Genomic DNA, 57,671 nt, shown 5'->3' on the forward strand with positions numbered 1-57,671 from the left:
TAGTCACAATTTAGCACACTAAATTCATTCCTGTCAAGTCTTTTGCGTTGACAAAGCCCTAAAAAGGTGCTATAATGGTAATACAGTGGATTGAGAAGGGGAATAACAACGGGTGAAAGCCCGTTTTTCTTTATTTCAAAATTCACTAAAATGGTGGGGGAAACACCAACATGAAACAAAATGCACAAAAACTGAATAAATATGTCTTAATAATAATCAGCCTGGGCTGGGCTTTAGTTTTTGTTTCATCGGTGCAGGCCAGTGAGATCAGTCCCGAGAATGTGATCAAATATGTCAATGAAGCGCGGGAGAAGGAAGGACTGCTTGATTTAAATGTTAGTGAAAAGTTAACTCAGGTAGCGACGGACAAAGTCAATGATATGGTGGCACATCACTATTTTGCCCACACTTCACCAGCTGGACTCAATCCTTGGCACTGGTTTGAGCTCGAGGGTTATGACTATAAATATGCGGGAGAAAATTTGGCGATCAATTTTACCACAGCGGAAGCGGAGCAAGCAGCCTGGATGAAAAGTCCAACCCATAGGAAAAATATTTTAAATGTAAATTATCAAGAAATCGGTGTAGCCGTGGCGGCGGGGGAAGTGAATGGGACGATGGGAATTATCGCTGTGCAGGAATTTGGAACACTGGCGCATCCCGGCGCGGGTAGCGAGAAAAAAGATTTTGCTCCCGTCAAGGACAAGGCGATCCCTGTGGATACAAAATTCGTGCCAACTGTGCTTTCGACCGGTGATCAAAAAATTGATGAAAATCTAAAAAGGGTTGGAGAGGAAATTGTCGGACAAAAAAATAATTTACCGTCTGCTGGTGCGACAAGCGATTTTTTCTGGCTAGTTATGTTTGTGGTGATCATCTTGCCGATTGCCCTGGTCAATGTTGTTTTTGTGGGAAGACTTATCGGTATCCCTTGGCTCAAAGAAATATTGCAAAGAAGCTATTCTACAGCAAGGGCGAATAATCCGCAGGCATATTTTCGCAAACTCAAGGTTAAAAACTATGAAAAGTATCGGATAATAAAAGTGAGAATAATTACAACTTAATAGTCAGCTGTTTATCTCTCGCCACTTCCACGGAAAATTTCTTTGAAACTGGTGGGGGATAAAAACAAAAATAAAAAGAGGAAAAACAAAAAATAAATAGCAAAAACAAAAAATCCCTAAAAAAGGATTAACATAATAAGGCTAGATTCCTTGCCTTTTTCCTCGAAAGAGGAAGAACACATAAAAAGAGCGGTCTGGGCGTCATCGTCCAGGCCGCTTTTTTTGTCTGGTAGATTTTTTTTAGATCTTGTGATATAGTCAAATCATAATTATTAAAATTAATCTATGGATGCTATCATCTCGCTCGTGCTTCCCGTGTTCATCTTTTTGATCTTGCCTGGTTTTCGGGTGGTCCAACAGTATGAACAAGGAGTCGTTTTCCGTTTCGGAAAAATAATTTCCAGCCGTCAGCCGGGCCTTAATTGGATCATTCCTTACATCGACCGGATGCGCAAAGTGGATTTTCGCACTGTGACGATGCCGATCGCTCCGCAAAAAATCATCACTAAGGATAATGTTTCAGTCGATATTTCTGCCGTGGCCTACTACAAAATAGTGGACGCGGAAAAGAGTATCGTGTCGATTGAAGATGTGAAGAGTGCAATCAATCAGATTGCCCAGACGACAATCAGAAATATCGTCGGACGTTTCCAGTTGGATGAAGTATTGTCCGAGCGGGACGAGATTAACAAAGAAATTCGCACCGTGCTTGATGCTAATACGGAAACTTGGGGCGTGGTGGTGTCAGTGGTGGAGATTAAGGATATCGAGTTGCCGGAGAATATGCAACGGGCGATGGCCAAGCAAGCGGAAGCAGAAAGAGAGAAGCGAGCCAAGATTATTGCCGCGGAAGGAGAGCTTTTGGCCAGTCAGAAATTGGCCGAGACGGCGGACGTGATGGCGGCGCATCCAATTGCGCTTCAGTTGCGTAATTTGCAGACAATGGCGGAAATCGCGGTGGAGAAAAATTCAACCATCATTTTCCCAGCCCAGTTTATGGGCACGGTCAATGAGATTCAGAGATTTATGACTAAGGAGAGTGTGAGATAGCTTAGGATAAAAATTTTAGTTTCACGACGCCTCGATCAACTCGGGGCGTTTTTTGTTTGACAATTTTCTTTTTTTAGGTTAGGATTAAAAATCTTTTGAATGAACATTAACAGAAAAAAAGGGGGGAAAGTATGGAGAAAAGAGTCCTTTATGTCAAAGACAGCCGGTCTTTTTTTAGCCGGTCGATTTGTGGCATTGTTAGCCAGATATTTGCTGGCGGGTGGGAGATCGATGTGGTCAAATCTCCGTCCGCGGCGCTTGGGCTTTTAGAAAACAAATCTTACCAGGTTGTAATTTGCGATTTCAATTTTGGGAAGCGGGAAATCAATGGTGTCGATTTTTTGTTTCGGGTGAGAGAAGTGAATCGCGACACGGAAACGATCCTTGTTGTCGGTGAATTTTATCGGCAATCGCCAACTCTAAAAATTGATGAACTGAAAATAGGGCTGGCGGTCGATTTTTTCTGGAAAAAGATCGGAAGAAGTGAGAAGATAAGAAAGCGAGGAGAACAAATCCTTGCGCAACTTTTCCAGAAAAACAAAAGGATCAATGCGGCGGGCGTCTTTCACTTGCCGGAGGATCGGGGGAGCTGTGTCTCAGGGTGTCCGTGTTGTCAGCGGAGAGACGGACATGCCTGATGCTTTGTGAAAAATATGCAAAAGGGAAAAAGGTGAACGTGCCTGGTTCCCTTTTTTCTTTGGGAAAAAAAAGTTGCATAATATTTTGCTGGGTGTATGATAAAAAAATAACAACAAATGTGTCAGACAAACAATCTTTCAATAGGGAGGTAGAGATGAAAGTAGCTGCGATTTGTGAAGAGTGCAAGGGGAGATGGGGCTGCTATAAGGATGATAGTCTTATAGCGAATGGGCTCTGTTCTTATTGTGAAGCAAAGGATTGTGTTTATCTGTTCCTTGAAAAATGTACCCATGCTCGTTCGAGCTTGGACTTAAAAAATAAATATGGACAAATGGAAATATTACCGGCGCAATTGTAAAAAATAGCAGAGTTGAAAGAGGGGGAGCGCAAATGTTGAAAATGGAAGCGTGTAAGAACTGTTTTGGAAAAACCGGTTGTGTTTATGCTGGTTGTCTCAAGTCCTGTGTCCATTGTGCGCAAGAGTGTGAGTTTGGACGCGGGATGTGTTCATGCCATTGCTGTGAAAGACCGCCATTTGGCGTATCTTACAAAGGTTCTAGCGTTTTAGGTTTCATTATGTGGTCGGGTTTCGTGTAGATGCGAAACGGGGAGGTTGATATGCTAAATGTAAAACTTTGTAAAAAGAGGGATTGTAACGGCCGGATCGGCTGTGAAGAAAATGGCAAGTTGATCGTAACTTGCCATGATTGCCAGGAAAAAAAATGTTCAGCAGGAGTCGCGGAATGTTTCTGTGATTATCCAAAGGATTTTCCAAATTTCGCGTACTTCGGCCAGGTATATCATGCTTAGACTAGACAGCAGGGGGAGGACCACGATCCTTTCCCTGTTTTAATTTTTCGAAAAAAGCTTTTCTTGGCTTGATTAAACCGGATCAGTGTGCTAGAGTCTTTGGAGAGCCTGAATCGAGGCTTTTTGTTTTTTCAATAACCATTGCGACTGCAAAGGAGGGGTGATATGTCTGAAAAGAAAGCGAAAAATGTCATCGTGGTTGATGATGAAGAGTCCGTGATGGAGCTGATCGGAGGTTACTTGAAAACGATCGGTTTCCGATTATTCACCTTCACGGATCCGAAAGAGGCGTTGGCTTTTATAATCGACACAGAGGAAGAGATTCATCTCCTCGTGACGGATTATAACATGCCAAAAACCAACGGAACCATATTGATGCAGGAGATGAGGGTTATGTCTCCGGGTCTCAAGACTGTCTGTATTTCTGGTCGGCAACGAGACGAAATTGACGGAGTGGAGGAGTTTGACGGTTTTTTGGAAAAACCGTTCTTGCTGAGCAAGCTCAGATCACTGATCGAAAATTTGCTTCAGTAATCAGGCAAGTTTTCAGGGCGCCCGTGTGAAATTTCACACCGGGCGTTTTTTCATTTCAGACAAAAAATTGCTTATACCACAAATTTTGCTTTTGTCAAGCCGTTGCGGGATTGCGTAATTTTTTACGCGGCAGTATAATCAAAATATAAAATACAATTGAATACTATTTGAGAGACTTTGATCCGCACTGTGAAATGATTTTTTTTCGGAAATGATTGGTTGCCCAAAGCGCGCGCGGGGAGTTGATTGGCAAAACCGGCTTGAATTATTTAGCAATTTTTTTGCTATTTAATTTCAGCCGGTTTTTGTTTTTTGAGAAATAAAACTAAAAATGAATCAGATGGAATTATTTTTTCGGGTGAGAAATAATGTTTCCGTTCTCAAGGGCCTGCCAATGGTTGCTACTTTTTTGTAGTTGCTGTTGGTGGGCTTTTTTTGTATTCTACGAATTACCTGCCTATGCTAAAGCTCCGGCAGGCAGGCGAATTTTTACGAATGTACAAATAATCCGCCTCCTCTTCCGAGGGGCGAAGGGGATATGAATCAAGCGGGTGAATAATTTGAGATTATTGAGTTAAAATTTTTGATGAGTATCCAATGAAAATAATAGGATTAAAATTAGTTGTTGTGTTGGTTTCCCTGGTTGCTTTGGCGGGGATTTCTACTTATGTGACAAAGGGCTATCAACTGCCGAATATTTTTGGTGGCGATAATAACAGCCATGAAGACACGAACGGACACGATGATGGAAATAATAACAACGGAAACGACAAGAAAGAAACAAAGGTTGATTTTAGGATTAGTAGCCAATGCCACTATTATAACTATGATCCGCAAAATTCCGTCGCTTTTTCAGGGGGAGATTTGGCGGGATATGTCGATGTTGGATGTTTTTCGGACGGTCAAGCTTTTGGCAGTTGGCAGGAAACTGGAACGAACCATCTGAATAAATTTTTCAATTTCGACAATATTAAGCCTGGTGACCGCGGTGAAGACGCGATCAGTTTTCACATTTTGGGCGATGATGGTTGCGGGCAGATCACTTTTGAAAACATAAAGGATGATGGAAATGATTGCACCGACTCGGAAACTCAGAGCAGTGATCAGGACTGCAAAAATAGAACACCGGGAACGCGAGAAAAAAGAGGGGAATTGGGAAAGGCTTTGCAATTTTCTCTTTGGCTGGATCAAGGACGGACGCCGGGCTTCCAAGGCAAAACTGATCCGGGTGAAGGGGATAATATTTTCAATGAAAAAGATGTTTTGATTTCCGACTGGAAAGATATTCGGGAATTTTCCACAGCTCTTGAGATCAGAAAATGTTTGCGCCAAGCGCGCAATAAGTTTTTCGATCTTTGCAAATCGGCAGATCCCAATGGGAGCGGGAGAAATACCAAAAAAGGAGTTTGCGCCGGACTTTCCACCGATGGCAGGATGGTTGATGGAACGGTCTATTATTACGGCCTAGCTTGGCGCTTGCCGGGTGAAACAGGGAATGAAATTCAGTCGGACAGTTTGGGATTTGATATGGCTTTTCAAGTAAAGAGCAACAGTCAATGCAGTGTTTGCCAAGGCAAGGATTATGACCATAATGCCAGATGTGATGATTAGGATATGGTTAGGGAGAAAATTTTCAAAAACAAGCAATTTTAAGATATGGGGTGAGCTCGGTAACTTCGCCTAAGGCGGACACCGAGGAACAAATTTTTAAAGGTCGAGAGAGGCAGACTACTCCTGAGTGTCTGGAATAATTAACAATTAATTAACTAGAAATAAACAATAATTTATGAAAAAGATAACAAAATCGCTTTTGATGATCACCGCGGCTGCGGCAATCGTGATCGGCGGAACAAGCGCGTTTTTTTCCAGCCAAAAGGCTGCCGTAAACAACACGTTCAAAGCAGGAACGCTTAATTTGCAGTTGGCAAAAGATAATCATGGCGTTCCAACTGGGGGATGGCAGGATGTGAGTATTGATGCTAATTGGAATTTTCCAGACATGGCTCCGGGAGAAACTCCTCAAGAGGCGACAATGTGGTTGAAAAACAATGGAAGTATTGACGCGAAAAAATTAGGATTCTCCATAACTAACGCTAATGATGATAATACTGGATTTGAAAGGCAAGTCCGTATCACTAAAATGACCTTTGACGGGCAAAATATGCTCCAAGGTGGTGCAGGTGCTGACCAATCAGTCTATGTGAAACCGACTCACTGCGATATCAATGTTAATCCTGGCGCATATTCTACTATCAATGCTGCTCTAGAATCTTTAGGATCAGCAACTGGTAAAGTAATTTGCGTTGGCCCGGGTAATTATACGACTAGCTATGAAACCAATGCAATCATAATTAATCAAGGTGTTACATTAGTATCCACCGATGGGCCTGGAGCAACAACCATTAGTGCATCAAGTACTACTGCAGGCGTTACCATCAATGCTGTCAATGTTACAATAAAGGGATTTACTATTGCTCCTGATAAAACTTTTGTCGGATATGGTGCAGCAATTGCAGTTAATTATGGCGGAGCTAAAATTCAGGATAATGTGATAACTGACGTAAAAGGAGATGGTCAGGGGACAATAAAAGGTATCCACGCCTTTACTGGATCTGCTTATAGTAATTTAGAAATTACGAACAATGTTATAAAAAATATTGCTAATACAGGCAAGGGAGCGGATGGGATTATGATTCAAGGTAAGATTAGCACAATAAATATTACTCACAACACAATCACTGATATTAGTTCAAATAATACTAATAATACATGGGATTATGCAGCGGGTATTGAGGATACGCCAACTAGCAATCTGGCCGATTCTTCGCCTCTAGGTTTGACGATTACTTATAATCACATTGAGAATGTAACTAGCGTAACTGAATTAGGCAGAGGATTCACAGTTGACATTGTGAATTGCAATGATTCGGTAAAGGGCACGAATAATTATGCCTACGCTGACCAGGTTACTTTTAAGAAGAATGATATAATTGGTATAGCAAATCCAATTACCAACAAGGATCAACGCACGACTTCTAATGGAACATTGAATGCAGAAGATAATTGGTTTGGTGATTTTACTCCTGTGGCTAATCTAGGTGGAGTGGCAAAGTGTGAGACTGGCGTTGTGAACACAACAAATTTTGCCGGTGGACCATTTGCTGGTTTTGTTGGCGGTACAGACCAAAATAGTAATGGTTTTGCCGATATGCAAGACTTGCGGTTGACTCCGATTGCTGGAATGCCAGTGGCCTTCGCTCATTCAGCGGAAAAACGTTTTGTGATGGGCGTGCAAGTTGACGGACCAACAACACTTGATAATTTTCAAGGCGCGAGTCTACACAATGTGGATTTGACTGTAACTATGTTGCAACAATAATCCGGTTTTCCAAAAAACAAACAAATTGAAAATTGATTTGGGCGTTTTTACCCTTGCGCATCTTCGGATGGGCAAGGGGATAAAGCGGGTCAATAAAATAATCCATGATTGATATTGCAATGCTTGGAAAGATATTCAAATTCAGTATGAATACGATTTTGTTCGGGCTTGTCGTTTTAGGCGCTCTGGTCGTTTTTTCGTCCGTGCCTTTCGCGGGAAACTATAAGGCGTTTATCGTGATGTCCGGTTCAATGGAACCGACCATCCACACGGGCAGTATCGTTTTTGTCCGTCCGGAAAAAGCCTATGCCGTCGGAGATATCGTGACGCGAAGATTCGCCGATTCCGATCTAACGGTAACGCATCGTATTTTTTCCCAAAAAGAAGTTGATGGACAGGTAATTTTTGACACGAAAGGGGATGCAAATGATGGCGAAGACAATGCAACAGTCACGTCGGCGGATATTATCGGCAAAGAAATCACTGCCGTGCCCTATGTCGGTTATGCAGTGGCTTATGCCAAGACGGAAATGGGACTGTTGCTCATTATTGTCATCCCGGCGGTGATTGTTATTTATGACGAGTTGAATAAAATCAGAACGGAAGTCGCTTTGATGCGAAAAAAGAAAAAAGAAGAAAAGGAGGCAAAAACACGAGTGGCGGAAGAAACGAAAATAACATTTCCGGAAAGGCAGTATGTGCGGGGGATTGTTAATGCGCCGGTTGAGAAGAGGAGAAAAATTGTCTAAAGGCGAATATGGAAAATATTATTAACAGTAGAAAAAGAATCAATCGTTCGATCAAAAAGATCGGAGTGGCTTTGTTGTTTTTGTTTTTTGCTTTGAGCAGTTTAAAAATGCCGGGAACTAATTCTTTTTTCACCGGGCGGGCGAAAAATAGCGGAAGTTCTTTTTCGGTCGGGACGTGGATTCCGACTTTACGAATGTCTGTGGATATCCCAATGCCGGAAGATGAGATTTACAAAACAAGGCCGTGTGTGACGCTCGACGCGGATATTAGCGGTGAACATTCCGGTATTACGATTTGGTATAAATTTTCAGATGATGGTTTATTTTCTGAGTGGATAAAATACGACGAAGAATGCGTGCTGATTCCTGATGGTAACCCGACCAATTTTGTGGCGCAAGCTATCAATGATGAACAACCGGAACGCTGGAAAAGCCAGACTGTTTCCGGCATTTTCAGGGTGGATACGACTGCGCCTGTTGTTAGGATTAACGCTCCGGCGCAGCCTTCCGATCTTTCCGGCACAGTAGCGGTGCGTGGTATGGTGACAGATGCCCATCCCGATCACTATTGGCTGGTGGTGGAAAATTCTTCCGGAACCCAAATCGCCGGACCGGGAACGGTAAATGATACCAGCTCTTTTTCGGACAAGAAATTTTTTGATTGGGATACGACCAAGGTGCCGGACGGAAAATATACAATCAAATTGGAAGCGCGTGACAGATTCGGAAATAAGTTGCCAAATCAATCGCCAGTGCTTTTTGACCCGAACAAAGATAATGATAGCGTAGATTGGATAGAGGTTAATGTGAAAAATAGTTCGGCCAAAGCGTCCAAGCCTGCAAGCTCTCCTATCAGTGCTCCAACCGCGCCTGATCCAGGACTGCAATTCCAAGAATCCGCAGATTTGGGTGTGCAAGGTGAGGCTGATGAAGTGCCGGCGGAAAAAAATGGTGAAGCTGCTTTGGTGCTAAAAGAGGCAGAGGCGCCAAGTTTGTCGGGAGAAGAATAGAGGCTTCTATAGAGGCCTCTATGGAAGCCTCTAAATTTTAGTAAGATTAAAATATTTTTTTCTTTTTTACAGCTGAAATTTCAGCTGTTTTTTTGTCGCCTAAATTTTTCAGCTGGGGATAACTCGCGAGACCATTTTTGTTTTTGCTGTGAGCGAAGAGTAAAAAGCCTCAACAGACGCAATAACAGCGCGTATAATTAAACCACAAATTTTGCCTTTGTCAAGCCAAAATTTGCTTGACAATAATTTGGCAATTGATAGAATAAAAACAGAAAGAAAAAAAATTACCAAAATACAGTTGAATAGTTATTCCTGATTTTCGAAAAATCCTGTTGCGTTTATTATTTTATAACAAACGGAGTATGGAGAAAAAAATGAAAAAATTTGTGAATATTGTTAGTGCGAACCAACTTTGAGCAGTCTGCTTTGAGTTGGTTTTTTTATAATCCGATTCGAATCTACGAATGAATGCGAATCTACGAATAAAAGAATAAAAGAATAAAATGCAAATTTAAATAGTGGGTGAGGAAAAATAAAAATAAAAAAGGTACCAAAAATAAAAAGTTGAAAAAGGAGGAATAACGTTGAAGCTGTAGTTTTACATAATGCTAAAGAGTTAGTCGGTGATGATTTCTTGAAGCCAATTTGGTCGCTTGTTTCCGTTTTTGGCGGAATAAGTTTCAGGAAGGAGCCAATAGCGAAACCGGACTGCGGGTCAGTGCCGGTTTTTTTGTATTCTACGAATTACCTGCCTACGCTAAAGCTTCGGTAGGCGGGCAAATATATGAATGAATAAAAAAAGTACTTTGAGATTTTTTTGGAAAGTCGACCACTTCTAGTCAGGGAAAATTTAGCTGACTTGTGGTGGCTGGCTTTTTGGATAAGCGGTTATAATTTAGGCCCCCTTTTCTTAAGGGGGCGTGCCCTCCGGAAACGGGAGTTTAAATCAAAGTTTGCTTATCATGGAAAGTATATCTCGTCACTTTTTGGCTAGTTAAGAAAAGTGACACCAGAGATCAGCTAGAAAGAGAGGTGCGAAATAAAATGAAAAAAATTACAATGCTAAGCGCAATCGTTTTTGCTTTTGTTATGACTGCTAATTTGGCGTTTGCTGGAACTGGCAATATGCAAATGAACAGCGTCCAAAATTCTGACAACGGAGTTTCTTCGATGGCAACAACTGGTGATAATTATATCAATCAGGCTTTCTCAGGTGGAGGTGCTTACGTTAGAACGGGATCAGCGGTATCTTATACAGCCGGTGTAGCTGCGATGAACACAAATGTAGCTGTCAATGGTGGCGCTATGCAAGTTGGCACCGTCAAGGGTTCCACAAACTATGTTCAATCAGGTGCTGGAACAGGAATGAATCAAATTAACCAGAACATGGTTCTTAGGGGTGGATCAATGGTGAATACCGGAGCAGCAGTTTCAGGTGCAAAGGGGATTTCTCTGATGAATACTAATGTTTCAGTCGGATGTCCTTGCACAACTAACACCTGCAATTCTTGCAGACGCTAGTTTTTTACAAAAAATTTTCCCAAGCGGAGACTAGCCTCCGCTTGGGGGGAAAACAAAGATTATGTCAAAAAAGTTATTTATAAAATCGATCAATTGTCTTTCAATCTTCGCGCTGGTGTTTTTCTGTGGAATAAATTTGGTTTTGGCCAAGGAAAATAGCAGTGTGAATGTGGAAAGTCGGGTGAGCGCGACGGCGAATTCGGGTGGGAATACAATTTCTGGTTCCGGCACGATCACGACCGGCGATGCTAGTGCTTCTGCAAAATCGATTACTTTAGTCAATGGCGGGGAGAATGTGAAAATAGTGACGGAAGCGAGGGCGGAAACGGGCGGAAAGAATTCAACGGCCAGTGTGGAGGTGAATGGCGAAAAAGCGGTTTGCGCCGGTGATGATGACGGTTGCGAAGTGGAAATCAGCAGTGAGGCCGAGCTGGCCGAAGAAGAAAGGATCTTTCAAGAAGAGAAGCAGATCGAAGAAGCGATCGACTTGGATGAAGTAGAGCCGGAAAAAAATTTTGGCTCTACGGTGCAAAATTTTTTTTCTGGGATAGTGGGGAAAATAAGGAGTTGGTTTTGAATAAAAGTGTCATCCTGAGCGAAGCCCGTACTTGGACGCTCAGGATGACAATTAGGGTTCAGGATGACAGAGAAAATGCGGGAATGACAAGGAGAGTGGCGGGGTATCTTTCTAAGGTTTCTCGTCAAGATAGGAATAATAATGCGAGGTTTTTTGTTAAGGGTGAGGAATATGCAAAAAATATCGGATAAAATTTTGAATAATGCGCTGGTGCTTCTGGTAATTTTGAACTTGGCCAGCTATCAGGTTGTTTTGCCGATTGCTATTTCGCGCGCGGATGATACAGACAGCGGGACAACGACAGAGGTGAAGGCGGAGGAAAGTTCTTCTGACTCGGACTCTGGGGCGGATAAAGAGGATGAAAAAATAGAGGAAGAAAAAAAGGCTGAAGTAGATGAGAAAGAAGACGCGACCACAGAGGAGAAAAAGAGCGATCTGAAAGTTGCTGAGCCTGAAGTCAAGCCAGTGCCGGAAGTTGATTTGGTGACAACTGGTGCGGGTTCGGCGGATGCCGATGAACCTTTGGTGGTTTCCGATGATGCAGTTTCGGCGGTTATCCAAAGCGACACGGCCGCAGAAGTTGAGGCCGAAAATACTTGCGCGTGCCAAAAAGATCCGGAGGAGAATAATGATGAAGAAAAAACTTGCTCGAGCGATTGTGCTTGTGGCCAGCCGGCAGATTGCCAATCAGCTGTGGTGCAGACGAATGTGGCACAGGAAGTGATCAACACAACGGAAGCTGTCGCGGTTACGGGCGAAAATACGATTGCGGGGGTAGTCGCGGGAATGAATTCAACAGAAGTTGTAGAACAAAACAGCGATCAGGTACAGGATGCTGATACTGATAATAATGCTGATAGAAATACTAATAAGGATAATTCCGAGCCGGAAGCTAGCGAGGAAAAGCAAGCTCAGATCATCACGGGCGACGCCACTGCCGGAGCAGTGGCGGTCAATGAGATCAATACCAATATCTACACGGACAACGGTGTGCAATATCAGCAAAATATCACAGGCGATTTTACCGGCGACATCAATCTGATCGAAACTTTCGACAGTGTTTTGGATAGCGCGCAAAAATTGAACGAAGAAAATCAAAAAGCGTTGGAAAAGGTGACGGTGACAAATGTGAACGTAGCGGAAAAAGTGGAAAATACGGTTCTGGCGAACGCGAACAGCGGGGATAATTTGGTTGAGGCGCTAGACTCCGCGGCGGAAATCGTGACCGGTAGTGCCCAGGCGCTGGCGGGCGCGGTTAACTATATCAATACGAACATCGTTGGAAATAATTGGCTTTTTGCGCAGATTAATATTTTGGGCAATTGGACGGGGGATTTAATCGTGCCGGGAGAAGGGCTGTTCGAACTGCCTTCGGCGGGAATGGTTTTTGAAAACATCACCAATATTAATCTGGCCAAAAGTATTACTAACTTTCTTTCTTCTGATGCGAACTCGGGGGATAATTCAGTGACTTCCGCAACGGGTGATGTGATGGTGGCAACGGGAGACGCGACCGCGACGAGTAATGGAACGACGCTGGTCAATACGAACATCGCTAATAATAATTGGTTCTATCTTTTGATCAATAATGCCGGCAATTGGACCGGGCAAGTCTTTAATTGGAACAATGGCAACGCCAGTTTGGCGTATGAATATAATTTTGGCAGTCAAATGGGAGCTGACGCGCCAGTGACAAAAAGTGTCAGCGTGAATAATTATAATAGCGCGGAAGAGGTTAGCAACACGGTTGTGGCTCGGGCGAATACCGGTGAGAATTCTATCTCCGAGGTAGTAGGCGATGCGACAATCGCGACGGGGGACGCGGTGGCGCGTGCCAGTGCGTTTAATTTTATCAATACGAACATCGTCGGCAATAATTGGTTTATGGCGGTGGTGAATAATGCCGGCACGTGGAACGGGGATTTGGTTTTTGGTTATCCGGATCTGGCGGTGGATCTGTCAGCGGATAAAAATACGCTTGAGCCGGGGCAGAGTTTGACTTATGCCGTGAAGTATAAAAATAGCGGCCAGGCAAAATGTGGGAATGTTGAGCTGATGCTGTCACTGCCGGATAATTTTTTCTACCAATCAGATAGTCTAGGTGCAGCGCGCAAAAACGGTAATGACTATTTTTGGTCCGCACCGGGCCTCAAGGCGGGAGAAGAAAAAACTTTTAGCGTGACGGTATTGCTCGATCCAAACACCGGAGCAAACGTGGCGTCTTTGGAAAGTGTGGCGGGAGTAAAAACGGACACGCAAGAAGTGGCGCTGGCGAATAACTATGCCAGTGAAAAAACCGATCTTATCTTTCTGGCTGATTCAAGTGTGATGATCCAAAACGGATTGCCGGAAAAAAATGGCAAGCTTTCTGTCACACGACAAGAGGAGGCAACCGTTGCCGTCGGATCGATTTCCGGTCATAGTATTTTTGTCAAAAATTCCGGCAAGGACACACTCTATAATCTGGAAGTCAAAGAGGCAATCAAAAATCCGTCCGGAGAAACGATGGTGGAATATGTCTGGCCGATCGAGAAATTGAAAAAGGGCCAGACGGCGACGATCCAATATCAGATCTTTGTCGATCCAGCGATGGCATTAGGCGACTATAAATATGTTGCTTCTGCTGTGGCAATTGATTATTATGGCCGCCAAGTAGAAAGTAAAAAAGCTTCCAAGACCGTAGCGTTTATTGGAGGTGCTCCAGGTCAAACAAACGCATACGCTAGTGATGAGAATGGTTTGATTTCTCCCGAAGCTGTTTTAGCGCCAGAAGAAGTGAATACTATTCCGGAAGTTTTGGGGACAGCCACAGAGGCGAATAAAATTGCTTGGCAATGGTTTCTAGTACTCATGCTTGTCCCACTGGCTTTTTATGCCCAACGAAAAGAGATTTATCGTTGGGAAACTATCCAGAAATTTTCCAGACAGATGGGCAGTTTTTTGAGTTCGTTTTTGTAATTGATAAATAATTTTTTATATTTAAAACAAAATGAAAAGGGTGAGAAAAAATGGACGCCGCTGGGCGTCGAAGATTTTTAGTATCTGGGTGATTCTTCTCCTGTTATTTCAGCCGATCGGCACACCAGGAATGTTGGCGATCGCCGAAGAGTTGTCGCCTGCGCCGACGGTTGAAAAAGAAGCTTCTAAAGAAGCTTCTAAAGAAGATCCTAAATCAGAGGAGAAAGTTGAGGTTGAAAAAGAGGCGCCGAAAGCGGAAGTCGTTGCTCCGGTAGAAAAAACTGATCCGGTGCCAGCACCAAAAGAAGAGCCGAAGGGCGATCCAGTCGTTCCCGTTGAAAAACCGGCCGAAAAAACTGAACCTGCTGCCGCTGGCTCCATAAGCGATCCGATTGTCGAGGCAGAACCAGCAGGAGAAATTACCCCCGAAGCGGCTTCCACGGAAAAAGTTGATGGTGCAAGCATAACAGCTTCGGAAATGCCGAAAGTGGAAACGCCCGTCGAAGATGCTCCAGATTTGACACAAGAAGTAAAAAAAGAAACTTGGTCGGTGGATGGCAAAAAAGCTACAACTAATGAACCGGTCGAACTGGAGAAGGAATATAAATTTCCGGGCGATGAGGATGTGAGCGTAAGATTTACGAAACTGCCGGAAAAGCCCGGCACGCTTTCGATCGAAGAGATTGGATTGAGTGATAAACAAGTGGAAGAGCTGGGCGCGCTTTCTAAGATTGCCTATGACATTACTTCGACGATGGAGGACGGCAGTTTTGAGTATGACTTGAGTTTGCCAAAATCAAAAGATGATAAGAATGTCCAAGTAAAATTTGCCGAAAAAATTTCCGAGCTGGATGATGCGAGAATTATTTCCGCTGATGATGTGACGGAAAAAAATGATTCGGTGAATGTGGAAAAGTTGGATCATTTTACGGTGTTTGTGGTAGTGGAGTGGAATTTTCCCAATAACCCAGACAATTCTATTGCCGATGATGGAATCGCTTCTAACCTGGCTAGAAATATGACAGTAGTAGGGGCGACAAACTTGTTATTTAGTTCCTCTGGCGCAACAAGCAATTCAGCTTCTGCTGATCATTGGAATGGTGGTTCCGGAATAAAGTATTGGCAAGTCGAATTTGATTCCTCGGGCTATAATTCCATAAGATTATATTCCAAGCAAAGAAGTTCCAATACCGGTCCTCGAGATTTTAAAATTCAATATTCTACTGACTCTGGGTCTGATTGGGCGGATATTTCAGGCGGTAATATAGTTGTTGCAAATAATTATACGGCAGGAGTTATCGCCGAACTTCATTTACCTACTCAATGCAATAATCGCGCATCTGTCTATTTGCGTTGGATTATGACATCGGATACTTCAGTCAGTGGCGGAGCTGTTGGAAATACTGGCGTGAGTAATATTGATGATATCATAGTTAAGGGTGAAGAAATAGAAATCGTACCAGATGCAGACGGAGATGATGTTCCAGATTCACAAGACAATTGTATCAATACTCCAAATGGCCCAAAGCAAATAAACGACAATCAGCTGGATGATGACGGTGACGGACTTGGCAATGCTTGTGATATATTGAATTGTATAGCCACAGGCGAAGAAAGCTGTAACGATTTGGTGGATAATGATTGCGATGGAGAAATCAATGAAGATTGTGTGATTTCTTTTTGCGGAAATGGAACAGTCGATTTCGGTGAGGACTGTGATATCAACTCACAAAAGCAAGCTTGCCTTACTGACGGCGGATATCCCGGAGAGATAACTTGTGGCGAAAGCTGTTCGTGGAATAATTATTGCTATCCCATAGCGGGATGCGGAGACGGAATTATGAATGGACCAGAACAGTGTGATGACGGAAATGAGATTTCTGGCGATGGATGCGAAAACGATTGTACAGTCACTCCACAAGCTGAATTTTGCGGAGACGGGATTGTGAACGGTGATGAAAAATGTGATGATGGGAATGTCGTGTCGGGTGACGGTTGCAGTGCGAGTTGTGAAGTTGAAAAGACTGGTTCGATTTCCGGCAAAAAATTTGAAGATTGTAGTGCGAACGGAATATTTGATCGTTGTGAACAAGGGATGCGTGGTTGGGCAATTTTTATTGACAAAAACAATGATGGAATTTTGGACCCGGAAGAAAATGTCGCATTGACCGGCAAGGGGGGTTATTATATTTTTACCAATCTTTATCCGGGCACTTATCGTATTTGCGAAGCGTCCAAAGCCGGTTGGATCCAGACAGCACCCGGCGAAGATGGATGTCACGAAGTGGTTTTGAACGGGGAAAGATTGACCGGATATGATTTTGGAAATTTCAAATTGGGCACAGTGTCTGGCCGAAAATTCAACGATCTTAACGGCAACGGTTGGAAAAATTTCAATGAGCCCTATCTCAATGATTGGACGATTAGACTGTATGATTCCACTTGGCAAAAAGTGGCGGAAACCGCAACGGCGGGAAGTGGTTGGGAAAAAGGTCAATATAGTTTTGATAGCCTTGAGCGCGGAACGAATTATATCTGCGAAGCGATGAGCGAAGGTTGGGAGCAGACTAGTCCGAAAAACGGCTGGAGCGTGGTAAACAATCTTTCGGGGATGGAGGATGAGGGCGCGAAATGTTGGAAGGTAGAGGATACTTGTTCAGGGAACGTATTTGCCGGAAAAAGTTTTGGCAATCATTTCACACCGCCTGCGCCGACGGGAAAAATTTCTGGCGTTAAATTTGAGGATACCAATGGTAACCAGCTGAAAGAGGAGAGCGAAGCAAAGCTTTCCGGCTGGACTATCTATCTGGATGCAAATAATAATTCGCAAAAAGATCCGGGCGAGCTAAACACGATCACAGATGCTAATGGCTACTATGAATTTGTTGGACTGACGCTGAGGAATTATTATGTGCGCGAAGAGAATCAGGCTGGTTGGATACAAACTACGCCCTATCACAACAATGGCGCCTATTATGTCTCGCTCAACAAATGTCACCTGGAGGCGGGCGGAATGGATTTTGGTAATCGCAGGCAACCATTGGTCTATTGCGGTGATGGAATAGTGGAGCCGTATCTGGAGCAATGTGATGATGGCAACGCAATTTCCGGTGATGGATGCAGCGCTGATTGTATGCTAGAAACCGGATCGATCCATGGGTATAAATGGAATGATCTCGATGGAAATGGGACAAAGAATGGGGAGGAAGGGAATCTCTCCGGCTGGATGATCAATCTTTATCGATCAAATGGTGATGGATATGATAGCGAACCGATAGAGACAATGATGACGGATAGTAGTGAGCAGCATTTCGGTTGGTATTGGTTTCAAAATCTTCTGCCAGGGAAATATAAAGTCTGTGAAGTTTTGCAATCCGGTTGGGCGCCGATCTATCCTACTACCGACAAAGATGATAATTGCCATCTAGTGACTTTGCCGGACGATAATTCTTTCAATTTTCGGGAATCAGAAAATGCCGTGACCGGACCTGAATATAATTTTGGCAATCAGCCAACTTCTGATAAGCCGACGCTCAGGATTGAAAAATCAAATGATGCGTCAGCTCCGCAAGCGCCGGGCAGTGATGTGACCTATACGATCAAGGTAACAGCGCTAGCTAATCCAGTTTTGAAAGTGCAGGTGACTGATCTTCCACCGGCCGGTTTTATTTATCGCGCGGGCAGTGCGACTGGCGCGCCGTTTATCCATGAATATGCTTCGCCGGGTGTTTGGGATTTGGGTGATATGGCCGCCGGAGAAACTAAGACGCTTACCTATGTTGCTGATATTGATAATGATCAAGACTCGGGAACATATAAGGATATTGCTTGGGCGAAAGGGACGGCTTCTTCTGGCGCGACAGTGTTTGCGCTTGGCAATCAAGAAGCGTCACCATTTTTCGTGGGAACAGATGTTGAGGTCATCGATCCAGTTACGGCTGATGTGGCACTTGCGGAAAGGACAGAAACAAAAACTAAACATAAAACAGAAACGAAACATCGAACTGTGATCGGGGAAGTTTTGGGCGCTTCGACAATGTTGCCGGAGACGGGGGCGGATACGACTTGGGTGGTTGTGGCTCTTCTCGCTTTGCTTTCCGGTTTGGGACTGATAGTTCTGGGGCGGAGAAAAAATAATTTAGTTAAGGTTGTTGAAAAAACAATGAAAATATTTATCCTGGTGTTTGTTTTTGGATCGCTCGCTATTTCTGGCGGAAACGCATTGGCAGACTCTGGCAATATTTCTGTCCAGATTGAACAGCCAAAATCTCCAAGCACGAATAATTTCCTTTTGGGATTTGTGGCGCTGGACATTGAGGGGCGTGCGATGACAGTGGAATGCTATAAAAATTCTGATACTGCGCCTTTTCAGACGATCAATTTTAGCAATGCGGGAGGAAATTCCGGCAATTGCATTATCGACGAAAATATTGCTTCGACAGATGGGAACTATAGTTTTCATGTGAAGGCGAGCGCCGGTAGTGATACTGTTTCTAGTTCTGAGGTAGTAGTGGAAATTGCGACTGATGCGCCGGGAACGCCGACAAATTTTAGCCATACAAAAAGTGGTTGCGCGCATAATATCAGCCTTATGACAGCCGATGATAGTGGAAAAACCGTGCGGGTGGAAATTTATCGTTCGACCGAACCGGAATTTGTTGCGGACGAAACAACGCGAATATTTGGTGTGGATGCGAGTTCTAATCAAGCAGTAAGTTTCTCTGATAACGCGCCTGATTGCAATGAAACATATTATTATGTCGCGCGCGCTTTCAATCTGGCAGATGAAGGCTCGGGATTTGTGGGGGATGAAAATGTAATTGTAAAAAAGAAAACAGACACTAATCACAAAACTAAAACGAAAACAATTCATCCTACGTCATTAAATGTGACGACGACTGGTGTGGGGCAGAGCGCAGGTGCTGGAGCGAACAGTGGAGCAGTAGCGGGCAATGAAGTGACGGGCGGGGAGCAACAGGGACAAGTTTCTGGCACAGAAAATAATCAGGAGATTGCCGGTGCGCAGACGGAAAATGCGGGAGACACTGGTTCTTTAGCTAAGAATGGAAATTTTTGGCTACTCTTAGCAGTCGCAGCAGGAGCTGGCTTATGGTATTACAAAAAAAAGAAACAACCGGTGGCGGAGATTAAATAACAGATATCCCCTTCGCCCTTAGGGAGAAGGTGGCCGAAGGCCGGATGAGGGAAAGGGCGTTACATTGAGATAAAACTAAATTAGCTTAGATCATTCCTAGTGCATAGCCCTTGCCCTCACCTGTCACGTGCTCGTGACATCCTCTCCCGAAGGGCGAGGAGGAAATAGTATTCCATATGCTAGTTAGCGGAGAAAAAAAGCAGAGAGTTATTTTTAGGGCAGGAATATTTCTGGTTGCCTTTTCTCTGCTTTTATTTTTTTTAATCTTTTATCCGGTTATCAAAACGGAAATCGGTTTTCTTTTTTCCGCTAAAAAACCAGACGTGAAGATCGGGTTGGTTGGAGCAGGCAATGAAGTTTCTGGTGACGTGATTATTCCGGCGAGTTCGGACTTCAGCTTGATCATTCCGAAGCTTGAAATCAATTCAAAAGTGGTTGCCAATGTTGATCCGTTTTCTGCCAAAGATTATCGTGAAGCGTTGAAAGAGGGTATTGCCCATGCCAAGGGGACGAGATTGCCTGGCGAGGATGGAAATATTTTTATGTTCGCGCATTCCTCGGGAAATTTCTATGATACGAACCGGACGAATACGCTTTTTTTTCTACTGAATAAATTGGAAAAAGACGACAAACTTTCAGTGGTGTATAAAAATAAAATCTTTCGCTATCAAGTGGCAGAAAAAAAGATCGTGGCTGGAGATGCGGTAGAATATCTCAAGGATGAGAGGGATGAAGAAAGTTTGACGCTGATGACTTGCTGGCCGCCGGGGACGGATTATGAGCGACTGATCGTTGTGGCGGAAAAAGTCTAAAGATTTTTTTTGCCAAAAAGAACAGTGACGTAGAAATATTCTTTTTCCTCCTTGCTGATTTTTTCTGTCCCGATACCGATATCAAAAAAATTCTCTCCTAGGATATTTTCACGATGCGTCACGGATCCCATCCACGCAGACACGGTCTGGTCGGGGGAAGAGAAGTTGCGCGCCAGATTTTCTCCAGCGTACTTATAATCATAGCCGTTTTTCTCAATTGATCCCCAGACGAAATTTCCCTCGGGAGTCTGGTGGGAAAAATAATTCCGGCGGAGCATATCCTCCGTTTTTTGATTGGCTGCCATATTTAATTGGGCATTGATCGTCAGTGGAGGCAATTTTTTGGTAGATCTCTCCTCATTAATACGTCGCACAATTTGCGCTTCAAAAGAGCTGAGCTGAGGTGCACTGGCACTGCTTGCGTTGGCTATTTTATTTTCTTCTCCGAGAATATGTACTGAGAGGATCTGCCACAACAAAAAAGCGCAGATTCCCAACAGGAGATATCGCGGAACGCTTTTTTTCAACATAAAAAGGCTCCGTGAAATCCGTTGAGCCCTATCTACAAAAAGGCGCACTAAAAAAAGCGTCTTTTAGGTGATGAGCAAGTGACCGGTTACGCCACTGACTTCCCGTGGTTCAAGGCGTCCAAAATAAGGACCACGGTTCAACGTCTTCACTAACTCTAAAAATTAAAATCTTAGGTACTTGGTTCACATTATAGTTATTTTCCCTTTTCTGTCAATTTTTCCAGCGCCTAGACAAGTATTGGCTTGAAATAAGCTTATTTAGTGCTAGTATTTTTTAGACATTTTTCAAAAAAAAGAAATTTTTGGTCATTTTTCATCCGCGCTTGCCAAAACTGTTCATTTGTGCTAGAATAATATATTGGTTTTTTAACAACTGAATGTTCATAGAACTCACGCATTTGACCCGCAATTTTAGGGTTTTCGGGTTGGATGAGTGAGTTTTATGAATGACAAAATAATCTAAAAAGAGAAGGAGAAAAAAGATGAGAATTTTGGTAATCGAAGAGGACTTGATGATGGCACATTTCCTTAAGGAAATACTGGCTAGTCTGTTTCCTGGTTGCGAGACTGGTGGCACGTATAGACAAGAAAGTGAAGCCCTACTGAAGGAGGGCTGGGATATTGTTGTGCATGGCTTGAGTTCTGGTCAGAATAGCGCTATGTTTTTGCAAAAAATAAAAAGACGGTATCCTAGTATTATGACCGTTCTTGTTATGGGGATTCTTGGAAGGGATGACAATGCCAACTTAATTGTTGACTATGTCTGGGAAAGTCCATTCGATCATAATCCGTTGAAGGAGGCTGTGAAAATTTTCTTTGGCTGAAAGGAGGCAACTTGCTGAATAATATTCCTCCCATAAATGATCTATTGATAGGAGCCACTAAGGATGTTCTCCTGTTAGTTTTTCTTCTGGTAACTTTTTTTATTTTTTTGAAAGGAGGGCTTATGGTTGATGGCAAAACAGCAGCTGCAGGTGGCGCACTTGGCGACGATGCCGAGCGCTATGCCGAAAAAATTTTTCCCGGGGAGAAGTCCTCTCTGATACCAGCAATGACCAAGAGTAAGTTTCCTCTCGAACAAACACTGTTCGGGCCGGTTCCTCGGAAAATGAAAAAACAAAAAAAGAGGAAAGGAACAAACAATGATTCGGGCAGGATTCAGCAGGCACTCCCACTTAATGATGGAAAGGGGGAGGCATGAAAGAGTGGAAAAAATGCACTCTGTCGCTGGTCATTTCGCTCATCGTATTCGTAATCACCTTGGCAATAGCGCTGGCAATTGAAAATCTGGAAAAAAAATATATGACCCACCTTGATGATTCAATGGTCTGTAATATATCATTTTCCATTGGTTCAGCCTTGTTGGCTTTTGTGTTGGCGATTGTTTTCCTGGACATTCGTCCGAGGAACGCGAAGCTTACACGAAAGGAGGTTGGCTAGTGGAGATTTTCTGGATAATCGTCAGAAGTCCCACTTTCGTCATAATCGTGGTTGTGGTGTTTCTCTACTTGAAATCAAAAGGTTATTTTAATTTTCGGGCGAAGGAGGAATCCTTGCTCAAGACGAAGGGGGTGCCGTGGGAAGAGTGATGTTGACTGTTGTCTGGGCGTTCATCTTAATTGCATTGCTCTGGATCGCGTTTGATAAAACGAGATCAGATGCGTGGCGAATAGCGGCTTCGATGGTTGCTGTCGGTGGCTGTTTATTGGTCAATTGGATGAATAATCGCACATCGTGCAGGACAAGGAAGGAGGCGATGACTATTGAAAAAAGCTAGTCGTTTCGTGCTGGGAGTGCTTGCCGCTGTAGCTGCAGGCTTAGCAATCGGGGCAATCATAAAAGTTTGCGGTTAAGTAACAGCCCAAAATTTTTTGGAGGAAAAATTTTGGGCTATAGGGGTTTCGAGATTTAGTCGAGCCCCTTTTTTATTTGGGAATTTTCGTTTTTTTGTGATAATCTAGTGTCATCCCTGCCTATCGGCAGGCAGGCCCGAGAAGTCGGGGATCCATGCACCTCAGATTTTAAATTAAGAAAAAACGAATTATTGAAATTCAAGACTAACTGAAATTGAGAGCTTGCTGGACTTGCATCTCGATTTTCCAGAGTTAATAACTAGTGGAACCTGGATTCCCGCCTTCGCGGGAATGACACATTTTTTAACCAGTTTTGAAATTAGAAATTTAGCATATTATGGATTTCAAATACACCAGTCTAATTCTTTCCAAGTGCGACATCAATGAAGTTGATCGGATCTATAACTTTTTTACTTTGGAAGAAGGCAAAATTCAGGCAGTAGGGAGGGGAGTGAGAAAACCGAATGCGAAATTGGCGGGGAATTTGGAGCCGCTGACGCACTCAGAAATTTATGTTTCCAGGAAAAAAGGACTGGGGCGGATTACCGGGGCGATTGCTGTCAATAATTTTTCCGCTGTGAAAGCGGATTTTTCGGCGACGAGTCGGGTGTTTTGGGCGCTGTCTCTTTTTGATAAATTGATCACCCAACAAGAAAAAGACGCGCGCGTGTTTGAACTTTTTTTAGAATATCTGGAAGCGATGGAAAAACTAAGCTTGGAAAAAAAGGCGGAGTATAAATTTGACGTGGTCACTTTGGGATTTTTATTCAAGTTGATGGAAAGTTTGGGCTACAAGATTCGGGTGGAATATTGCGCCAATTGTGGCCAAAAAATCACCGCCGGGAATGATAACTATTTTAGCGCTGAGCGGGGTGGGGCGCTGTGCGCCGAGTGCGCCAAGACCGAACGGAAGAAGGTGCGAAACAGTGACTCGTCGATCAAGCTTGTGAAAATATTTTTGAAAAATAAGATCGGGAGTTTTTCTAAATTGGAAGTGAATGAAAAAGATCTGCGCGAATTGAAGTTGATCTGGAAAGAGTTGATCGATTGGGTCTAGCTTAAGGGAAGGTACTTGCAGTTTAGTGGTGGTAGCTTTCCGCTGTTGCTAACTTTTTATTTCGTGGTATAATAAATTGGACGGTTAGATAAGAAACAAAAAACTATCAATAATAGATGTTTGATTTTAATTTCAAAAAAAACGTATTCCTCGGAATTGATATCGGTACGGCTTCCGTGAAGATTGTTGAGCTTAAGATAGTAGATGGAAAGACAATCTTATCTAACTATGCCTGGATGCCACTTGGCGGAGATATTTTGGGAAAAAATAAGGCGGATGCGGATTATCTGCAGACTGTCCTGCCTCAGTGTATCAAGAAAATCATCAAAAAGGCGAAGATTTCTGGAAGAAATGCCTATGTGTCTTTGCCGGCTTTCGGTGGACTCATTGCGCTTATTGATTTTCCTGAGATGGCTGATGGCGATATGGAGCAAGCAATAAAGTTCGAAGCGCATAAATATGTGCCAACATCGCTTGATGAGGTTGTGATCAGTTGGGAAATCGTGGAAAGGGGAACTGGTGCGGTCACTGAGATGCCTCAAGAGAAGGACTTTTTAGGGGCTCCGTCCGGCAAGAATGTTGATTCGGGAGAAAAGATCAAGGTGTTGCTTGTGGCTGCTTCACGGAAGAAAGTTTTGTGTTATGAAAATTTGATCAAGGCGTCTGGATTGAGTTTGCGTTCGATCGACATCGAGACTTTTTCCATCGTTCGTTCGCTCGTCGGCAATGATTTGGGTAATTTCATCATCGTAGATATCGGGGCACGGGTTTGTAATATTATTTTAGTTGAGAAGGGCATAATCAGGATCAATCGCAATATTGATGCAGGGGGGATAGAAATGACTAAGACGATTGCCAAGGCAATGGGGATTGATTTTGAGAGAGCAGAGGCACTGAAAGTTTCTGGTAGGGATTTTTTTGCTGCCGATTCGGCTATCAGTTTTTTTACATTGGAACTTATCACGGGCGAGGTAGAACGGATAATCCGTACCTGTCATAAAGATGGAGAGCAGAATACCCCAGACAGGCTGATCCTATCTGGCGGGACGTCAAAGTTGGTCGGTATGGGGAAATATTTTTCTGATAAATTGCAGATAGAGGTGGTTATTGGCAATCCTTTTGCGCGGATTAGTTATGACAGCAGATTGGAGCCTTCTATCTCTAATATTCAAAATAATTTTGCGGTAGCTGTCGGATTGGCGTTGAAAGGAGTGGAGGAGTATCACAAAAAGGAACTAGTTAAGAAAGTAATTTTAAAATAAATTTAAACATCCTGCTGAGTCCCGCTGGCCGGGAATCGTCCTTGTGGGGACGAATCTGACAGGATAAAAATAAAAATGGCAAATATAAATTTGGTCACCGACAAGGAAGAAACCAAAATGATGGGAATGGGCACTAGCGTTCTTCTCGCTGTGTTCTTTCTGGTCATTTTAATTTATTGCGGCTTATTTTTCTATGGGAAAAAGCTGAGCAAGGATACTGATGCTCTGACTGCCGCATACAGCGCTAAGCGTAGCAGTTTTATTGTTGGCGATTCAAAGAGGGTGTTAGATTTTCAAAATAGACTATCGATTTCGAATGATCTTTTAGCTCAAGAGCGCAATGCCAATCAAAACGTGGTAAAAGTGGAAGAATCGATGATTGCCGGCGTCTATTTGAGCGCCTACGAATATGATGACGACACAAAAGCAATCACGCTTGATTGCTATGCGGATAATTATGAGATGGTCGCTAAACAGATCTTAAGTTTTAAGAGCTCTGATTATTTTACATCTGTTCTTGCGGGAGAGAGTGAATTTGACACGAGGCTTAATAAGATTAGTTTTACGGTTGTTTTAAAAATTAAATAAAAAAATATGAAAATAAAAATATTACTCGCCCCGTCGCTGATCGTTTTAATAATAGTAACAATTATTTGGTACGCCTATCCGGCTTATACTAACGGAGTCGATGGCGTCAAGGAGAGAAGCGAAAAATTGGTCCAGCAAGAAAGTCTGATGTCGGGTCTGGATGGTCGCATCAGCAATGCCAATAAATTAGTGGCAGATCTGGATTCTAATTCCTTCGAAAACTCAGTTGTTTTTAATTATGTTCCAGTGAATACGGAGGAAGAGAAGATTATTGATAACCTGAATTCTTTAGCAAAGAACAATGCCTTGTCCGTGCTTAATATTTCAGTTTTTCCGGAAAAAGAAACTGCCGTAGTGGTGCCGACTATCGATGCTAGTGCTACTAGCTATCTCCCTGTCTCTGGCAATGCGGGGGCTCCTGCTCCTGTGACGCCGAAGGCGGTGCCAAAAAATTTGGAAGTGAATTTTTCTGTACTGGGGGAATACGAAAATATAAAAAGTTTGCTCGGAAAAATTCAGAAGCTGAAAAGATTTGACAAAGTTTCTGCACTGACAATAAAGACACTGATCAATAGCGATCAGGTCGTGAGCGCTTCACTGCAAGCAGATATTACTTTGGAATTTAATTATCTCGATGAGCTGAAGAGGTTGGCGGATGGGGATATTGATAATGACATCTTCGTCAGGGGAGCTTTTGATAAGCAGGTGATAGGAAAAATTAAAGATAGTCGCAACATCGATGTTAACAATGTTCTTCCTGGCGAAAGAGGTGGGAACAATCCTTTTAATGTCGCAAAATAATGACCAAAAAAGTGGCGGAGAAAAACGATGGAGATCTGAGTGGCGATGTTCCTGCCGGACAGGGAATCAGTCAGAATCTTTTGCGTGAGGTGCCGAAGAATATTCCGGGCAATGTTGTCAACATAATTCCCAAAGAAGTAGCTGAGAAATATGGCATGATGGCTTTTGAAAAATCAGAAGGCATCTTGAAAATTGCCATGCTTTATCCGGAAAATGTTGAAGCGCTCAATGCTTTGAATTTTGTGGCAGAAAAAGAAAAGGCAAGAATTGAAACATACGCTGTTTCTCCTGATATTTTCTCTGGCCTGTTTGTTTTATACAATGAAACTAATGAAGCATTGAAGGAAGCGGTGGATTCTTTTGAGGACGAAAAATATCGGATGGATGTTGATGACAGCGGAAAGAGTGATAAAAAAAAAGAAAAGGAGATTCTGAAAGATGCTCCTGTGACCAAATTGGTAGAGGTGGTTATCAGTCATGCCGTGGAAGGAAAGGCAAGCGATATCCATATTGAGCCAATGGACAAAGACTATCGAGTGCGTTTCAGAGTGGATGGAGTGCTTCATGTCAGCTTGATTTTTCCACTTGAGATTGGGCCAGTGGTGATTTCTCGGATAAAGATTTTGGCAAATCTAAAAATTGATGAAAAGAGAAAGCCCCAGGATGGAAGGTTCCGGCTAAACTTCAATAAGAAGGACATTGATTTTCGCGTATCCTCATTGCCTGTGGTCGGTGGAGAAAAAATTGTGATGCGGATTTTGGACAAAGATGGCGGCACGGGCAGTATTGATGCTTTAGGGCTGGTAGGAAGAGCGAGGACCGATATTGAAAAAGCCATCCAGGAAACCTATGGAATGATTCTGATGACTGGTCCGACAGGCAGTGGAAAATCAACCACCCTTTATACGCTGTTGAAAATTCTAAACAATGAAGAGCGAAATATTATCACGCTGGAAGATCCAGTCGAGTACTTTATCGAAGGGATGAATCAAAGCCAGGTCAAGCCGGAAATCGGCTATACTTTTGCTTCAGGGCTCCGTACAGTTTTGCGTCAAGATCCAAATGTGATTATGGTGGGCGAAATCCGTGACGGCGAAACTGCTGAACTTGCTGTGCATGCGGCGCTCACAGGGCATCTGATGTTTTCCACCTTACACACAAACACGGCAATTGGCGCTATTCCACGTCTGATCGATATGGGCATCGAGCCCTTTCTTCTCTCTTCATCGTTACGGATGGTAATTGCACAAAGATTGGTGCGTCGGATCTGTGAAAAGTGCAAAAAGGAAAAAGAAATTTCTGCTGTTGTTGGGTCCAGGATAATAGATAAAATTAAAAATATTTCCGCTAAACAAGTAGAAGATTATGGAATTAACCTAACTGATGGGGTCAAGTTTTATCATGGCGAGGGATGTGATGCATGCAACGGGACAGGACTGAAGGGCCGGGTGGCTATTTATGAAGCAGTGCCAGTGACGGAAGCGATAAAAAATATCATTATTGAAAAAAGAGGAAGTGAGGAGCTGATAAAAAAAGAACGTGATCGGATGGGAGTTCTTACGATCGAGCAGGACGGAGTCTTGAAGATTCTAAAAGGCCTCACGACGATCGAAGAAGTGGAGCGGGTTACTGAATGTAATTTTACCACGCTAGAGGAAGCTAATGATTGATTTTTAATTTAATTTTTCTAAGTTGATTTGTTTACAGCTATATGGAAGAAAGCAGGAAAAAAATAATGATTATCGAGGATGATTATTTTGTGCTCGATATCTATCACACAAAGCTGACCCAAGAAGGCTTTGAAGTGCTTGATGCGAAGGATGGCGGAGAAGGATTGGAGAAATTGCGGACACAAGAAAAACTTCCCGATCTGATCCTTTTGGATATCATCATGCCAAATCTGGGAGGATTGGACGTCCTAGGCGCAATCAAGCAGGATGAGCGTTTAAGGAATATTCCCATAATCCTTCTGACCAATTTGAGCCAGAAGGATGAAATAGATAAGGGATTGGAGTTGGGAGCGACTGATTACCTGATCAAATCGCATTTTACTCCATCGGAAGTCCTGGAAAAAATTAATAGTGTGCTTAGTAAAGCTTAAAAATATGCTACGAACAGAACAGAAAGTAAAAAATTTACTTCGGATTGCTGCTCAGCGTGGAGCATCCGATTTGCATCTGGTGGTTGGGCGTTATCCGACGTATCGGATCGATGGGCGGCTTTATCCGCTCAACCAAGATACAATTCTCACTCCTAGCGCGACTAAAGAAATTTGTGAGGTCGTTCTGGATGAAGAAAAGAGGAAAATTTTAGAAAAAGATGGGCAAGTCGATCTTTCCTATAATTTTGAGGATAAGGTACGTTTTCGGGTCAATGCTTTTATCCAGCAGGGCTATACTAGTATTGCTTTTCGGCTTATTCCCAGAGAAATCAGAACGCTGGAAGAATTGGGCGTGCCAGAAATGCTGTATGATTTTACGACAGTGTCTCAGGGGTTATTCTTGATGGTTGGGCCAGTGGGGCATGGAAAATCAACTACTCTGGCGGCAATGCTCGATCACATCAATCACAACCAAGAAAGGCACATTCTCACAATTGAAGATCCGATCGAATATATCTATGAACAGGATCGCTCAATTATCAACCAGCGGGAAGTTTTCCAAGACACGGATTCTTTTCAGGGAGCGCTTAAGGCGGTTTTTCGCGAGGATGCTAATGTGGTGCTTATTGGTGAATTGCGGGACTTGGATACGATTGCTACCGCAATGACGGCAGCGGAAACAGGGCATCTGATCTTTGCTACCTTGCACACCAACGATGCTCCGCAGACGATTGATCGGATCGTGGATGTTTTTCCGGCTCACCAGCAAAATCAGGTACGTTCGCAATTGGCCAATGTGCTTTTGGCTGTAGTTTCTCAGCGACTGATGACGCGTGTGGACAAGGGACGGGTTCCGGCGATCGAGATAATGATTAAGAATCATGCCGTGGAGAATTTGATCCGGGAGAATAAAAGCTATCAGATCGGCAATGTTATTGAGACCAGTTCGCAAGAAGGTATGGTCACGATGGATAAGTCTCTGGCTGATCTGGTGCGCAGGGGCCTAGTTTCTCTGGAGGTCGCCACATCTTATGCGCGTGATCAGAAAAATTTTGAAACACTATTAAAATATTAGTCCATTTTTAGAATTAGTGGTATAATAAAAATATGAAATTTAAATTCAAAGCCAAAACAAAAACAGGAGAAACTAGTGAAGGTGTGGTGAACGCAATGAATAAAGACGCCGCCGCCGCTATTTTGCAAAAAAACGAACTCTTTCCGATCAATATTCAGGAAGAGAGTGAGAATGAGTTGATGAAAACTATCAATAAATATTATGACAAGGTGACGGATAAGGACTTGGTAGTTTTTTTTCGCCAACTGGCAATTCTCATCGAGGCACGCGTTCCGATTGTGACGGCTCTCACTGCTATCAGCGAGCAGACGAGCGGTAATTTTTTGAAAATTATCTTGTCCGAGGCAATCAAGGACATCGAAGATGGCGTGACTCTCTCCGACGCTTTTGCTAAGCATATGGATGTCTTTTCCACCCTATCCATCAATATCATCAAAGCAGGAGAGGCTTCAGGTAATTTGAAAAAATCTGTCGAATATGTAGCGGATAATATTGAACGGAACTATGAATTGACCAGCAAGGTTAAGTCGGCCATGATGTATCCAGCTATTGTTTTGGTGGTGTTTTTTGTGATCGGTTTTTTGGTGATCACGCTCATTATTCCAAAGCTAACAGTGATGATTAAAGATCTGAACGCGGAAGTGCCATGGTATACAAATCTGCTTATCAATATCGGTGATTTTATGGCAGTTTATTGGTGGGCAGTCTTGGTGATTATTTCTGGGATAGTTGCCGGCATCGTTTATTACATGAGCACGGTTGATGGCAGGAGAGAGTGGGATCAGATTAAATTAAAATTACCGATCGTGGGCGTGATGTTCCGCTATATATATATCACCAGGTTTTCTGAAAATTTGCAGGTTCTTTTAGCAGGAGGGATTCCTATCATTAAGGCGCTTACAATCGTGAGTGCTGTTATTGGCAATACCGTCTATGAGGAATTGTATCTGCGGACAGCGGAAAATGTGAAAAGAGGACAGAATATGAGCGATATCTTAACTCGGAGTCCGCTTATTCCGCCAATGGTTTCGCATATGATAAAAATCGGAGAAGAATCAGGACAAATTGATTCCGTGCTCGGACATATTACCAAGTTCTATGGGCAAGAGGTGGAGCTGATGGCCAAAAATATGTCTACGCTGATTGAGCCGATCTTGATGATCCTGATCGGTCTTGGTGTTGGCCTTATGGCGGTCGGAGTTTTGATGCCAATCTATAATATTGCCGGTCAGATTAAATAAAAGCAAGAAGTGTGATATGATATCAAAAGGAAAAAACATAGGGCAGGCGCAATCAATGCTTAATGATAAGAACTATGGTTTCACACTGATTGAGCTTCTGGTTGTGATTGCGATTATCGGAATTTTAGCCTCCATTGTGTTGGTCAGCTTGAACAGTGCCAGAGCTAAGGCGAAACAAGCTGAGTTTAAATCTGGAGTATCAAGTTTGAAATCTGCCTATCTCAGTGAGTGTAGTGATTCACTCGGAACAACAACTGCCGTGACTCCACCACCTTCTGTTCAATCCCCGGCCTTTACGGATGAAGAGTGCGATGGAGATGGTGGGTTTTTGGATGCTATTAAGGTGACTCCGACTGATATTAGTGGTGTTCCAGCTACGTGCAAGGGAGCGACGATTACTGTTGAAGGTGCTGATTTCACTAGCGATCCTGATTATTCCTGTCCCTAAAAAAGATTATTGACTGATTTAATATAGGAATAATCTTGCCAGATCCGGCGCAGCCGGTATCCGCCTAAAACGGAATTTGGCAGGAAAAATAAACACTTGGCAAAATCTCGAGTACTCGAGATGGCGCGAGGTAAACTAGAAGGAGAGGTGAAAAAAATGAATACAAATAAAAAAGGTTTTACATTGATCGAACTTTTGATCGTTATCGCGATCATCGGTATTTTGGCTTCAATCGTGTTGGTCAGCTTGAACTCAGCTAGAAATAAAGCTAACGCTGCAGCTATGAAATCATCGCTGTCATCATTAGCCTCAGGAGTGACATTGTGTTGCGATACAACTACCAACACGCTCTACGCAGGCGCTGGAGGCGCAGGTACTGATTTGTGTGTAGGTACTGCTATCGGATCTGCTATGCCAGATACTCTTGATTTGAAGTTGGGTGCCTCAGGTACCGTAGCCTATACAGCACCAGCTGCTGGAAATTGTAATACAGCGACACCTTATATGGTAGCTACTGTTGATAATAGAAATAACACTGCTTGCTCAGGAACCTATTACATTTCTCCAAGTGGAATCAGGAATGGTGGTGTTTATCCTGGAACGAATAATGGTTTTCCATCAGGATGCTAAGCTGATTGAAATTTTCTTTGCTTGCCAATCTGCATATGCATTGGTTGGCGATAAGATCAAAGAGGGTAAGTTTTGCGACTTGCCCTTTTGGTTTTTTTGGCGAAGTAAGCTGTTGTATTTATTCTAAGCCGATGATATAATAAAAACATAAAGACAAGTCTTAATCTCCGATTCTCTAAAATATACTTATTATGCTTATCATCTTTTTTCTTTTTGGATTGATCATCGGCAGTTTTCTCAATGTGGTAGTCTATCGCATCAGGACGGCCGAAACGATTTTGGGGCGGTCGCATTGCGCGCATTGTAAGAAAATGATTCATTGGTATGATAATATTCCGCTAATCAGTTTTGTACTTCTAAAATTCAAGTGTCGAGAATGCGGGGAAAGAATTTCTTGGCAGTATCCACTAGTAGAATTTTTTACCGGCATTGCGTTTATGCTTTTGGGTGGAAAGTTTTTTGTCTTAACTGATTCGGCTACTTGGTTTTTTACTTTCTATTATCTCACAATTGTCTCCGCGTTGATCGTTATCCTTATTTATGATTTGCTTTATTTGGAAATTCCCAGTATCGTGCTTTGGACAACGGTCGGTTTTGCTATTTTTTGCAACCTCTTGATTGATTTTCAAATGGCGAATTTTAATGGCAGTATCCTGAATAATTTGACTTATTCCGGTACGTTGGCTGCTTTTGTGGCGTTCATATCCTTTTTCCTGCTATCTTCTCTTTCCAGGGAAAAGTTTATGGGAATGGGCGATGCTTTTTTGGTCATTCTTATCGGATTGGTTTTGGGCTGGCCCAAAATTCTCTTGGGGCTGTTTTTGGCTTTTGCAATTGGGGCGATTTGTGGTATAGTTTTAGTGAGCCTGAAGAAGAAAAAAATGGGCAGTCAGATTCCTTTCGCTCCATTTTTGGCCGTGGGAGCAATCATTTCGATGCTTTATTACACACCTATCGTTAGTTGGTATTTGAAATTTTTCTAAATGATGCAAGATAAACTAAAAATAAACAGAAAAAAGAGGCAGAAAGGTTTCACTTTTGTTGAGGTGATAATTGTGATTGGTATTGTTGGAATCATGCTTTCAATCGGGTTTGTTTCTTTGCGGCCAGCTCAGGATTTAGCTAAACTCAAGGCGGCACAGTCGGAAGTGGCGGCGGACATCAAGCAAGCGCAGAGTAACGCCTTGCAGGGGAAAATGACAGGAGGATCCGTGCCGAAATATTATGGAGTGCGCTTTAATGCTGATGGGAAAACCTACTATCTCTGCTACAGTAATATTCTAACTAGTTGCAATAATATTATTTATACGCAAAAGTTAAAAGACGGGGTCGCTTCTAATGCTGGCGGAAAAATGATGATGTTTGATGTTCCGAACGGAAATTATAAGTCTGCTGCTTTAGTAATAACCTTTACTCTTAATACAAAAACAAAAACTGTGACAATTGGAGCAAATGGATCAATTGCGCAAAATTAAGTTGAAAAAATGTTGAAAAAAAACAAGAAGCACAATTATGCCGGTTTTTCTTTCATGGAAGTGATGCTTTCAGTGGCAGTCCTGTCGATCGGTGTCATGGGTGTTTTGCCGCTTTTTACTTCCGCACTGAGACAGTCGCTTGACAGTCGCGATCAGATTATTGGAGCTATGCTTGCGCAAGAGGGAGTAGAATTGGTACAAAATCTTCGGGATAATAACTTTAAAAATAGAGTAGATGCATTTTCTGGGGCATTTCCTGCTGATGATACCGTTAATTGTCGGATTGATTTTCAGTCTGCATTAGACTGCTCATCGACATTGTTTAGACTTTATGCTGATAATGTGACAAATTTCTATAAACATTCAACAACTTCCGCAACAATTACAAAATTTCGAAGAAGAGTAAATATAGACTACTCGCTAATTGACGGTTCTGATTCAGATGCTGAAAATGCCGCAAAAGCCAAGGTCTATGTCACTGCGGGTTGGGGGGCCGCTGGACTGCCCAGTTCTCCTAATTCTAGCAATTGCAATACCAATAATAAATGCGCTTTTGCTATTGTAACGTTAACAAAATGGTAAAAAAACTAAAAAAGGGCAGGAAAAATTATTATGGTTTTTCAATGTTGGAAGTAATGATTTCCGTTTCTATTTTTACCGTGGTGATTTTTGCTGTGACTGCTACTTATGCGAGAACTTTTAGCGCTGGCCAGAAAAGTCGCATCGTGCAGCGTAATATGGAAGCAAGTCGCACAGCTATGGAAGCTATGGCTAAAAATATGCGGATGAGTACTAAATTAATGGTGGATGCGACCAAAAAGACAGTAATAATGTTTAATAATTCTCAAGCCACATGCATCAGATATAGCTTTACTGGAGGGAGCCTGACAAGTCTTTTTTATCCTTCAGATCCAGCCTACTCGCCAGGTGATTTGGAATATCCCGATTGTAGTACGGCCAGCGGGACTCCGACTGAGCTAATTTCTGCGGATGTGGATGGAATTTTTGAGGTTACGCCGACTTCGGCTACTCCCAAAGTCGTAGGCAAGGCAACTGTCCTACTCAATATTGGCAATGGTGTGGATGCCCAGCATATCCAAACCAGTATTTCTTTCCGAGATTTTGACTACGAATAGCTATCTATGTTTGCTAGTCTCCACGCTGGATATTGTGATAAGAGTGAAATAATTAATTTAAATTTTTCAAAGGAGTCCCGGTCTTTTTTTAGGGCCAGAACTTCAAAATAAAAAGATGCCAACAAAAAAGTTTAAAGCTTCTATCTTGGTAGTTACGATGATGATTTTGGGTATCATGCTTGTAACTGCGCTATCTGTTTCCTTGGTTTCCATCAAAGATCGCCAAGCTTCCATGGGGGAGAGTAAGTCTACCCAGGCCTTCCAAAACGCCCAGAGTGGAGTGGAGCTGGTGATGCGACAAATCACCGAAGGAGGGCATAGCACAGTGGGTGATATCTGCGGTACAGCTGCTTTTATGGATACCGCTGGTGTGGGTTATGATATAGTATTAAAAAAAGAGGATGACTCAGACCTGAGTTGCACAACTGATGCACTCAGTCCAATATCTGAAATAGCTTCTATTAAATCAATCGGCACCGGCTCCGGAGATCAACGCGCGATTGAGGCGGCAGTGGCGGCAACCAGTCTGACGTGGACAAATCTACCGCTTGAAACGGCAGCCGGATGGGTTAATTATAATACTGGACACCAAGTAGCTCAATATGCGATAGATAGCAGTACCGGGCTGGTGTATTTGCGCGGATTGGTTGTGCATAAAACTGGTGCTAGTGTTACAGCGGCCACTGGCGTTTTTGCTACAATTCCAACATCTAATTGTCGTCCTTTAAAAAGACTAACGTTTCCTGCTTGGGCGAGTATTGGTGGAGCCTATACAGCGGGAAGGATAGACATTTTACCGAATGGCAATTTACGCCAAGAAGCTGCTAATAATGGATTTGCAACTCTTGACGGGATAGTTTTTTCTACCGACTAAATTTGCTTTGTGGCTCCGGAGGTAGGCGCCTCCGGAGCTTTTTTTTGTGTGCTATAATTAAATATATGAATAAATCCGACCAACAAACGAAAGAGCGCATCGAGAAGCTTTCGGCGGAAATCAACAAATTGCGCTACGAATACCATATTCTGGACAAACCTGATCTGACCGATGAGGTCTATTCGTCGTTGATGGCGGAACTCAAAGAGCTGGAAGAAAAATATCCAGAGTGGAAATTTCCCGATTCTCCGACGCAACGGATCGGCGGGCGACCGCTCGACAAGTTTCAAAAAGTCTTGCATAAAACCCGACAGTGGTCGTTTGATGATGCGTTCAGTTTTGAAGAAATCGGAAAATGGGAAGAGAAAATATTGCGCTTAATTTCAAAATCTAAAGTTGAGGATGAAAAACTAGATTACGTCTGCGAGTTAAAAATTGATGGCCTAAAAGTGATTTTGACCTATGAAAATGGCAATTTTGTGCGCGGGGCGACGCGGGGCGATGGGATGATCGGCGAGGATGTGACTGAGAATCTGAAAACTATTTTCAATATTCCCTTGAAGCTAAAAAAGGCCATAACGTGTATCGTGGTGGGAGAGTGTTTTATGGGAAAAAAGGAATTGGCGCGGATCAACAAATTGCGTGCGAAAAAAGGCGAAGCGCAGTTTGCCAATTCGCGCAACGCCGCTGCCGGATCGATCCGCCAATTGGATCCAAAAATCGCTTCCGAACGTCGGTTGGAATGTTTTGTGTATGATATTGATCAAATACACCTCACCCTTCCACCTTCGCCACTTGGCGAACGCGGAATCTCCTTAGTAAGGAGAAGGGGTGAAGAGTATATTAAAATACCAGAAACACAGATTGAGGAACTGGAATTGTTGGAAGAGTTGGGTTTTCGTGTGAATGAAAATTATCGTTTGTGTGAAAGCATCGAGGAGATTGAAAATTATTACGAGGAATGGACGAGGAAAAAAGACAAAGAAGATTATGGGATTGATGGTGTCGTGATTAAGATCAATTCGCGGTCGTTGCAAGAAAAATTGGGTTATACGGGAAAATCTCCCCGTTGGGGCATCGCCTATAAATTTCCGGCGGAAAAAGTTACCACGGTGGTGGAGGATATTTTGGTACAAGTCGGTCGGACCGGAGCGCTCACGCCCGTCGCGCATCTGCGTCCGGTGCTTGTTGCTGGTTCGATGGTTTCGCGCGCGACACTGCACAACGAAGATGAAATCCGGCGCTTGGATGTGCGGATCGGGGACACGGTCGTCGTGCAAAAAGCGGGCGATGTTATCCCGGAAATCACAGAGACCTTGGTGGGTTTGCGCACGGGAAAGGAAAAAATATTTTCCATGCCCAAAACCTGTCCGATCTGCGGGGGACCAACAGGCAAATTTCCAATTTCCAATTTCCAATTTCCAAATAAATCTCAAATATCAAAATCCAAAAAAACAAACCAAAAAGAAGAAAGAATGGGGGTGGCTATGTATTGCTTGAATCCCAAGTGTTTTGCAGTTGAGATCGAAAAAATCATCCATTTTGTTTCCAAAAAAGGGTTCAATATTGATGGCTTGGGAGAGAAAATTGTTGAGCAATTAGTGAATGAAGGCGTGATTGCCAACGCAGCGGAAATTTTTGAATTGAAAAAAGGTGACTTGGAGCCATTAGAGCGCTTTGCGGAAAAATCTGCTGACAATCTAATTGTGGCAATCGAAAAAAGTAAAAAAATAACTTTACAAAAATTTCTCTATGCACTGGGGATTCGGCATGCCGGGGAAGAAACAGCAGTTTTGATTGCTGAAGCAATCAAAACTGAATTTCTAATTTCTAATTTTGAATTTCTAAACAATTCCCAATTATCAAATTTCAAATTTCAAAACCTAGCAGATATTATTAATTATTTTCCATTAATTTTGAAAGAAGATTGGGTAAAAATTAAAGGTATTGGAGAAAAGTCGGCGGAGAGCTTGGTTCAATGGTTTGCAGATGCGGAAAACATGAAAATGCTGGAAAAAATGCGGGATTGTGGCGTGGAAATTATCGTAGAGACGAGGCACGCCTCGTCTGAGCAGAAATTGCAGGGAAAAACCTTTGTGCTTACTGGAGAAGCGGGAAACTTTACAAGAGATGAGCTTAAGGATATGATTAGAAAAGCAGGAGGAAGCGTGTCTTCTTCCGTCAGCAAAAAGACTGATTTTGTTTTGGCTGGATCTAGTCCGGGTTCGAAATATGCCAAAGCAAAAGAGTTGGGAGTGAAAATTATTGATGAAAAAGAATTTAGTAAAATGCTAAAATTATGATCAGTAAAGACGAAGTCAAACACATTGCCAGTTTAGCCAGAATCGGTCTAGAAGAGAAAGAGATTGAAAAATTCTCTCATGATTTGTCGTCGATTTTGGATTGGATCAAACAACTCGAAGAAGTGGATGTGGCTGGAGTTCTTCCAACAGCACACATCACAGGAATGAATAATAATAGTCGTGAAGATAGGACAGATGAATTTTTAAATAAAGAAAAAATCGTGGAACTTTTTCCGGAGAGTAGGAATGGGTATGATAAGGTGAAGAGCGTACTATAATAATTTTTAATTTTTAATTTTTAATTTTGTAAATAAATCTTAATTTTTAATGTTTAAACCAGCGTAAACAAGTTGGTTTAAAAATTCTAGCATTAAAAATTATTTAAAAATTACAAAATTACAAAATTACAAAATTATTATCAGATGATAAGAGAATTGCATAATAAATTAGTTAACAAAGAAATAACTTCTGTTGATTTAACGCAACAGTATTTCGACGTGATTGAAAAAAAAGACAAAGATATTTTTGCCTATCTAACTTTGACCAAAGATTTAGCTTTAGTCCAAGCCAGGGCAGTCGATGAGAAAATTGCGCGCGGCGAAAAAATAGAATTACTTGAGGGAATTCCAGGAGCAATCAAGGACAATCTTTGTATTGCCGGGGTGCGGACAACTGCTTCTTCTAAAATTCTAGATAATTATATCGCCCCCTACGATGCGACAGTAATTGAAAAGCTGAAAGAAGCTGGCGCGGTATTTCTGGGAAAGACCAATCTGGACGAATTTGCGATGGGATCCTCGACGGAAAATAGCGCTTATGGCCCGACTAAAAATCCGCGTGATTTGACGCGTGTGCCAGGCGGTTCATCAGGTGGATCGGCAGCGGCCGTGGCATCAGGCGAGGCTGTTTGGGCATTAGGAACGGACACGGGCGGATCAATCCGTGAACCAGCTTCCTTTTGCGGGTTGGTGGGACTGAAACCAACCTATGGCCGTGTTTCTCGTTATGGGGCAATTGCCATGGCATCGAGCCTTGATCAGATCGGACCAATCACGAAAACCGTCGAAGACGCGGCAATCGTTCTGAGCATCATTGCCGGGCAAGATAAAATGGATGCAACAAGTGCGCATAGCGCGGGTAAGGATTATACGAATTATCTGACCGGAGAAGTGAAGGGTCTGCGGATCGGGATCGTATTGGAACATATCTCCGGATTGGGCGAGCAAGAACAAAAATCGATCAACGCCGTGGTTGAGACTTATAAAAAACTGGGCGCAGAAATCGTAGAGATTGAATTGCCTCATTCCAAATATTCTCTGGCGACCTATTATATCATCCAGCCTTGTGAAGTCAGTTCCAATTTGGCGCGTTATGATGGCATTCGCTATGGACTTTCGATCAACGATGAAAAGGATGAGGTGAATTCCAATCTTTCGGAAAACGGACTGCCAAAGAAATTATTGGAAACGTATCTTGACTCTCGTCACTATGGTCTGGGCAAGGAAGTGCAGAGGCGGATCATGTTGGGAGCTTATTCGCTTTCCTCCGGGTACTATGATGCCTATTATCTCAAAGCGCAAAAAGTACGGACACTAATCAAACAGGATTTTGAGAAAGCGTTCGAGAAAGTCGATTTGATTCTCATGCCAACCGCGCCGACCCCCGCTTTTAAGATCGGTGAAAAAACGCAAGACCCGTTGGAGATGTATCTAGCTGATATGTTTTCTATCACCGCCAATATTGTCGGAGTGCCGGCAATTTCCCTGCCTGCTCCGGAAGTTGAAGTTGATAATAAATCACTTCCGTTCGGATTTCAATTGATGGCCAAATGGTTTGATGAAGAAAACCTGCTCCGCGCGGCGCATGCTTACGAGATCAATAAATAATTTTTACCAAAATAAAAATGGACGTACTTTTGGAAAATTTTTCCAGCGGACTCATTGCTCTAGCAAAAGCTTTTTCCACCTCAATGACTTTTGCGGCTATCAAACTGTTTTTGGAAGTTTATGTCATCGTGATGTTTGTTGATCTTGTGTTAATGCTCAAACAGCGCGGTTTGGGCGCTGACATCAGGGATACTCTGGTCGGAATGAATATTCCGTCAGAGTTCGGAAATCGAAAAAATAAGTTGCGGGCCAAATGGGCGAAAGTAAGGGTGAGGCTTGAGAGCAAGAACGAATCAGAATATAAGGTGGCGATAATTGAGGCGGACAACATCATTGATAATCTTGTCGCTCGGATGAATTATAAAGGAACAAATTTGACTGAGCGGTTGGACAGTATCACTCCTGGGCAAATTGAAAATATCGAAGATCTGCGCAAAGCGCATGAAATTAGGAACCGGATCATCCATGACGAAACTTTTGTCCTCACTAAAGCAGAAGCGGAAAAAATCTTCGGGTATTATGAAGATTTTCTGCGATTTTTCATGGTTTTGGATTAAATCACTGCTTTGTTGACGTTTGGTTTTTTTTGGGTTAGAATGGATAATAGTTCGAAAAAGATAGCGGGATGGAGCAATGGCAGCTCGTCTGGCTCATAACCAGAAGGTTGTAGGTTCGAATCCTACTCCCGCAACATAGTAGTATTTGGTATCCTGACGTATCTGGCATTGTTTTTTTACTGCTAAATACAAATTACAAAATACCGGACACTGATGAGGCAGGGTAGCTCAGCCGGTTAGAGCGCAGCACTCATAACGCTGAGGTCGTGAGTTCGAGTCTCACCCCTGCTACAAAAAAAATTAAAATTAAAAAATCAAAGTGAAAAATTTAGGAAAATTGTCGCGAAGCGACTCCTTATTTTTTCATTTTGAGATTTGCATTTTACATTTGCAACGGGGGCGTAGCTCAGTTGGTTAGAGCGACTGCCTGTCACGCAGTAGGTCACCGGTTCGAGTCCGGCCGTCCCCGCAGTTGATTTAGTGGCTTAATTCAGGCCTCTTTTTCGATGGGGAAAACGGTGCCTCGAACATTATTCCGATCTAGTTGACAAAATCGACTTTTCGCGGTAGAGTGTTAAATCAGAATATGACGGCACATTAACAACATTCAGCGCATATTTGCGCTTTTAGCTTATCTAGGGAGGGAGAATATGAACGCTGTGAAATTAAGAAGATTTTCCAAGTTTGGAGCGGTTTATTGCTTGGTTGTGGCGATAATATGGTCATTTGACTATATCTATATGCCGTGGCTGGCAATTAAGTTCCAATACTTTGCGACTATTCCGCTTTTCTTTTCCATTTTGCTGGCTTGCTGGGGCGGATTATATCTATATGATTTTTTTGATGAAGATGTTTTTTTTATCAGGAAGATTCGACCTTGGCTGGAAAGGAAAAGCTCATGGAAGTTAATCGAATGGACAAAGCGGATGATCCGCCAAAGTCCCAATGCGACTTTTGTTGCCATTTCGGCTTGGTGGAGTCCCTTGCATGCCTATCTTTTTTTCAGAATGGAAGGGGACAATTCTGCGGGGGCTTTGGTGAAAATTATTGAAGGATCAATCTATTGTGCCATTTTTTGGAGCATCGTGATTGATCTTATCGTTTTCATTTGGGAATATACAAAAATATGGCTTAAAATATAGCTGTGGCTTTCTGCCAAAAGGGGGTGATTATGCAAGTATTCTTAACAGGTGCAACTGGGTTTTTGGGCGGAGAGCTTCTCGTATTACTCTCCAAGGATGAAAGGATCGATAAAATTTATTGCCTTGTAAGGGCGACCGATAGTATTGAAGCAGACAAGCGATTGGTAAGAGTTTTTGCTTTTCATGATGATTATTTTGACCGAAAGAAAATAATTCCTATACCCGGTGATTTATCAAGGGAATTCTTGGTTGATCAGATGGAGGCAATGGAAGAATTGTGTGACGTGGATACGATTATCCATGCCGCCGCCGATACTTCATTTGCTCCCAGTCACAAAGACAATATTCAGCAAGTGAACATCATCGGGGCTAGTAATGTTGCCAAGTGGGCAGCCAGACTTCCTAATCTGAAAACTTTCGTGTATGTGGGAACTTCCTGGATATGCGGATGTGATAAGCCTCATCGCATTGTCCACGAAGATGAATCTCCGAACATTGAATACAGCCAGCTCGTTGAATACAGTCGCAGCAAATCGATTGGTGAAATCAATATTCGAAAAATGATTCCGGCGGATAAACTTCTAGTGGTGCGGCCATCCATTATTATGGGCGACAGCAGAGCTTGGGCGCCCAGATCGTTCGTCATCAGTTGGGCGATTGCGGCTTTCAATCTACTAAGGCTGGTTGCGATGGATTCCGAAGCATTTTGCGACATAATTCCCATCGACTATGCCACTAAAGCGATTGCAGAGTTGCTTTTTTCTCAAAGGAGTTTCAATACCTATCACATTTCATCCGGAGTAAATACATCCACTAATATGAATTTACTTTTGAATGCAATCGGTGCTGATGATAATCGACCAGGGTTTCATTTTGTGGATTACTCCTTAATGAGACAGATGCAGCTTTTTTCCAAAAGGCAGTTAACGGACATGGCTGGTTTGAAAGATTGTTCCGAGTATTTGGCTTATTGGGGCAAAACATTCAATGGTGACAATGCTCTCCGCAGATTGCTCTGGGCAGTTAACTATTATTATCAGTTCGTAAACTTGAGTTTGGTTTTTGACAATACCAGACTACTCAAGGATACAGACATCGGTTTCTCAGAGCCTGCTCATCGGTATATGGGAAGAAACAGGGAACAGCTCAGAAAGATTGACATTATTGGCGGATCGCTTGATCCATGAAAAAATTGTCATAACAAAAACGAAGGGAGTGTGGATAAAAATTCACCCTCCCTTTAATATTGTATAAATTTTCAAAATGTAGTATTATTTAGGCACAAAAAATAAACAATAAAACTATAATTGCCACATGTGCGATACAAGTGTTTTTTTGAAGTTAGGAATATATGCGAACTATATTTCTATTCCTCCGATAGTAGTTCTTTTGTTACTGGGATTATTAATTCTTTTTTCTGATTTTAAAAAGACAGCAAACAGAATTTATTTCATAATTTCCATTTTTTTGATTGTTTGGATAACTTCGGATTTTTTGAGTTATAAACTTTCCAGCCCCGTAGGCGTTTTGTGGGCAGATAGAATATCTTCACTAGGGTTATTTGCAGGGGCATTCTTTGTCCTTTTTATTTATCTGTTTCCGGAGAAAGAAAAAATACCGAGAAAAATTTTGTATTATGTGTTTGTTCCGCTTTTACCTTTTTTCTTTTTAGTCCCAACGGATTTTTATGAAACGATTGGCCCCGCGCCTAGCTGTGATACTTTAGCTGGGCCAGCGTATATAATAATGGCAGCCATTCTTTTGTATGACATTATTTTGGGGATCTTCTTTTCTGTTAAAAAAATTAAGCTCTTGGACGAAAATCAAAAAAAGCAGTTTAAAATATTTGCCACAGGGTCTCTGCTTATGATATTTCTGGGCGGAATGATAGATGTGGTGCCGTCTATCTTTGATAATGCAACTATAGTGCTTTTCACTCCCTATTCCTCACTTGTATTTGCCTTATTTGGAGCCTATGCCATGGTTAAATATAAAGCGTTAAATGCAAAAGTTCTCGCTGCTCAAATGCTAGTAGTATCTTTGATAATCCTAATAGGTTCGCAATTATTTTTTATAACTAATCCGATCAATCGCGGTATAACAATAATCACTTTATTTATTGCTACAGTTTTTGGTTGGTGGCTGGTAAATTCAGTTAAAAAAGAGGTCAAGCAAAAAGAAGCCCTGGAGTTTGCCAATGAAGAATTGAAGCGGATGGATCAAGTCAAAAACGAGTTCATCAATATCGCCTCGCATCAGTTGCGCACCCCCGTCACTGTCATTAAAGGCACAATCGCAATGCTGATCGATGGGACGATGGATTCTTTTGATGCCGAGACCAAAAAGAAATTTTATGCTGGCGCTCAATTCAAGTGCAAGAAGCTGGAGGATATTATAAATGACATCCTAAGTGCTACTGCGCTGACAAACAAAAAGTTCAACGCCATGGATACGGAAGTGGAAAAAATTAACCTCAGGGAATTTTTTGACAAGATGATTGACGGCTTCAAGCCAGAAACAATGGAGCGGGAGATCGAATTGTCCCTGGGAAAGTTAGATAAATCTACACCGGATATTTTTGGACAAAAACAATACCTGGAGGAAGTTTTTTCTAATTTAATTACCAATGCTATCAAATACACACCTTCTCCCAAAATGACTCCGGATATTCGGGATAAGAGAGCCGGGAAAGCAATTATTAAAATCAACAGTCGCAAAGAAGGGGAAAATATTATTTTTTCTGTCAAAGACAATGGTATCGGTATTCCCGTCGAAGCCATCCCGAATTTATTTCAAAAATTCGTGCGAGCAAAAAACGCTGTGGATATGTATACTGACGGAACAGGACTCGGGCTATTTATTATCAGAGAAATTGTCGAAGGTCACGGCGGAAAAGTTTGGGTAAAATCCCAATTAGGCAAAGGCTCGGAATTTTTTGTGCAACTGCCAATCAAGCCTGTCGGCAAAGTAGATATTAAGGAATATATCAAAGAGAGAGCGGAAATTAAAATGTAATTTTTAGCCAAAGCGTATGATTAATAATAAGATTAAAGTTCTATTTGTTGAAGATGATCCGGAACAAGTGTTTCTTTTTAGTAAAGTTTTTGACATCAAAGGTCTTCTTACTATGCCGGCCACTACGAGTGAGGAGGTTTTTAAAGTAATTTCTTGGGATAGGCCGGACATTGTGCTTTTGGATGTGATGCTCCGCAATGAAAACGGATTGGATATTATGGAAAAACTAAGGAATGATTCCCGCGTGAAAGGCGTGCCAATTTTTGTTTTTACTAATACTGACAAAAAAGAATACAAAGATCGAGCGGAAAAACTGGGAGCGGAGGATTATATTATCAAAGCCAATACTACTCCGCAGGAAATGGTGGAGCGGATAAAGAGGTTTGTGAAAGATGGGGGTGTTATCTGATATATATATATATTTATTATACTAGGCTAAATTGATCAAGGACACTTCATGGGAGAGGCTAAGTCCCCGATTGGGGATTTAGCCTCTCTCAATCTCAAATATTAATTTTTATGGTGGCTGTTAATATGTGGAAAGGAATTGCACTTCAAAATGGAATTTAAGGATACGATTAAGGATACGATTATTGACAAAAAGGAGCATTTCATGTTAGTATGATTTGATTTTGAATGTAAGCTTGCTTATTAAAAAGGGAAGGTTGATTGTGCGAAAATTATTAAGCGAGATTGGTTAATTGAATTATTTTCAATTTATTTTTCCCCAAGCTGGTATATTATGAAGAGCAAAAAAAGTTTAGACTGGGAAGAGGAAGAAATAGGATCATATTTGAGCTCTACTGGCATAATAAAAGGGTGCTGTTTTGTTTTTAAAATAGACAGGGGGATTGAAAGCAAAAACTACATCATCAGTGTTGGAAACAGGAGCAATTATAAATATCTATTGAAGATTTATTCAGAAAATAGTTATGGAGAAATCTTATATGAAATAGAGATTTTAAATAAATTAAACTCTTGTTTTGAGAAAAAATTTTTCCCGATTATTTCTAAGGAAGTATTCTTTATTGATAAAAAACCAAGTATTCTTTTGAAATATATCAAGGGTAATATTCTTTCAAAGAAAGAAATCTCTCCCAGTCTTGTTAGGAAGATAGCTAAAAAACAAGCAAGCATGCATCTTTCCCTTGCTGACTTTAGGCCTAAGCATAAGAGAACAAGACTTTCAATTTATAATTTTAGTTTTGCTGATTTTAATTTGGGCAACATCAATGACTCGCGTAAAAAAATATTGCAAAAAGAAGTTGGCGAGCTTAAGCAAGAAATTTGTCTATTTGAAAAAATAAAATTTAGAAAATCCATTATACATGAAGATTTGAGCATGGAAAATATAATTTTGACTAAAAATGACGGAGTTAGTTTTATTGATTTTGGCGAGTCTCACTATGCTGAAATGATTAGTGATGTAGCGATAGCAATAAAAGAAATAATTATAAGAAACAAGGGAGTCGATTTTGGTTTGATGAGGGATTATTTGGATTCATATCGGAAAACTATCAGTCTAGCTAAAGAAGAAGTGGGAGCTTTACTATTTTTATTAAAAAGACGGACAGCATTTATGCTGGCTTATCTTTTGAATAAGCAAGGGCTGGATAATGAAATTGAATTTACGAAAAAGATTGATGAAGAAATTCGAATGTTGAAATTATTGCGTAAGAATAGCCAGCTTATAAAAAATTTTATCAAAAACTATGAGTAAAACAAGAGGTTTGATTTTAGGAAAGTTTGCGCCATTTCATGTGGGACATGAGCGCCTCATAGAGACTGCCCTAAAAGAGGTTGATGACCTTTGTGTCATTGTGTATGATTGTCCTAATTTGACTAATATACCATTAAATGTGAGAGCTAATTGGATTCGTCAATTTTTTCCTCAAGTTTTTGTTATTGAAGGATGGGACGCTCCAAATAAACATGATGATACTGTTGAGGTAAAAAAAATGCAGGAGAATTATGTCCAAAAAGCGCTTAATGGAAAAAAAATTACCCACTTTTTTTCTTCTGAATATTACGGTGAACACATGAGTAAATTTTTGGGAGCTGTTGATAGGAGGCTTGACAGGCACGATCCTAGACAGGGCTATCTTACGACCGCTACAATGATAAGAAATGGAAATAATTTGAGTAAACATTTTTTGAGCGCGGTCGTGTATGGGGACATGCTAATTAAGGTTGCATTCGTTGGTGTTCCATCCCAAGAGCAATCAAAATTAGTAAGTTATCTTGCTAAAAAGTTGCATACGTCATACATAGAAGATAATATGCTAATGTCGCTTGGAGTAAAGCAAGACAAGGATAATAAACACAAAAAAATTATTCCCGATTTTTATAAAATTGCCAATAAAAAATATGAACTTGCGAATAGGGAATCTAATATATTTTCTGCAAAAGAATATCTGGTTTATAATTCAACAGGGTTTGTTGATCATTTATTGTCGGTAGCTACGCATGGCCGATTTAACAAGAAAATGTACGATCTTTTTTCTGAGGACATGAGTAGTTATGACTTGGTTCTTGTAAATAATAACCCCAAAAAAAGTATTGGTAAATCGCTGGATATTGATGATTCAATCTTTCTCAATCAATTGATTGCAAACCTCGATACAATAAATGTCAATTATCGATTACTGTCGGGAACATTTAGGGAAAAGTTAGCAATTTCTGAAAAATTAATAAATGCAGTTAATAAAAAATTTAATTTAAAATAATATGAATTATTTAGCCGGCAATACAAATTCACCTATTCCAATACCATCGCATTATCCGAGTGACATTGTGGGCGGAAATGGCCCATATGTTGTAAATAAGGGAGGTGATAAGTATATCGACTTGTGGATGGGTTATGGAGCGCTTCTTTTTGGACATGCAGACCAGGAGATAGTAGAAATAATCAAGAGTAATATAAGCAATGGCTGGTTTTTTTCTTACCAAACATTACTAGAGAAAGAGTTATCCGAAATTATACACAACATAATTCCAAGCGCCGAAAAGATTAGATTCGCAACGACCGGATCGGATGCGGTTGCATATGCGATAAGAGCATCAAGAGCGTATACGGGTAGAAAAAAAATCTTATCTATAGTTGGAGGCTACCATGGTGTCCACGAACAAATGATACCAAGCGATGGGACGATCGGTGAATCAGGTCTAGACCTAGTTCCATTTAACGATATTGATGCCGTTGAGGAAAAATTAAAAGATAATGAATATGCGTGTTTTTTGCTTGAGCCGATTCTGGCGAATTCTGGTTGTACACCGCCAAAAGAAGACTATCTTAATAGGGTGCGACAAGCTTGTGATAAGACTGGAACTATTTTGATTTTTGATGAGATTGTTACTGGATTTCGAATTAGTATTCATGGTGCGCAAGGATTTTTTAATGTAACTCCTGACATATCTTTATTTTCTAAGGCGATTGCTAGCGGATTTCCTCTCTCTGTTATATGTGGAAAAGAAAAGATAATGGAAACCTTTATTCCGACGGGCACTGTTTTTTTTGCTGGTACTTTCAATGGAAATCCCTTGTCGCTGATTGTTGCTAGAACGGTAATAGGAAAATTGCAAAATGGTAATATGCATAAAAAAAGTAAAGAAATTGGTGATGATTTAAGAAAATATATAACAGAGCAAATGGATAGTTTGAATATACCTGGATGCGTTCAGGGAATATTATCCATGCTAACTGTGGCGTTTGGTTGTAGTAGTTTTAAGCAAGGCATTAAATTGGAGCGCTGTGATGTTGGAGCTTATGGCTTTTTTATTGAAGAGATGGCTAAAAGAAGAGTCTTATTGCCTCCTCTACAAACTGAAACAATTTTTTTGTCTCCAGTTCATGAGTGTGTATTGGGTGAAATAAAAATCGCTATAAAACAGTCCCTCGAAGAAATGAAAAAAATTTATTATAAGAATGCATAACAATTTTTAAATATTAACATTATGAAGAAAAAAGATCTGCAATTAAAGCTTCTGAATGAGACTCTGCGGGTAGCTAGAAAATCAGCTTTTTATAAAGACAAGCTTCTTAAATATCCAAAGAAAATAAATGATGTTGCTCGGTTAGCAGAATTTCCATTCACAACAAAAAAAGAATTGAGGGAATGCTATCCCTTTGGCACGCTGGCGGTACCAGTTAGTGATGTTATTGAGCTACATACTAGTTCTGGCACGACAGGAAAAGCTACGCTGTCTTTTTATACTAAAGAGGATTTAAAAAATGGATCAAAAGCAATCGCGCAGGCCTGGAAGTGTTTTGGGGTGAATGAGAATAGCCGCGTGCAATTTATGATGAGTTATGGGCTATTTAGTGGTGCAACTCTCAATACCTATGCGATTCAAGAGCTTGGCGGGTTAGTGATACCTGCCAGTATCCAATCAGCCGAAAAGCAAATACAAATGATGTTAGATTTTAAAACGGATACTATCGTTGGAACGGTGGGTTATTACTTTTACCTTCTGGATTATTTGAATGAAAATAAAATTTCACTTGAACAGTTTTCTCTTAAGCGCGGTATAATGGCTGGCGAAATATATTCTGATAAAATCCGGGAGGAGATTGAGCGTAAATTTAATATAAAAATATTTGATCACTATGGATTATGTGAAGTCAATACCGGCATAGCATATGAATGTGATTTTAGGACGGGACTACATATTTTAGATGAGTATGTTTTGCCGGAAATTATTGATCCGGAGAGTGGTGAGGTTTTGCCTATGGATAGCGAGGGCGAGCTGGTGCTCACTACATTAAAAAAGAATGCGTCGCCACTAATACGGTATCGTACCGGCGATATTACGTCGATAAAATCAGGCAAATGTCCTTGTGGTAGGAATTCTGTTCGAATAGATAGGATAAAGAGAAGGGTCGATGATCTCTTGTTTATCAAGGGAATAAAGGTTGATCCATATGAGCTAAAAGATCACATTTTTGAAATTGCGAGCGAGTATATTTATGGTGATATAAAAATAAAAATACGGAATGATTTTAAAAATTATAGGCCAGAAATATTAGTTAGTTTAAAGGAGTTATCTAATGTAACCATTTTAAATTTTATAAAAAAATCATTAAAGGAAAAAACATTACTGAGTTTTGATATTAAGCATGTTGACCGCGATTATTTTCAAAGGGGGTCAAATAATAAAGTTAAATTTGTCGAATATATTGACAAGGGGTAATTTTATACTATGAGCAATTATAAAATTAAAGATAAAAAAGCCATCAGGGGAATTATACGGGAGCTGATAGGAATTCTTAAGAAAAATAAGAAAGATCTTTTTGCTTTAAATAAGATATGCACGCAAGATGCTCTGTGTTGGATAAAAGAAGATTGGGAAAACGTTATTGATTATTTGAAAAACTATGAAAGAAATAATGAAAAAAATTTTTCAAAAAAAATAAAACCAAAGGGATCCGTTTTGATAATTCTTTCATATAATGAACCGTTGTTATTATCAATAATACCAATATTGAATGCTTTGATTGGTGGCAATAGCGTAAAGCTTAAACCTAGCAGGAAGGCACGAGAAATTATTAAAAAAATCTGGCTAGATTCCGGTATAATATTGAAATATAATTTAGATTTAGTGATCTTATTCGACGTTGCTCCTCAGTTGGTTGGACAGCAAATCAAACTGGTCAATGCGGTTTATTTTTTTGGGGGACATGATGTTGCTAGAGAGATATCGAAATTATGTGCAGATAATTTTGTTGAATTTTTTCCAGAAATTGAAACGGCTGATTGTAAGGTGTTAAATATGAAAAGCAGAAAAGACTTTAATCTGGAGCGAGATATTTCGTTAACCTTGCGTGAGTCTTTTTCTCACGCCGGACAGATCTGTCATAGGATCCAGGGGGTTGTCATAGTGGGTAGTTTATATCATCAATATGTTGACTCATTGAAAAAGCAATTCTTAGTATTGGGCGGTAGCAACTCGCAATGTTTTACTGAAGATTATAAAATAGATAGGGATTATTTAAAAAAGGCTATATGTGATATTGAAGATGCTCATCCGGAAGAATTGATTTGTAGCAACGAGGAGATTGGTATACCACTGTTAGTAGTTTCGCCAGAAAAAGATTGCGAATTTGTCAAAAAAGCATATTTTTTACCTATACTTTGGGTTATTGGTTTTAATTCTGAAAAAGAATTATTGACCTTTTTAAATTCTAGAAAATATTACCTAGGATTAAATATTTTTAGTGATGACAATGCGTTTGTGGAGTTTATTATTGGGAGTACAAAATTTAGCCGTTATACAATTAATACAGCGCATACTAAAATAAGATCTTATGAGGGCTGGGGAGGTGTTTGGCCAAGTGGTTATGGCGGATATAAAAGTTGGCTTGAACATTTTACTAATCCCTATACTATTGTGCGAAAATAATTTTTTTACTTAATATTACTCGGCTATTTATTGAAATAGATATCCGAGTTAGCCTTAAGTAGTGGTTAATTGTTTTCTTGGTTAGACGAGTTCTTTTAAAAACTATTGCAATTGATAGGTGGGCAGTGTACATTGCCTGGTCTTGTTTCTCGAAATAGCTTATTTTGACATCATTGTCTTTTATCGATATACTAGCTATTGTAAACTTATTACATTAAACCTTGGAGGGAACAAATGAAAGAAACTAAACTAGTATTAGAAGAATCCCGAGTGGATGGAATTCTTAATCGGGGCGTAATCGTTGAAGTTCTGCCAACTAAGAAAGAATTTCGTGAGCGTCTTCTCAGTGGAGACAAAATGAAATTCTACATTGGTGCCGATCCTACATCAACCTCACTTCATCTTAGCCATGCTAAAAATTACATGCTTTTAGAAGATTTTCGCCGTCTTGGCCACGAGGTAATAGTGTTATTCGGCGATTTCACTGCTAGAATCGGTGATCCAACGGATCGTGCTACAGCAAGAAAGCAGCTTACGCGTGAAGAGGTCTTGGCTAATGTGCAAGACTGGATAAATCAAATCCGGCCACTTATGGATTTTGATGCCAAAGAAAATCCTCCACGTATAGTTTACAACCATGATTGGTTGTCTAAGTTAACAATGGAGGATGTGGTTAATCTGGCTTCAAATATGACCGTTCAACGTATGTTAGAGCGCGATATGTTTGAGAAAAGAATGAGGGAAGAGAAGCCGATTTTTCTCCACGAATTCATGTACCCGCTTATGCAGGGCTTTGACAGTGTAGCTTTGGAAGTTGATGTAGAGCTTTGTGGCACGGATCAGACTTTTAATGCGTTAGTTGGAAGGACTTTGCTTAAGAAGCTCAAAGGTAAGGATAAATTTGTGGTAGCTGTGCATTTAATGGAAAACCCTGTCACGGGAGAGTTGATGTCTAAGAGTCGCGGTACCGGCGTGTTCTTAAATTCAACACCGTTTGATATGTATGGCTCAATTATGGCTCAGTCCGATGAAATGACGCAGCATTTCCTTATTTGCAATACCAGGATTCCGTTAGATGAAGTAAAAAAAATACTTCAAGCTAAAAATCCTCGTGACGCAAAAATGATTGCTGCCTATGAAGTTACAAAGGTATTTCATGGCGAGGATGCTACTAAGGAAGCACAAGACAAATTTATCCGATTAGTTCAAAAAAAAGAATTTGCAGAAGACGTGCCCGAGGTTGTCATTACCAACCCCTCTATAGGCTTGTTTGATCTTCTACGCAAAGGTCTTAATGATGACTATAGCAACACAAAAATTCGTCAGTTAATAAGGCAAAAATCTGTGAAAATTAATGGCGAAGTTGTGGATGTTCCCGATGAAATCATACATTTAAGCGGAGCAGTTAATGTCCGTGTTGGTAAAAAAGTGTGGTTTAAAGTTGTTCGATAAGTTGTTTGAATATGGATGATTCGATGGCTCAGTTTCTTTATCAGAAGCTGAGCCTATTTTTTACAAAAATTTATATTATTTATTTGCGCAAGCATAGTTTGGTAGGTTGGTCTTATTCAAGAGAAAGATATATGCTATACTAAAAACATTGGAAAGAAAATCATCTATATTGGCTTGAAGAGAACCCCCTTTATTTGCTAGAAAGATTATTCACTAAAAAGATAAAGAATAACATTCAGCATCTTAAGCTTGAATATTTTGCCGACAGAGAGGGGTTCTCTCGCGTTCCAACGCAGAGTCGTTAGAACGCCTCTTTCTTAAATTGTTATTGTAATAAAAAACAGTATGTTACCACAAAAACTAAATCCAGGCGACACCGTCGTAATTGTTTCTCCGTCTTGGGGTGGGCCAAGTGTTTTTCCGCATGTCTATGAAAATGGACTTAAAATTTTAACAGAGTGGGGACTGAAAATTAAAGAATATCCGACAGCGAGGGCTGATGCGGGATATCTTCGGAAAAATCCAGAGGTTCGTGCAAAAGATATTAACAACGCTTTTTCTGATCCGGAAGTAAAAGCTATTTTTACCTCAATTGGCGGTGATGATTCGGTTAGAATTTTGCCTTATCTCAATAAAGAAACTATCAAAAATAATCCCAAAATACTCATGGGTTTCTCTGATACGACAACGCTTCATGCATTTTGTAATCAATTGGGGTTGGTCACTTTCTATGGACCATCAATTATGGCGGGGTTTTCTCAGATGAAAAATTTACCGGAAAGTTTTGAATGCCATGTCAGGGAGATGTTATTTGAATCGAAAGATGATTATGAGTATATTCCCTATGGAGAATATGCCGAAGGCTATTTTGGCTGGTCAGATAAGAATATTGTCGGTAAAACTAAGGAGCTTAAGAAAGAAAATGATGGCTGGAAATTCCTGCAAGGCTCAGGCATTATTCGGGGAGAATTGTTTGGTGGTTGCATCGAAGTTTTGGAAATGATGAAGGGAACGGAATTTTGGCCACAGCCAGAATTTTGGAATGGCAAAATTTTAGTATTAGAAACATCTGAAGATAAACCGACATATTCTCAGGTTGGTTGGATGCTTTTAAATTATGGCATGCAAGGTATATTTGATCGAATCGGTGGTATTGTTATAGGAAGAGCACGAGATTATTCTGCGGAAGAAAAATTAGAGTTGGAGAAAAAAATTATTTCAGTTGTCAGAGATGAATTTGGTCGAGCAGACCTATCAATTATTGCTAATATGGATTTTGGCCATACTGATCCGCAATTTGTTTTACCATTGGGAGCAAAAGCGGAAATCGATTGTGATAATAAGAAGTTTAAAATAGTCGAACCTTGCTTGAAGTAGCTTCTTAAAAAGAGTATCCTAAAAACAGAAGCAGGCCTATTTCATCTAAAAGGAGGTGAGGAGTATGCTTATTGACTCAACCGATCGTGATGCAATGTCTGATGCCAGACTTGCGCATACGCATCCAGAGGCTTATGAGGCCAAGATGAAGGCAAGAGCCGAATGGAATCCCATAGGAGATCTCATTAATTTTCTCAGAAGGCTAATTGCCAGAAAAGGAAAGTGAGATCCAAGGCGTTCGGGTGTGTAAACACCGCCCGAACGCATTTTTTTTTAAGAAAAGAGACAATCGATCGTCTTGGTTTTCAAAATAAGACACATACTGTCTCGTGTCTCATTTGTCTCATTTCACCTTTGAAATTGCGACCGAGGAGCCTCAAAAACCACTTTGCCCAAGACCTCTAATAAATCCCTCAACGGCCTTATTCTTGAAAGTTCTAGACCGAGGATGCCCGCCAAAGAAAATGTAGGTCATCCCGCCAAGGCGGGGCCGTCCCCGCAAATAAAAATAAGGCTAACCCGCCTTATTTTTTTGTATTTTTTTGAAATTTATCTTCAAACTGATTAGAAGATAATTATTTATTGACACCTATGGTATACTGAAACATATAATTTAAAAGAGCTAAATTTTAATTCATATGGCAGAATTCAATGGTGGATTTCTTGAAAAATCTAACAAGATCAATGGAATATCGGAAGCGGAACGCGCTCCAAAAGGAGAGTTGGTTAATTTTCAGGAATTATCTCAAAAACAGGAAAATTTTTTGATAGATCGAATCGAGAAGAGCGAAGGAAAGATAATCGTTTTTATTCATCCGCATTATTCAGAGAAAGAATCAATTCATACGGATATAGGATTTGTGAGCGCGGATAGTTTGAGAGGTATGAGGGAAGCATTGCCAAGATTACTTGCCGGTCAAAAAGAAGGTCATCCTCCAATTTTTATTTTCCATGATGCAAATAAGGTGGTAGAGTTGGAAGGTTTGTTAAAGGAAAATTTATTCACGGACGCATTTGTCGTAGGAACACATCCGGATGATCCCACTCCGGAACAGAGTAGTTGGGAAGAGCTTCTTGAAAAATTAAAATCCGTCGGTACCAAGACGGTTATTTTGGCTGGCATGAATCTTGTTATCAGCTGGCCAGATGGCAACGGTGAGCCTGAATTGGCGGGCTGTGTAATGGAGGCAGCCAAAGAGTTTTCAAAGGAGTTTCTGGTTAGTATGTCACGGCGCGTTTATCCTAATACTAGAGAAGATTATCATCGTTATGGCGGTCCGACTGGGGCTAATAAATAAGTATTACCAATTAATAATAAAATCGTGTAGTCGGGGGCTATGATTGAGGACTCGTAGCCCCTTCTTTTTATATAGGTTAGCTAATACAATAGAGATATGAAAATCATTTGCATCTTATTCCACGTCGGAAAAAAGAAAAGCGAAATAACCCAAGATTCGCGGTGGCGTCTTTTGGCTGGGGCTGAATTAGCCAAGAAAAATGAAAAGGCACTGGTTCTATTTGTGGGAGGCGGAGGATTGGAAATTTTCGGAGCAGAACTCTTGAAAGAGTTTTGGGTTAAAAATTTTCCAGAAATTAAAAATGAATATTTTGTGCTAAATTCGTCCAACAATACTTTTGATAATCTCAAGGAAGTGCAAAGTTTTCTTGTAAAGAAAAGCATTTCTTTTCCCGAAGTTAATATTATCAGCAGTCTGTATCACCAAGAGCGATTGCAAAAAATTGCTAGCAAGTTAAATTCAAAAGCGACAATCTTGTCAGCTGAAGAGATTTTAATTTCAAAAAATAAGCAAATCGATGAGGTGAAAAAATATTTGAATTCAGCGGAGTACAGAAAAAAGATTTTTCTGGAATGGATTTTGAGAGCTTGTTTGTTTCTGGATTCAAAACAAAGAATGATCCGCGCCTGGCGTTGGTTTAGCTATAACCGATAGGAGCTAGCAACCTTTCATTAGGACTTTCATTCTTTCTACTTTCACTCCGATACTGTCCCAATACGCCAATATTCCCTCAATCGACCGCTCAAAAATGTTCCCGACTAATAACTGTCCTTCCCGCACAAAATAGTCCAGAAATGGGCTATTTTTTTGTTTTTGCTCAACTTGTAGTATAATCGGTGTAATAAGCATTAACCAATAAAAACTATGTCAAAAACAACAGAAAACTTGCAAGCGGCGTTTGCCGGAGAGTCGCAGGCTAATCGGCGCTATTTGGCTTTTGCTAAAAAAGCCGAGAGCGAAGGAAATCTGGGAATCGCAAAACTTTTTCGCGCGGCGGCGGAAGGAGAGACGATCCATGCACTGAGACACTTGCAAACATTAGGAGAGGTTAAGGATACGGCGGAGAACCTGAAAGCGGCGGTGGCGGGCGAAACTTATGAAATCGACATGATGTACCCGGAATTTCTGACACAGGCGCAAGCGGAAAATGAAAAAGGTGCGGAAGCTTCTTTTTCACAAGCGCTCAAGGTGGAAATGATCCATCAGGCGCTTTTTCAAAAAGCACTCCAAAAATTGGAAGCAGGGGAGGATCTTTCTGATGTGGATTATTATATTTGCCCGGTCTGTGGTTATCCGGCGATCTTGGAAGTGCCGGATTTTTGCCCAGTTTGCCAGACGCCAAAAGCTAAATTTCAAAAAAATTAGCTTGCACGTTTTTTCAATACGGGCTATAATAGAAAGGCGCTAAAGAGGCGTAGGATAAGCAAAAAACGAACGCTTTTTTGCTTTCTGTTTTAGTTTGTTGATTGTTGATCCTCCTCCGTCCCGAAACATCGGGACTATGGCGGACGAAGAAAAATGGTACCACGTGGTTATCTTTGGCTAGTGAGAATAATCGGTCTTATCGCTCTTTCCGTTTTGATTTTTATTGTGCTGAAAATTGATCCGGAAAAGGATATTTGGGCTAAACTATTTTTCTATCTCGCGTTTTTTTTCCTGCTCGGTTCTTGGTTCAATTTGGCCTTACTGCGAATGCGGAAAAATCGGATGCGGGGAGAATTGGTCGGTGATAATATCATACTTAGTCTGCATCAAGGCTTCCTTTTGGCACTGCTTGCGACAATCCTGCTTGTTCTTCAGGGATTGCGCATGCTTTTGTGGTGGGACGGACTTTTGGTAGTCGCTGGCATATTTCTGATTGAACTCTATTTTCTTTCTAGGGAGAATGATTGAATGTAAAAAATAATTTTGTAGTAAATAAAAAACCATATGGCAGAAGATAATAAAAAGGCGAAAAGTAACGGGCCTGCCCGCAATGCTTCGCATAGCGATGCAGGCGGGGAATATAATGCCAAATCAATCCAAGTCTTGGAAGGCTTGGAGCCAGTCAGAAAACGTCCCGGAATGTATATCGGCGGAACATCGGTCGATGGCTTGCATCATTTGATCTGGGAAGTAGTCAATAACTCGATCGATGAAGCGATGGCGGGTCGTTGTGATAGCATAATTGTTAAGTTGCTCCCGGATAACATAATTGAAATTGAGGATAATGGTGCTGGTATCCCAGTGGAAAAACATCCGCAGACAAAAAAATCTGCCCTGGAAACCGTACTAACGGTGCTTCATGCCGGTGGAAAGTTCGGTGGCAATGGCTATAAAATCTCTGGAGGATTGCATGGCGTGGGTGTCTCGGTAGTCAATGCGCTTTCGGCATATCTCCGCGCTGAAGTCAAGCGGGATGGAAAAATTTATGCGATGGAATTTGAAAGAGGCAAGCCAAAAAGCAAGGATCCAATCGTGGTGGGAAAAGCGAAAGAGACGGGAACAAAAATCATTTTTCAAGCTGATCCGCAAATTTTTCCCGAAATCAATTATTCCTGGGAAAGAATCCTCGGCTATCTGCGCCAGCAATCCTATCTGACACAAGGCATTAGTGTGAAAATTTATGACACGCGCGAAGCGGGCAAAGAACGGGCTTATGGCTTTTTGTTTGATGGCGGATTAGTGTCTTACATCAAGTTTCTTAATCGAGGAAAGGCAATCAAAAATGAAATGCCTTTTTATGCGCGCAAAGAACAGGAAGACACATTGGTCGAAGTAGCAGTGCAATATACTGATTCCTACAAGGAGCATGTGTTTTCTTTTGCCAACAATATTTCCACACCAGAAGGGGGAATGCACGAGGCGGGTTTTCGTTCAGCTCTCACGCGCGTCATCAATACTTATGCGAAAAAAACCGGTTTGTTGAAAGAG

55 protein-coding genes, 3 tRNA genes and 1 riboswitch (1 of these 59 only partly in view) are annotated in these 57,671 nt (G+C 41.3%); of the genes, 57 read left to right on the top strand and 1 reads right to left on the bottom strand.

From position 1 onward, the window contains the following. The first annotated feature begins 170 nt into the window (after positions 1 to 170). The 15 genes from WC848_06360 to WC848_06430 all read left to right on the top strand — a co-directional run bounded on the left by WC848_06360 (position 171) and on the right by WC848_06430 (position 20,258). Positions 171 to 1,064, top strand: coding sequence for a CAP domain-containing protein (locus WC848_06360; GenBank protein MFA5962277.1), 894 nt, complete (start codon positions 171 to 173; stop codon positions 1,062 to 1,064). A 285-nt stretch (positions 1,065 to 1,349) separates the two neighbouring features. Next, complete coding sequence (locus WC848_06365; protein MFA5962278.1) at positions 1,350 to 2,114, top strand: slipin family protein; 765 nt, start codon at positions 1,350 to 1,352, stop codon at positions 2,112 to 2,114. Positions 2,115 to 2,245: 131 nt separating this feature from the next. Then, positions 2,246 to 2,752 (top strand): hypothetical protein, encoded by a 507-nt coding sequence (locus WC848_06370; GenBank protein ID MFA5962279.1) that lies wholly within the window; start codon positions 2,246 to 2,248, stop codon positions 2,750 to 2,752. A 619-nt stretch (positions 2,753 to 3,371) separates the two neighbouring features. After that, positions 3,372 to 3,563, top strand: a complete 192-nt coding sequence (locus WC848_06375; protein MFA5962280.1) for a hypothetical protein — start codon at positions 3,372 to 3,374, stop codon at positions 3,561 to 3,563. A 165-nt stretch (positions 3,564 to 3,728) separates the two neighbouring features. Further along, a complete protein-coding gene (locus tag WC848_06380) occupies positions 3,729 to 4,097 on the top strand; it encodes a response regulator (protein ID MFA5962281.1) in 369 nt (122 codons plus the stop codon). A gap of 597 nt (positions 4,098 to 4,694) precedes the next feature. Further along, entirely contained in the window at positions 4,695 to 5,708 is a 1,014-nt protein-coding gene (locus WC848_06385) for a hypothetical protein (protein MFA5962282.1), read from the top strand. 175 nt (positions 5,709 to 5,883) lie between these two features. Beyond that, positions 5,884 to 7,476 (top strand): TasA family protein, encoded by a 1,593-nt coding sequence (locus WC848_06390; protein MFA5962283.1) that lies wholly within the window; start codon positions 5,884 to 5,886, stop codon positions 7,474 to 7,476. Positions 7,477 to 7,622: 146 nt separating this feature from the next. Then, positions 7,623 to 8,225, top strand: a complete 603-nt coding sequence (locus WC848_06395; protein MFA5962284.1) for a signal peptidase I — start codon at positions 7,623 to 7,625, stop codon at positions 8,223 to 8,225. Positions 8,226 to 8,233: 8 nt separating this feature from the next. After that, positions 8,234 to 9,235, top strand: coding sequence for a hypothetical protein (locus WC848_06400; protein ID MFA5962285.1), 1,002 nt, complete (start codon positions 8,234 to 8,236; stop codon positions 9,233 to 9,235). Positions 9,236 to 10,279: 1,044 nt separating this feature from the next. After that, positions 10,280 to 10,756, top strand: a complete 477-nt coding sequence (locus WC848_06405) for a hypothetical protein (protein ID MFA5962286.1) — start codon at positions 10,280 to 10,282, stop codon at positions 10,754 to 10,756. Positions 10,757 to 10,817: 61 nt separating this feature from the next. Beyond that, the gene (locus WC848_06410; protein MFA5962287.1) at positions 10,818 to 11,333 is read left to right on the top strand and encodes a hypothetical protein; all 516 of its coding nucleotides are present in this window, start codon (positions 10,818 to 10,820) and stop codon (positions 11,331 to 11,333) included. Continuing rightward, positions 11,330 to 11,524, top strand: coding sequence for a hypothetical protein (locus WC848_06415; GenBank protein MFA5962288.1), 195 nt, complete (start codon positions 11,330 to 11,332; stop codon positions 11,522 to 11,524). The genes WC848_06410 and WC848_06415 overlap by 4 nt, the downstream gene beginning before the upstream one ends. Continuing rightward, the gene (locus WC848_06420) at positions 11,505 to 14,291 is read left to right on the top strand and encodes a hypothetical protein (protein ID MFA5962289.1); all 2,787 of its coding nucleotides are present in this window, start codon (positions 11,505 to 11,507) and stop codon (positions 14,289 to 14,291) included. Before WC848_06415 ends, WC848_06420 begins: the two co-directional genes overlap by 20 nt. Before the next feature lie 31 nt (positions 14,292 to 14,322). Continuing rightward, positions 14,323 to 19,446, top strand: a complete 5,124-nt coding sequence (locus tag WC848_06425) for an SdrD B-like domain-containing protein (protein ID MFA5962290.1) — start codon at positions 14,323 to 14,325, stop codon at positions 19,444 to 19,446. A 176-nt stretch (positions 19,447 to 19,622) separates the two neighbouring features. Then, positions 19,623 to 20,258, top strand: a complete 636-nt coding sequence (locus WC848_06430; protein MFA5962291.1) for a sortase — start codon at positions 19,623 to 19,625, stop codon at positions 20,256 to 20,258. Here the strand turns inward: WC848_06430 and WC848_06435 are convergent. Beyond that, the gene (locus tag WC848_06435) at positions 20,255 to 20,788 is read right to left on the bottom strand and encodes a CAP domain-containing protein (protein ID MFA5962292.1); all 534 of its coding nucleotides are present in this window, start codon (positions 20,786 to 20,788) and stop codon (positions 20,255 to 20,257) included. The genes WC848_06430 and WC848_06435 overlap by 4 nt on opposite strands. A gap of 71 nt (positions 20,789 to 20,859) precedes the next feature. Further along, a riboswitch (cyclic di-GMP riboswitch) is annotated at positions 20,860 to 20,945 on the bottom strand. Positions 20,946 to 21,270: 325 nt separating this feature from the next. On the opposite strand from WC848_06435, the gene WC848_06440 reads away from it, so the two are divergent. From WC848_06440 to gyrB, 42 genes are all read left to right on the top strand, one after another. Then, positions 21,271 to 21,612 (top strand): hypothetical protein, encoded by a 342-nt coding sequence (locus WC848_06440; protein ID MFA5962293.1) that lies wholly within the window; start codon positions 21,271 to 21,273, stop codon positions 21,610 to 21,612. Between the two features lie 122 nt (positions 21,613 to 21,734). Further along, entirely contained in the window at positions 21,735 to 21,989 is a 255-nt protein-coding gene (locus WC848_06445; protein MFA5962294.1) for a hypothetical protein, read from the top strand. Continuing rightward, positions 21,986 to 22,228 carry a hypothetical protein gene (locus WC848_06450; GenBank protein MFA5962295.1) on the top strand — a complete coding sequence of 81 codons (243 nt, stop codon included), beginning with the start codon at positions 21,986 to 21,988 and terminating at the stop codon, positions 22,226 to 22,228. Before WC848_06445 ends, WC848_06450 begins: the two co-directional genes overlap by 4 nt. A gap of 750 nt (positions 22,229 to 22,978) precedes the next feature. Then, positions 22,979 to 23,698: a DNA repair protein RecO gene (recO, locus tag WC848_06455; protein ID MFA5962296.1), complete on the top strand. Its 720-nt coding sequence runs from the start codon at positions 22,979 to 22,981 to the stop codon at positions 23,696 to 23,698. 116 nt (positions 23,699 to 23,814) lie between these two features. Continuing rightward, positions 23,815 to 24,960 carry a type IV pilus assembly protein PilM gene (gene pilM / locus WC848_06460; protein MFA5962297.1) on the top strand — a complete coding sequence of 382 codons (1,146 nt, stop codon included), beginning with the start codon at positions 23,815 to 23,817 and terminating at the stop codon, positions 24,958 to 24,960. A gap of 75 nt (positions 24,961 to 25,035) precedes the next feature. After that, a complete protein-coding gene (locus WC848_06465) occupies positions 25,036 to 25,548 on the top strand; it encodes a hypothetical protein (protein ID MFA5962298.1) in 513 nt (170 codons plus the stop codon). A gap of 6 nt (positions 25,549 to 25,554) precedes the next feature. Next, positions 25,555 to 26,349, top strand: coding sequence for a hypothetical protein (locus WC848_06470; GenBank protein MFA5962299.1), 795 nt, complete (start codon positions 25,555 to 25,557; stop codon positions 26,347 to 26,349). After that, positions 26,349 to 28,019: a GspE/PulE family protein gene (locus WC848_06475; GenBank protein ID MFA5962300.1), complete on the top strand. Its 1,671-nt coding sequence runs from the start codon at positions 26,349 to 26,351 to the stop codon at positions 28,017 to 28,019. The genes WC848_06470 and WC848_06475 overlap by 1 nt, the downstream gene beginning before the upstream one ends. Positions 28,020 to 28,084: 65 nt before the next feature. Continuing rightward, positions 28,085 to 28,450, top strand: a complete 366-nt coding sequence (locus tag WC848_06480; protein ID MFA5962301.1) for a response regulator — start codon at positions 28,085 to 28,087, stop codon at positions 28,448 to 28,450. A gap of 4 nt (positions 28,451 to 28,454) precedes the next feature. Further along, positions 28,455 to 29,525 carry a PilT/PilU family type 4a pilus ATPase gene (locus WC848_06485; GenBank protein MFA5962302.1) on the top strand — a complete coding sequence of 357 codons (1,071 nt, stop codon included), beginning with the start codon at positions 28,455 to 28,457 and terminating at the stop codon, positions 29,523 to 29,525. Positions 29,526 to 29,557: 32 nt separating this feature from the next. After that, a complete protein-coding gene (locus tag WC848_06490) occupies positions 29,558 to 30,766 on the top strand; it encodes a type II secretion system F family protein (protein ID MFA5962303.1) in 1,209 nt (402 codons plus the stop codon). A gap of 16 nt (positions 30,767 to 30,782) precedes the next feature. Then, positions 30,783 to 31,214, top strand: coding sequence for a type II secretion system protein (locus tag WC848_06495; protein MFA5962304.1), 432 nt, complete (start codon positions 30,783 to 30,785; stop codon positions 31,212 to 31,214). Positions 31,215 to 31,370: 156 nt separating this feature from the next. Continuing rightward, the gene (locus WC848_06500) at positions 31,371 to 31,844 is read left to right on the top strand and encodes a type II secretion system protein (GenBank protein MFA5962305.1); all 474 of its coding nucleotides are present in this window, start codon (positions 31,371 to 31,373) and stop codon (positions 31,842 to 31,844) included. A gap of 191 nt (positions 31,845 to 32,035) precedes the next feature. Continuing rightward, positions 32,036 to 32,827: a prepilin peptidase gene (locus tag WC848_06505; GenBank protein MFA5962306.1), complete on the top strand. Its 792-nt coding sequence runs from the start codon at positions 32,036 to 32,038 to the stop codon at positions 32,825 to 32,827. 3 nt (positions 32,828 to 32,830) lie between these two features. Further along, on the top strand, positions 32,831 to 33,319 hold the full coding sequence (locus WC848_06510; GenBank protein ID MFA5962307.1) for a prepilin-type N-terminal cleavage/methylation domain-containing protein: 489 nt from the start codon (positions 32,831 to 32,833) through the stop codon (positions 33,317 to 33,319). A gap of 9 nt (positions 33,320 to 33,328) precedes the next feature. Then, positions 33,329 to 33,901, top strand: coding sequence for a prepilin-type N-terminal cleavage/methylation domain-containing protein (locus tag WC848_06515; GenBank protein MFA5962308.1), 573 nt, complete (start codon positions 33,329 to 33,331; stop codon positions 33,899 to 33,901). Next, the gene (locus WC848_06520) at positions 33,895 to 34,455 is read left to right on the top strand and encodes a prepilin-type N-terminal cleavage/methylation domain-containing protein (protein MFA5962309.1); all 561 of its coding nucleotides are present in this window, start codon (positions 33,895 to 33,897) and stop codon (positions 34,453 to 34,455) included. Before WC848_06515 ends, WC848_06520 begins: the two co-directional genes overlap by 7 nt. Before the next feature lie 115 nt (positions 34,456 to 34,570). Continuing rightward, the gene (locus WC848_06525; protein ID MFA5962310.1) at positions 34,571 to 35,329 is read left to right on the top strand and encodes a hypothetical protein; all 759 of its coding nucleotides are present in this window, start codon (positions 34,571 to 34,573) and stop codon (positions 35,327 to 35,329) included. Positions 35,330 to 35,394: 65 nt separating this feature from the next. Continuing rightward, positions 35,395 to 37,632 carry an NAD-dependent DNA ligase LigA gene (gene ligA / locus WC848_06530; protein ID MFA5962311.1) on the top strand — a complete coding sequence of 746 codons (2,238 nt, stop codon included), beginning with the start codon at positions 35,395 to 35,397 and terminating at the stop codon, positions 37,630 to 37,632. After that, positions 37,629 to 37,910: an Asp-tRNA(Asn)/Glu-tRNA(Gln) amidotransferase subunit GatC gene (gene gatC / locus WC848_06535; protein MFA5962312.1), complete on the top strand. Its 282-nt coding sequence runs from the start codon at positions 37,629 to 37,631 to the stop codon at positions 37,908 to 37,910. The genes ligA and gatC overlap by 4 nt, the downstream gene beginning before the upstream one ends. 144 nt (positions 37,911 to 38,054) lie before the next feature. Next, the gene (gene gatA, locus WC848_06540) at positions 38,055 to 39,518 is read left to right on the top strand and encodes an Asp-tRNA(Asn)/Glu-tRNA(Gln) amidotransferase subunit GatA (GenBank protein ID MFA5962313.1); all 1,464 of its coding nucleotides are present in this window, start codon (positions 38,055 to 38,057) and stop codon (positions 39,516 to 39,518) included. A gap of 17 nt (positions 39,519 to 39,535) precedes the next feature. Next, on the top strand, positions 39,536 to 40,075 hold the full coding sequence (locus WC848_06545; GenBank protein ID MFA5962314.1) for a hypothetical protein: 540 nt from the start codon (positions 39,536 to 39,538) through the stop codon (positions 40,073 to 40,075). A gap of 62 nt (positions 40,076 to 40,137) precedes the next feature. Next, positions 40,138 to 40,209, top strand: a tRNA-Met gene (locus WC848_06550). Positions 40,210 to 40,292: 83 nt separating this feature from the next. Continuing rightward, positions 40,293 to 40,366 (top strand) — tRNA-Met (locus WC848_06555). A 104-nt stretch (positions 40,367 to 40,470) separates the two neighbouring features. After that, positions 40,471 to 40,544: transfer RNA gene (locus WC848_06560), tRNA-Asp, on the top strand. Positions 40,545 to 40,725: 181 nt separating this feature from the next. Then, complete coding sequence (locus WC848_06565; protein ID MFA5962315.1) at positions 40,726 to 41,217, top strand: hypothetical protein; 492 nt, start codon at positions 40,726 to 40,728, stop codon at positions 41,215 to 41,217. A gap of 29 nt (positions 41,218 to 41,246) precedes the next feature. Then, positions 41,247 to 42,404: an SDR family oxidoreductase gene (locus WC848_06570; GenBank protein ID MFA5962316.1), complete on the top strand. Its 1,158-nt coding sequence runs from the start codon at positions 41,247 to 41,249 to the stop codon at positions 42,402 to 42,404. A 559-nt stretch (positions 42,405 to 42,963) separates the two neighbouring features. Beyond that, on the top strand, positions 42,964 to 44,232 hold the full coding sequence (locus WC848_06575) for a HAMP domain-containing sensor histidine kinase (protein ID MFA5962317.1): 1,269 nt from the start codon (positions 42,964 to 42,966) through the stop codon (positions 44,230 to 44,232). 16 nt (positions 44,233 to 44,248) lie between these two features. Then, complete coding sequence (locus WC848_06580) at positions 44,249 to 44,641, top strand: response regulator (protein ID MFA5962318.1); 393 nt, start codon at positions 44,249 to 44,251, stop codon at positions 44,639 to 44,641. 333 nt (positions 44,642 to 44,974) lie between these two features. Beyond that, positions 44,975 to 45,952 (top strand): phosphotransferase, encoded by a 978-nt coding sequence (locus tag WC848_06585; protein ID MFA5962319.1) that lies wholly within the window; start codon positions 44,975 to 44,977, stop codon positions 45,950 to 45,952. Beyond that, positions 45,945 to 46,958 (top strand): adenylyltransferase/cytidyltransferase family protein, encoded by a 1,014-nt coding sequence (locus tag WC848_06590; GenBank protein MFA5962320.1) that lies wholly within the window; start codon positions 45,945 to 45,947, stop codon positions 46,956 to 46,958. Before WC848_06585 ends, WC848_06590 begins: the two co-directional genes overlap by 8 nt. 1 nt (position 46,959) lies before the next feature. Next, complete coding sequence (locus WC848_06595) at positions 46,960 to 48,165, top strand: aminotransferase class III-fold pyridoxal phosphate-dependent enzyme (protein ID MFA5962321.1); 1,206 nt, start codon at positions 46,960 to 46,962, stop codon at positions 48,163 to 48,165. Between the two features lie 21 nt (positions 48,166 to 48,186). Continuing rightward, a complete protein-coding gene (locus WC848_06600) occupies positions 48,187 to 49,422 on the top strand; it encodes an AMP-binding protein (GenBank protein MFA5962322.1) in 1,236 nt (411 codons plus the stop codon). Between the two features lie 9 nt (positions 49,423 to 49,431). After that, positions 49,432 to 50,631, top strand: coding sequence for an aldehyde dehydrogenase family protein (locus WC848_06605; GenBank protein ID MFA5962323.1), 1,200 nt, complete (start codon positions 49,432 to 49,434; stop codon positions 50,629 to 50,631). A 234-nt stretch (positions 50,632 to 50,865) separates the two neighbouring features. Continuing rightward, positions 50,866 to 52,083: a tyrosine--tRNA ligase gene (tyrS, locus tag WC848_06610; protein MFA5962324.1), complete on the top strand. Its 1,218-nt coding sequence runs from the start codon at positions 50,866 to 50,868 to the stop codon at positions 52,081 to 52,083. Positions 52,084 to 52,428: 345 nt separating this feature from the next. After that, positions 52,429 to 53,460: a S66 peptidase family protein gene (locus WC848_06615; GenBank protein MFA5962325.1), complete on the top strand. Its 1,032-nt coding sequence runs from the start codon at positions 52,429 to 52,431 to the stop codon at positions 53,458 to 53,460. Between the two features lie 64 nt (positions 53,461 to 53,524). Beyond that, positions 53,525 to 53,686 (top strand): hypothetical protein, encoded by a 162-nt coding sequence (locus WC848_06620; GenBank protein MFA5962326.1) that lies wholly within the window; start codon positions 53,525 to 53,527, stop codon positions 53,684 to 53,686. A gap of 412 nt (positions 53,687 to 54,098) precedes the next feature. Further along, positions 54,099 to 54,758: a hypothetical protein gene (locus WC848_06625; protein MFA5962327.1), complete on the top strand. Its 660-nt coding sequence runs from the start codon at positions 54,099 to 54,101 to the stop codon at positions 54,756 to 54,758. 96 nt (positions 54,759 to 54,854) lie between these two features. Continuing rightward, positions 54,855 to 55,412, top strand: coding sequence for an ElyC/SanA/YdcF family protein (locus tag WC848_06630; protein ID MFA5962328.1), 558 nt, complete (start codon positions 54,855 to 54,857; stop codon positions 55,410 to 55,412). A 210-nt stretch (positions 55,413 to 55,622) separates the two neighbouring features. Next, positions 55,623 to 56,123, top strand: a complete 501-nt coding sequence (locus WC848_06635) for a rubrerythrin family protein (protein MFA5962329.1) — start codon at positions 55,623 to 55,625, stop codon at positions 56,121 to 56,123. Positions 56,124 to 56,276: 153 nt separating this feature from the next. Continuing rightward, positions 56,277 to 56,651, top strand: coding sequence for a hypothetical protein (locus tag WC848_06640; GenBank protein ID MFA5962330.1), 375 nt, complete (start codon positions 56,277 to 56,279; stop codon positions 56,649 to 56,651). 36 nt (positions 56,652 to 56,687) lie between these two features. Further along, on the top strand, positions 56,688 to 57,671 hold the start of the coding sequence (gyrB, locus tag WC848_06645) for a DNA topoisomerase (ATP-hydrolyzing) subunit B (GenBank protein MFA5962331.1). The gene runs 1,104 nt beyond the window's last position; the window shows 984 of its 2,088 coding nt (coding positions 1-984); it begins with the start codon at positions 56,688 to 56,690; its stop codon lies off the right edge, out of view.

This window comes from Parcubacteria group bacterium, from assembly GCA_041659505.1.
In the GTDB taxonomy this organism is placed as follows: Bacteria; Patescibacteriota; Minisyncoccia; order Moranbacterales; family UBA2206; genus UBA9630.

What these genes read in the sequence shown, in the direction of transcription:
- WC848_06615 (MFA5962325.1), top strand. Translation starts at nt 52,429, where the DNA reads ATGTTACCACAAAAACTAAATCCAGGCGACACCGTCGTAATTGTTTCT.
- WC848_06445 (MFA5962294.1), top strand. Translation starts at nt 21,735, where the DNA reads ATGGTTGATGGCAAAACAGCAGCTGCAGGTGGCGCACTTGGCGACGAT.
- WC848_06370 (MFA5962279.1), top strand. Translation starts at nt 2,246, where the DNA reads ATGGAGAAAAGAGTCCTTTATGTCAAAGACAGCCGGTCTTTTTTTAGC.
- pilM (MFA5962297.1), top strand. Translation starts at nt 23,815, where the DNA reads ATGTTTGATTTTAATTTCAAAAAAAACGTATTCCTCGGAATTGATATC.
- WC848_06430 (MFA5962291.1), top strand. Translation starts at nt 19,623, where the DNA reads ATGCTAGTTAGCGGAGAAAAAAAGCAGAGAGTTATTTTTAGGGCAGGA.
- gatA (MFA5962313.1), top strand. Translation starts at nt 38,055, where the DNA reads ATGATAAGAGAATTGCATAATAAATTAGTTAACAAAGAAATAACTTCT.
- WC848_06495 (MFA5962304.1), top strand. Translation starts at nt 30,783, where the DNA reads ATGATATCAAAAGGAAAAAACATAGGGCAGGCGCAATCAATGCTTAAT.
- recO (MFA5962296.1), top strand. Translation starts at nt 22,979, where the DNA reads ATGGATTTCAAATACACCAGTCTAATTCTTTCCAAGTGCGACATCAAT.
- WC848_06390 (MFA5962283.1), top strand. Translation starts at nt 5,884, where the DNA reads ATGAAAAAGATAACAAAATCGCTTTTGATGATCACCGCGGCTGCGGCA.
- WC848_06620 (MFA5962326.1), top strand. Translation starts at nt 53,525, where the DNA reads ATGCTTATTGACTCAACCGATCGTGATGCAATGTCTGATGCCAGACTT.
- WC848_06505 (MFA5962306.1), top strand. Translation starts at nt 32,036, where the DNA reads ATGCTTATCATCTTTTTTCTTTTTGGATTGATCATCGGCAGTTTTCTC.
- WC848_06475 (MFA5962300.1), top strand. Translation starts at nt 26,349, where the DNA reads ATGACCAAAAAAGTGGCGGAGAAAAACGATGGAGATCTGAGTGGCGAT.
- WC848_06630 (MFA5962328.1), top strand. Translation starts at nt 54,855, where the DNA reads ATGAAAATCATTTGCATCTTATTCCACGTCGGAAAAAAGAAAAGCGAA.
- WC848_06635 (MFA5962329.1), top strand. Translation starts at nt 55,623, where the DNA reads ATGTCAAAAACAACAGAAAACTTGCAAGCGGCGTTTGCCGGAGAGTCG.
- WC848_06425 (MFA5962290.1), top strand. Translation starts at nt 14,323, where the DNA reads ATGAAAAGGGTGAGAAAAAATGGACGCCGCTGGGCGTCGAAGATTTTT.
- ligA (MFA5962311.1), top strand. Translation starts at nt 35,395, where the DNA reads ATGAATAAATCCGACCAACAAACGAAAGAGCGCATCGAGAAGCTTTCG.
- WC848_06360 (MFA5962277.1), top strand. Translation starts at nt 171, where the DNA reads ATGAAACAAAATGCACAAAAACTGAATAAATATGTCTTAATAATAATC.
- WC848_06510 (MFA5962307.1), top strand. Translation starts at nt 32,831, where the DNA reads ATGCAAGATAAACTAAAAATAAACAGAAAAAAGAGGCAGAAAGGTTTC.
- WC848_06605 (MFA5962323.1), top strand. Translation starts at nt 49,432, where the DNA reads ATGAGCAATTATAAAATTAAAGATAAAAAAGCCATCAGGGGAATTATA.
- WC848_06400 (MFA5962285.1), top strand. Translation starts at nt 8,234, where the DNA reads ATGGAAAATATTATTAACAGTAGAAAAAGAATCAATCGTTCGATCAAA.
- WC848_06580 (MFA5962318.1), top strand. Translation starts at nt 44,249, where the DNA reads ATGATTAATAATAAGATTAAAGTTCTATTTGTTGAAGATGATCCGGAA.
- WC848_06375 (MFA5962280.1), top strand. Translation starts at nt 3,372, where the DNA reads ATGCTAAATGTAAAACTTTGTAAAAAGAGGGATTGTAACGGCCGGATC.
- WC848_06435 (MFA5962292.1), bottom strand. Translation starts at nt 20,788, where the DNA reads ATGTTGAAAAAAAGCGTTCCGCGATATCTCCTGTTGGGAATCTGCGCT.
- WC848_06470 (MFA5962299.1), top strand. Translation starts at nt 25,555, where the DNA reads ATGAAAATAAAAATATTACTCGCCCCGTCGCTGATCGTTTTAATAATA.
- WC848_06465 (MFA5962298.1), top strand. Translation starts at nt 25,036, where the DNA reads ATGGCAAATATAAATTTGGTCACCGACAAGGAAGAAACCAAAATGATG.
- tyrS (MFA5962324.1), top strand. Translation starts at nt 50,866, where the DNA reads ATGAAAGAAACTAAACTAGTATTAGAAGAATCCCGAGTGGATGGAATT.
- WC848_06440 (MFA5962293.1), top strand. Translation starts at nt 21,271, where the DNA reads ATGAGAATTTTGGTAATCGAAGAGGACTTGATGATGGCACATTTCCTT.
- WC848_06575 (MFA5962317.1), top strand. Translation starts at nt 42,964, where the DNA reads ATGGCAGCCATTCTTTTGTATGACATTATTTTGGGGATCTTCTTTTCT.
- WC848_06570 (MFA5962316.1), top strand. Translation starts at nt 41,247, where the DNA reads ATGCAAGTATTCTTAACAGGTGCAACTGGGTTTTTGGGCGGAGAGCTT.
- WC848_06365 (MFA5962278.1), top strand. Translation starts at nt 1,350, where the DNA reads ATGGATGCTATCATCTCGCTCGTGCTTCCCGTGTTCATCTTTTTGATC.
- WC848_06450 (MFA5962295.1), top strand. Translation starts at nt 21,986, where the DNA reads ATGAAAGAGTGGAAAAAATGCACTCTGTCGCTGGTCATTTCGCTCATC.
- WC848_06520 (MFA5962309.1), top strand. Translation starts at nt 33,895, where the DNA reads ATGGTAAAAAAACTAAAAAAGGGCAGGAAAAATTATTATGGTTTTTCA.
- WC848_06490 (MFA5962303.1), top strand. Translation starts at nt 29,558, where the DNA reads ATGAAATTTAAATTCAAAGCCAAAACAAAAACAGGAGAAACTAGTGAA.
- WC848_06480 (MFA5962301.1), top strand. Translation starts at nt 28,085, where the DNA reads ATGATTATCGAGGATGATTATTTTGTGCTCGATATCTATCACACAAAG.
- WC848_06590 (MFA5962320.1), top strand. Translation starts at nt 45,945, where the DNA reads ATGAGTAAAACAAGAGGTTTGATTTTAGGAAAGTTTGCGCCATTTCAT.
- WC848_06640 (MFA5962330.1), top strand. Translation starts at nt 56,277, where the DNA reads ATGGTACCACGTGGTTATCTTTGGCTAGTGAGAATAATCGGTCTTATC.
- WC848_06585 (MFA5962319.1), top strand. Translation starts at nt 44,975, where the DNA reads ATGAAGAGCAAAAAAAGTTTAGACTGGGAAGAGGAAGAAATAGGATCA.
- WC848_06500 (MFA5962305.1), top strand. Translation starts at nt 31,371, where the DNA reads ATGAATACAAATAAAAAAGGTTTTACATTGATCGAACTTTTGATCGTT.
- WC848_06420 (MFA5962289.1), top strand. Translation starts at nt 11,505, where the DNA reads ATGCAAAAAATATCGGATAAAATTTTGAATAATGCGCTGGTGCTTCTG.
- WC848_06410 (MFA5962287.1), top strand. Translation starts at nt 10,818, where the DNA reads ATGTCAAAAAAGTTATTTATAAAATCGATCAATTGTCTTTCAATCTTC.
- WC848_06485 (MFA5962302.1), top strand. Translation starts at nt 28,455, where the DNA reads ATGCTACGAACAGAACAGAAAGTAAAAAATTTACTTCGGATTGCTGCT.
- WC848_06565 (MFA5962315.1), top strand. Translation starts at nt 40,726, where the DNA reads ATGAACGCTGTGAAATTAAGAAGATTTTCCAAGTTTGGAGCGGTTTAT.
- WC848_06380 (MFA5962281.1), top strand. Translation starts at nt 3,729, where the DNA reads ATGTCTGAAAAGAAAGCGAAAAATGTCATCGTGGTTGATGATGAAGAG.
- gatC (MFA5962312.1), top strand. Translation starts at nt 37,629, where the DNA reads ATGATCAGTAAAGACGAAGTCAAACACATTGCCAGTTTAGCCAGAATC.
- WC848_06600 (MFA5962322.1), top strand. Translation starts at nt 48,187, where the DNA reads ATGAAGAAAAAAGATCTGCAATTAAAGCTTCTGAATGAGACTCTGCGG.
- WC848_06595 (MFA5962321.1), top strand. Translation starts at nt 46,960, where the DNA reads ATGAATTATTTAGCCGGCAATACAAATTCACCTATTCCAATACCATCG.
- WC848_06405 (MFA5962286.1), top strand. Translation starts at nt 10,280, where the DNA reads ATGAAAAAAATTACAATGCTAAGCGCAATCGTTTTTGCTTTTGTTATG.
- WC848_06515 (MFA5962308.1), top strand. Translation starts at nt 33,329, where the DNA reads ATGTTGAAAAAAAACAAGAAGCACAATTATGCCGGTTTTTCTTTCATG.
- WC848_06385 (MFA5962282.1), top strand. Translation starts at nt 4,695, where the DNA reads ATGAAAATAATAGGATTAAAATTAGTTGTTGTGTTGGTTTCCCTGGTT.
- WC848_06545 (MFA5962314.1), top strand. Translation starts at nt 39,536, where the DNA reads ATGGACGTACTTTTGGAAAATTTTTCCAGCGGACTCATTGCTCTAGCA.
- WC848_06625 (MFA5962327.1), top strand. Translation starts at nt 54,099, where the DNA reads ATGGCAGAATTCAATGGTGGATTTCTTGAAAAATCTAACAAGATCAAT.
- WC848_06395 (MFA5962284.1), top strand. Translation starts at nt 7,623, where the DNA reads ATGAATACGATTTTGTTCGGGCTTGTCGTTTTAGGCGCTCTGGTCGTT.
- WC848_06525 (MFA5962310.1), top strand. Translation starts at nt 34,571, where the DNA reads ATGCCAACAAAAAAGTTTAAAGCTTCTATCTTGGTAGTTACGATGATG.